Raw genomic sequence first — 57,671 nt, 5'->3', positions numbered from 1 at the left:
AATATCGGTCCGAATGCGGCGATAGCAGCTTTCAGCGATGGACTCATTGGAAGATTCGTAACGCATTTGTAGATATCTCAGATATTCGACACTTTATCATACATGTCTGGCGCTTCGGTTACAATGTGATATCCAGCCTTGTGGCATGGTTCCAAACTTTCTCGGATGATTTTTGGATCGTCCCTGGATGCGGAGGCTGACCGGCCTTCCCGGAATATCGCGGCAGCAACACGATACGAACAGATCATTTGATATATTGTGGTTCATGGGCGGCGGCAGTCGCTGGCATCCCTTCTTTATCTTAGGCGTTGATGCTACGACTTCTGCCGATCTTCATTTCGTTCCCGGTAGAAATAGCATGACCTCACAAACACCTATCCGTAAACCGCGTGGCCGCGATCTTGGCATCCCTTTCACCGGGTGTACTGGTCCGCACAATGCGATCACCGATGTTGATGGCGTCGGTGTCGGCTTTCAAACGATCATCGAGAACGAGCCGCGCCCGGGCCGCAAGCGTCCTGTTCGCAGCGGCGTGACCGCCATTCTGCCGCATATGCAGTCGGAAACGCCTGTTCCGGTCTATGCTGGTGTGCATCGTTTCAACGGCAATGGCGAAATGACCGGCACGCACTGGATCGCGGATGGCGGTTATTTTCTGGGACCCGTCGTCATCACCAATACGCATGGCATTGGCATGGCGCATCACGCCACCACCCGCTGGATGGTTGACCGCTATGCCTCGACCTACAAGACCGACGATTTTCTCTGGATCATGCCGGTTATTGCTGAGACCTATGACGGCGTGCTGAACGACATCAACTGCTTTCCGGTTACCGAAGCCGATGTGCGCAAGGCGCTCGACAGCGTTGCCTCCGGCCCGGTGCAGGAAGGCAATTGCGGCGGCGGCACAGGAATGATCACCTATGGATTCAAGGGCGGCACGGGCACGGCATCGCGCGTCGTGGAATTCGGTGGTCGCAGCTTCACCATTGGCGCGCTGGTGCAGGCCAATCACGGCCAGCGCGACTGGCTGACCATTGCCGGTGTTCCGGTTGGCCAGCATATGCGCGACGGCACGCCGCAAAGCCAGTTGCAGGAGCGCGGTTCCATCATCGTGGTGCTCGCGACCGACCTGCCTTTGATGCCGCACCAGTTGCAGCGGCTGGCACGTCGCGCAGCGATCGGCATCGGCCGCAATGGCACGCCGGGCGGCAACAATTCGGGCGATATTTTCCTGGCCTTCTCGACGGCCAATCAACGCCCGATGCAACATCGCTCCGCGCCGTTCCTCCAGATGGAAGTGGTGAATGACGAGCCGCTCGATCCGTTCTATCTCGCTGCGGTCGATAGCGTGGAGGAAGCAGTGGTCAATGCGATGCTGGCAGCTGAAGATATGGGCGGCACGCCTTACGACCGTCTGCGCGTTCAGGCTATCGATCACGACAGGCTGCGCGAAGTGCTGGCCCGTTACGGACGGCTGTCTGCATAAAGACGGCTGATTGCAAATATAGAAAGCAGCGACAGATGCGGGTTCTGTCGCTGCTCCCCCTTTTGTGATGCCCTTTTGACTGGAGGTCAGATCATCACAAACTGGTAGTGTTGGTGGGGCCCATTTTTGCCACTAGAACGACCGCTGGAAGCGCACCGTGCCGCCCCAGGCATCGTTGACCTTGTTGTCGCGAAAATCGGCTTCGTAACGCCTCCAGTTCCCACCGAATTTGGTGTAGTTGACTTCCGGCGTGATGGTGAAGCCGGGGACAATTTGGTAGGCAATATTGGCTGCAGCAGCCGTCTTGCCCCAATCGTCATGCGCGCCTTGCAGGTTGAATACGACCTTGTCGGTTACCAGGAATTTCAACCCGCCCCAAACAGCCCAGTCGCCACCCCATTGACCGTACATCTGGTCTGGGTCTTCTTCCGAAGCATAGCCGCCCTGTAACCAGAGCGAGAAACGGTCGGTCAGATTGACGTCGCCGCGAAGCTTGGCCGCCCATTCTTCGATAACGGAATCATACGCCACGACGCCCGCAATGGAGCCCCAGCCGCCCGCATATTTCAAGCCGCCAACGACATGCGGCATGTAGCCGTCGATAACATAGTCGTGTCGGAAGGGGTTGATATAGCCACCGTCGTTGTCGCCACCCTGTTCGAGAGCAATCACCGCCGAAAAGCCACTGCTGCCTGCGAAAGTGTAAGAGATCTTGCCCGTGCGGAATGCGCCAGCCGAGACCACGTCGTCGTTGATGATGTCACCAAGATAGCCGGTGAAGACATGGAATTCTGACTCGTCAATGCCCACTTTGAACCCGCCGAGTTGAATATAGGCGAACCGCAGGACGACATCGGATACTGTGTCGCCATATACGCGGTCGTCGCTTGAATTGAATGCGACATAATTGAAGCGCGTTTCGGTGAAGGTGCGCAACATGCCCATTTCCGTTTCGGAAGCGGTCGAGGTGCGAAGCGCCAAGCGAGCGCTCTTATCCCAGCCTTTGCGATCAATACCGGAAAAGACATCTTTGCCGCCCACTACATCATAACGCACATAGCCATGAATGCGCAGGCAGGTTTCGGTGCCGGGGATATAAAAATAGCCCGCGCCATAGGTGTCGCAAACACGCACATATTCAACGGCTTCCGGCTCCGGTGCGATGATTGCGTCGGCAGCGTAAGATGAAAAAGACATCATCGTCGCTGCCGAAGAGATCAGAACGGTCTTCATTTTCATAAGAGTTGCCTCGATTCAGCGTGAACTTTGAGAGAGTTCATGTATATCGCGGCAAAGCTTCGGCCTCAATGGAAGTTAAAGTAATTAAATCCAATAGTGTTGTTATGTTGCATAAGAGATACCAATTTATATAATAAATATCGATTTATATTTTTACTTTTACATGATTAGATATGGATTACCAATAAATCAAACTATGAAATAGTTATATAACTAATTATAAAATTCTCATTATTTTTCAAAAAGTTGCGATTTTGCGAATTTGATTGATAGTATAATCATGCATTTCAAAATGAGAGGATTTAATCGTTCCTTTGGAGCGGCTAATTGGAAAAGAAGTTTATCGATGACGATTGACGCAGAAAAAATGATTTTATTGCGCGACTTGATGGCGAATATACTTGTCTCCGCGAAAATATGGCGATCGCTGGCTAACGAGGCGCTGCTGGACCTTGGACTTGATTCCGGGGTTGCGGCCTGCCTGTTCTGGATCGCCTATGTGGGCGATGGCGCCAAGCAAATCGATATCGCGACGGAAATGGGGCTGACGGCTGCATCGCTGGTGCGGATGATCGATTCACTCGAAGCGCTGCAGCTGGCGCGCCGCGAGGTCGATGAGAACAACCGGCGGGCCAACCGGATCAGGCTGACCGACGAGGGGCGTCGTGTCGTTTCCATCATGCAGACGATCCTGGATAGTGTGCACCAAAATCTGTTCCGGGAATTTGAGAGTTCCGATATCAACACGGCCAATAGTCTTTTGCGGCGCGTCATCAACGAGAGGGCTTGATCCCTGTCTGACGGCATGTGGACCGGCGCGGTGTTGCAGAAACTGCGCCTGGTCCTGTTGTTGCCGGAGCGGATATTTCAGGCTCATTTGTTCGGAATGCTTCTGGCTTCAGCGCAGAAATATCCGGTTACAAAAAATGAAAACCGCCCGTCGTTGCAGCGCTATACCAACGAGCGGGTTTTCGCGTTGCGGTGGCGGGAACCGCTGTGAATGCGAAAGCGGCTCGTGAAGACCAACCCCAAGCTGATCGTTCTGGATGTCATGTTGCCGAGCCAAGGCAGATGCCGGAATTGAAAAGATTGCCAGCAATTATAGATTTCTACTGGATTTTTTGAATTCGACCCTTGATCATGCGGCCCTGTGAGGCCGATTTCCGGGGTCACGTTCAATCCACGAGCATATGCAAGGTTCCCTGAATGCGCTTTAAACGTCTCGTCGTCACGACCGCAGTCCTCATCGCTGTGGCCGTGTGCGGATATTTTTACTGGCGCAGCCAATCGTCGTCCCAGACACCATCGATGATGACCGCCACTGCGACCCGCAGCGACATCGAAGTCACGGTGCTTGCCACGGGAACCATCAAGCCGGTTCGTCTGGTTGCGGTCGGCGCGCAGGCATCGGGCCGCATCACATCGGTCAAGGTAAAGCTTGGGCAGGTCGTGAAGGCGAATGACCTCATTGCCGAGATCGACTCCACCACGCAGAAAAACGACCTGCGAACATCAGAGGCGTCACTTGCCAACATGCAGGCGCAGTTGAAGGAAAAGCAGGCGACGCTGGCGCTGAACCAGCAGACGCTGAACCGCCAGAAAGCCATGCTTGCCAAACATGCTGTTTCTCAGGCCGATTTCGACACGGCTGCTGCCGATCTGAATGTGACGCAGGCGCAGATTGAATCGCTCAGGGCCCAGATCAAGGCAGCCGAAGTTGCCGTCGAGACCGCCAGAGCCAATCTCGGCTATACGCAGATCACCGCGCCGATTGAGGGAACCGTTCTTTCCATCGTCAGCCAGGAAGGCCAGACGGTCAACGCAACGCAATCCGCACCGACGATTGTTATTCTCGGCCAGCTTGACCGGATGACGGTTTATACGGAAATTTCCGAAGCTGATATCGTCCGGGTGAAGCCCGGCCTGCCGCTTTATTTCACGGTGCTCGGCGATCAGGACCGCCGCTATGAAGCAAGCCTTGAATCGGTGGAACCGGCGCCGGAATCGATCAAGAGCGACAGCAGCTTCAGTTCCTCAAGCTCGTCCTCGTCGTCCTCTTCGAGCAGTACGTCGTCGGAGGCGATCTATTATAATGGCCTTTTCACCATCCCGAATGAAGACGGGCATCTGCGCACCTATATGACGGCGGAAGTGCACATCGTTCTCGGGCAGGAGAACAATGTCCTGACCATTCCGTCCTCTGCCTTGGGTGCGCCCGATGCGGATGGCCGCTATACGGTGCGCGTGGTCGATGACAAGGGGCAGATCTCAAGCAAGAAGATTGAAATCGGCCTGAACAACAAGGTGATGGTTCAGGTGAAATCGGGCCTCGATGAAGGCGAACGCGTCGTCACCGGCCAATTGGCGGCAGGTGCTGCGGCAAGCCCCAGCCCGGGTGGCCGTCGCGGCCCGCCGATGGGCTTCTGATCATGACGGAACCGTTGATCCGCCTCAGAAAAGTCCGGCGGGAGTACCCGTCGGGGGACAGTTCCATCGCGGTCCTCAAAGACATCGACCTCACCATCAATTCTGGCGAGATGGTGGCGATTGTCGGTGCGTCGGGGTCGGGTAAATCCACGCTGATGAATATTCTCGGTTGTCTGGACCGTCCAACGTCCGGCAGCTACGAAATCGGCGGTCGCGAAACCGCCTCCATGGATGTGGATGAACTGGCCGCGCTGCGGCGTGAGCATTTCGGCTTCATCTTCCAGCGTTATCATCTGCTGCCAGAGCTGACGGCCATCGGCAATGTCGAGATACCGGCGATCTATGCTGGTATCGACCCGTCGGCGCGTGCCAAGCGCGCCGGGTCCTTGCTGACGCGTCTTGGCATGGGTGACCGGCTGCATCACCGGCCCGGCCAGCTTTCCGGCGGGCAGCAGCAGCGAGTATCCATTGCGCGTGCGCTGATGAACGACGCCAGCCTCATTCTGGCCGACGAGCCGACCGGCGCGCTCGACAAGCATAGCGGCGAAGAGGTGCTGCGCATTCTGGGTGAGCTACATGCCGAAGGGCGCACGGTCATCATCGTCACCCACGATATGTCGATTGCCAGCAAGGCAGAACGCATCATCGAAATCAGCGATGGCGAGATCATCGCCGACCGTCCGGTGGAAAAGACCGAAATCGTGGAAAGCGCCGTCAGCCCGGAGGATGCGGCCTCGAAGCGCAAGCGCGCGCTGTCGCTCTATGGATTGATGGGTTCGATCCGCGAGGCCTTTCTGATGGCCTTGCTTTCGATGCGGGCGCATAAGCTGCGCACTTTCCTGACCATGCTGGGCATTATCATCGGCATCGCTTCGGTCGTCAGTGTTGTGGCGCTGGGGCGCGGTTCGCAGGAGCGGGTGCTGGCCAATATTTCCAGCCTCGGCACCAATACGCTGGAAATTTTCGCAGGCAAGGATTTCGGCGATGTGCGATCCGGGAAAATCACCACGCTGGTGGTTTCGGACGCTTTGGAACTGTCCAAACAGCCCTACGTCGCGGCTGCCACCCCAACGGTCTCCACGAACAGCACGGTGCGTTTCGGCTCGCAGGAGTCCAATGCGCTGGTGAATGGCGTCAGCGAGCAATATTTTGTCGCCAAGGGCAGCAAGATTGCCGATGGTCAGTTTTTCGACCGCGAAAGCGTGCGAACCACGGCGCAGGATGTGGTCATTGACCAGAACACCAAGAATGCACTGTTTGCCGATATCAATCCGGTGGGGCAGGTGCTTTTGATTGGCAATGTTCCAGCGCGCATTGTCGGCGTGATGGAGCCGCAGCAGGGCGGTTTCGGCTCCAATCAAAACCTGTCGCTTTATCTGCCATACACCACCGTTCAGGCACGGTTTCTGGGAAGCAATTCGCTGCGCAGCATTACCTTGCAGGTCAAGGACGGGATCGATACGGCGCTGGCCGAGCAGTCGGTCACCGAATTTCTGTTGCAGCGCCACGGCACCAAGGATTTCTACATCCTGAACACCGACGATATTCGCAAGACGATCACCAGCACGACCCAGACGCTGACGCTTCTGGTGGCGGCAATCGCCATTATTTCGTTGATCGTCGGCGGCATCGGGGTGATGAACATCATGCTCGTCACGGTGTCTGAACGTGTTTCGGAAATCGGGGTACGCATGGCGGTCGGCGGGCGACAGAGCGATATCTTGCAGCAATTTCTGATCGAGGCGGTGCTTGTCTGCCTGATCGGCGGTGTTCTGGGCATTCTGACGGCGCTCGGCTTCGGCTTGCTCTTCAGCTTGTTCAGCTCGAATTTCAGCCTTGTCTATTCAACCACGTCGATTATCGCAGCTTTCCTGTGTTCGACGCTGATCGGTGTCGTGTTCGGCTATCTGCCAGCGCGAAACGCTTCGCAACTGGACCCGGTCATCGCGCTTTCCAAGGGGTAAGTGCGACGACCCGCGCCAAACGCAGGTTTGCAGCGGCACTCTTAAAAAAATCAGCGGCAATAAAAGAAAACGCACGGGTCTGTAGGGATTTTTGCTAAATCCCTACAAAATAATAAAAAATTATAAGCTGAACTCCGCTCTCGATCCTTTAAAACAACGATATTGGTTGCAGCGCTCACTGTTCGTCATCTGATTGTAACAGAAATGGGCGAAGCATCCGGACATTCGCAGTTCGTTGGGGGACAACGGCTGCGGGGATGTATTGAAGAGGGGTGAAATATGGCGGGTTTGGCTACCATCGAAAATGTTGAGGCGATGTCTTGCACGCTGCCAAGGCGGTGCATGATGTCGCTCGCTTGCACAATAGCTGCCCGCGGCATGTAGCGTTTCCACCATCTGCACGGGTTCCACCGGGAAGCTGCAGAAATCCTCAAAACAGCGCTCCGGGCATCCGGGGGATCGAAAATCCAGCTCCCGCAAAAGTGGGAGAGCGGCGGGCCATGGCTAATTATGACTGTTGCAGAATTTCAACGGTCGCCCCGGAAGTAACGGTCTGTATCTTATTGGGAAAAAACGCCATTGACTAACGAAACCATCAATGAAAATCGTATTATGCAATCGTAAAAAACGACTCGTAAAAAAATCGAAACTTCTATCAACTTGATCCTGGAGGTCAGAAATGAACATCAAGAGCCTTCTTCTCGGCTCCGCTGCAGCGCTCGTTGCAGTTTCCGGCGCACAGGCTGCCGATGCAATCGTTGCACCGGAACCTGAAGCAGTTGAATATGTCCGCGTTTGCGATGCTTACGGCGCTGGCTACTTCTACATTCCGGGCACCGAAACCTGCCTGCGCATCAGCGGCTACGTCCGTTACGACGTAAAGGGCGGCGATGACGTCTACACCGGTAGCGACCGTAAGGGCTGGGACAAGGCTGCTCGCTTCACGCTGCGCACCCACACTGCTTCGGAAACCGAACTCGGCACCCTGAAGACCTACACGGAGACCCGCTTCAACTACGGCGCCAACAATTCCCGTCACGATGGATTCTACGGCGGCTACAGCCCTGACGAAGACACCGTTTGGGGTGGCACGAGCAGCGGCGTTGATTTCCGTATCGGCTACATCCAGCTCGGCGGCTTCAAGGTCGGTATCGACGAATCCGCATTCCACACCTTCACCGGTTACCTCGGCGGCGTCATCAACGATGACGTGGTCGGCGCAGGCAGCTACACCACCGGTCAGATTTCGTACACCTACAAGGGCGGCAACGGCTTCTCGGCTATCCTGGCTGTTGAAGAAGGCGGCTCGGGCTACGTCATCGACGGCTACACCCCGCACATCCTCGGCGGTCTGAAGTACGAAGGCGGCTGGGGCTCGATCGCAGCTGTTGCAGCTTACGACTCGGTCATCGAAGAATGGGCTGCCAAGGTTCGCGGTGACGTGAACATCACCGACCGCTTCTCGGTTTGGTTGCAGGGTGGTTACGCTTCGGAAGAATCTCCGGTGCAGAACTACGGCCAGTGGGGCGGCGATTGGGCTGTCTGGGGTGGCGCGAAGTTCAAGGCAACCGACAAGGCTACCTTCAACCTTCAGGGCGCACACGACGACTGGGGCAAGACTGCAGTTACGGCTAACGTAGCTTACCAGCTCGTTCCTGGCTTCACGATCACCCCGGAAATTTCGTACACCAAGTTCGGTGGCGAATGGCGTGATCTCGCTGTCGAGAAGGACGCTTGGGGCGGTATCGTTCGCTTCCAGCGCTCGTTCTAATAACACATATCAAGATCGGATATCGGGGCATCGTCCCGATATCCGGACAGGTTTCGTCTAGGTTTATGTTCGCAGTAATGTGTCGGGTTATCTGACGAAGCTTGAAAATATGAACTGATAATAATGTGACCTCCAGTCCATTGTTATAGACAGGCGACAGGTCTCCGATCTGTCGCCTGCTTTTTATCGGGGCGGCGGTATTGCCATTTGGGTTGCCCTTTGAAGCGCACCAGTTCGGGTCGAGCAAAGCGGCTCCCCGGCCGTAACTCCCGCTATTTTTCAGAAAACTGCTTTCCGTTTCGCCTCATCACGCGCCGATCACATTGGCGTGCCCTCAAGCGAATGGAACTCCCGCGCGTGCAGATTTTTGTTATAAATTTGTCACGGAGGATTTACCGCGCGTGAACATCATCGTAACAGCACCCCGGACGGACGGAACAGTGACGCAAACCGGTTTGAGCAATCTTCAGGTGGAAGTTGCGCATAAGATGCTGGCGCTTATCACCAAGGAGCGCTGGCAGATCGGTGATCGCATTTCCGATGCCGCGATTGCGCGCGAATTGCATGTTTCGCGCTCGCCGGTCCGGCAGGTTCTGCATCTTCTGGTGGAGCGGGGGATCGTCGCGCAGGCGCCCAATCGCGGTTATCTGTTGCAGCGCTTTCCGAAACAGGACGAGCTGTCGAACGAAATATTGCCGCCGTCCGATTTCGAAGACCTCTATCACAGGCTGATGAGCGCGCGTGCTTCCGGTTCGATCGGCCTGGAAGTTTCTGAAGCAGCCCTCGCGGAACAGTTCGAAGTGACACGTGGAACGGTGCGCCGCACATTGATGCGCTTTGCCGCCGAAGGACTGGCCGAGCGGCTTCCAGGCTACGGCTGGCGCTTTGCCGAAGCGCTCGACAATGAACATGCCGTCAATGAAAGCTATTCTTTCCGGGTGGTCATCGAATGCGGCGCGCTGACACAAGCTGATTACAGCCCGGTTCTCTCCGAGTTGCAGGAACTGCAACGCGAACAGCTTGAAATACTCGAACGCCCGATATCCGATTTTCCGGATGGGTTTTGGTTCGACGTCAATGCGAATTTCCATGAAACGCTGGTGTCATGGGCTAATAACCGGTTTCTTACTCAGGCTCTGCGCTGGCAGAACCATTTGAGGAGACTGACGGAATCCTGTGAGTTTGAGCGTATGGGCGAAGCGCGAATTCGTCAGGCCTGCGCGGACCATCTGGAGATTTTGCAGGCTATCGAGGCACGGGATTTCGAATTTGCAGCCGCATTGCTGAAGCGGCACATCGCGCGTCCAGCTCACGATAGCGTTTGATTCCGCGCGGCATTTTTCAACGAATGAAATGGAAAAGGCCGGGATTCGAAGCGATCCCGGCCTTGTTCTTGGTTAGATTTTGGCGGCCTGCACAAAGCGCGGATCGAAAGTCTGCGCAAATGAAATATCCGCGCTGGAAAGCTCCGGATCGAGCGCCTTCAACATTTCATAGAGGCTCTTGAAGCCTTCTTCGGCAATCAGGCCCTTTTCGGAATACATGGCGCGGGATTTCTCAAAGCCGGTTTTGTAGAGTTCACGGTCGCCAAGCAGATATTCCTCCGGCACGGCGTCGGCAACGTCGTCGGCGGATGCCTTGTGAATCCAGTCCAGCGACTTGACGAAGGCATTGACGACGCGCTGCGTAGTGATCGGGTTTGCGTCGATAAAGCTCTGCTGCACATAAACTGTCGCGGCCGGATTGGTGCCGCCGAACAGCTGTCGCGTGCCTTCTTCTGTGCGGGTGTCGATCAGCAGAGTGATATCGCCATCGACTTCGAGGCGGGTGATTACCGGATCGAGATGGACGAGAGCGGCGATTTCGCCTTTCTTGATGGCTGCAACCGCGCTTGCGCCGCCGCCAACGCCGATAATCGACGCGGCATCTTCCGACAGACCGTTCTTCATGAGTGCATATTGCAGGAACAGCGACGTGGAGGAGCCGGGCGCCGTAACGCCGACATTCTGGCCCTTCAGGTCGGCAATGGTCTTGATTTCGCCTGCGAGGTCCTTGCGCACGCCGATGCAGATGCCCGGGAAACGTCCAAGTTCGCAGACTGCCTTGATGTCCTGGCCCTTGTTCTGCATGCGGATCGTGTGTTCGTAAGCGCCCGTCACGACATCGACCGAACCACCGATCAGAGCCTGCAACGACTTCGCGCCGCCGCCAAAATCGTTGACCGTTGCCTTCAGGCCCTGTTCTTCAAAGAAGCCTTTGCGCTCGGCAATCGTTAGCGGCAGGTAGTAGAAAAGCGGCTTGCCGCCGACGCCGAACATCAGTTCGGGTTTTTCTGGCGTTGCCGATGCGTCCTGCGCATAGGCGGGCAGGCGGGAAGCAATGCCGGCCAGTCCAAGAGCTGCGGCGCCCAGCAGGGCGTCTCTGCGATTAATCTTCATGATTTTCCTCCTAGAGCACTTCCACCAAAAGTGCGTAGCGGTTTTGCGTGGGATGATGCGTGAAAACAAATAGATAGAGCGATTCCATGATTCCATTTTAACCGGAACCGCTCTCGTAAGCGCGACGCGCCGTTATGCGTTGTGGCTTGCGGCTTTGGGGCGCCAGACAAGCAGGCGCTCCTCGATGATGGTGACGCCCCAGTCGATGATCAGCACGAAGACGGTCAGCACGAGCATACCGGCGACAACGCCGGTCACGTCGAACACGCCTTCCGCCTGATGAATGAGGTAGCCAAGCCCCGCCGAAGAACCGAGATATTCGCCCACGACCGCACCCACGACGGCGAAGCCGACAGCGGTATGCAGGCTCGAAAACATCCATGACAAAGCCGAGGGCAGGTAGACGTTGCGCAACAATTGCCGCTCGTTCATGCCAAGCATGCGGGCATTGGACAGCACGGTCTGGTTCACTTCCTTCACGCCCTGATAGACGTTGAAGAACACGATGAAGAACACCAGTGAAACGCCAAGCGCTACCTTGGACCAGATGCCGAGGCCAAGCCACAGCGCAAAAATCGGTGCCAGAACAACACGCGGCAGGGAGTTGGCGGCTTTCACATAGGGGTCGAAAACAGCTGCCAATATGGGCTTGCGCGCAAACCAGAAGCCGATCAGGACACCCGCAATCGAGCCGATGGCAAAGGCGAGCATGGCTTCGAGCAGCGTGATGCCGAGGTGATACCAGATCGTGCCTTCGGCAAACCATTTATAGGTGCGCAAGGCGACATCGCCCGGTGTGGCGAAGAAGAATTTCGCCTTGGCGGGGTTGCCGAAAAGATGCGTGGCGGTAAAGACATGCCACACGAGAATAACGGCAACAGCAATACTGAGCTGCGCCAGAAACAGCAATGGTTTTTTCATGAACGTCCTCCGGCGCGGTCTCCACTCGTCTGCTGGTAGCCCTTGAGGACTTCTTCCTTGAGCGCGCTCCAGATTTCCCGGTGGATTTCGTGAAACTGGTTGTCGAGGCGGATTTCGGAAATCTCGCGAGGGCGTTCGAGCGGAATGCGATATTCCGCCATGATGCGCGCCCGCGGACCGGCAGACATGATGACAACGCGGTCAGCAAGCGCGATGGCTTCTTCGAGATCATGCGTGACGAACATGACCGCCTTCTTGTCTTGCGACCACAGATCGAGCAGCAAATCGCCCATGATGACGCGGGTTTGCGCGTCCAGCGGGCCGAATGGCTCATCCATCAGCAGATATTTCGGATTGCGGATCAGCACCTGCGCCAGACCCACACGTTTGCGCTGGCCCCCGGAAAGCATATGCGGATAGCGGTCGCCGAAGCTTGCAAGCCCGACACGGGCCAGCCATTCCTGCGCATGTCTGCGGGCTTCGGCCTTTGTCGAGCCTGCGATTTCAAGGCCGATGGCGACATTGTCGAGCACCGTCTTCCAGGGCATCAGCGCGTCCTGCTGGAAGAGATAACCCGCCTTGCGATTTAGCCCTTGCAGGCGCTGGCCGTTGATCTCGACAATACCCTGCGCGGGCGTCAGAAGACCGGCCACAGCATTCAGCAAGGTGGATTTACCGCATCCGGTTGGGCCGACAATGGCGACGAATTCGTTTTCCGCGACCTTGAGATTGCTTTCGGCAACCGCATCGAACCGACCGCCATCGGCCAGTTTGAACGAAATCTCTACATTCTTCAGCTCGATGGCCGTCTTGTCGGTTCCACCCGCCTGCGCGTGCTTTACTTCGGCGTTCATCGTCTTCTCTCCTTGGGAAGCCGACGAGGCGCCTTGCCGCAATATTGCATGTAATCACTCCTCCGAAGGCGCACTTCAACGATGGGGGTTGGGCAAGACGGCCAGAATTCAGGGTCCTGCACGTCGCGAATGAAGCGCGCGAACGTTTAATTTCAGCCTTCCTATACCGCTCTTGCAACAAGGCGCAATGGAAAGCTGACCGCGCTTTGCATTATATCTACATAAATAAGTCTATACGAAATAATATTGCCGTCTGGCAATGTGCCGCAAATTGGCAGCGCATATCGCCTCTTTCGTCCGTCGAAGCGGGGCTTTAAAGTCCCAATTTAAAAAGCCGTCCGGCGATGTTGGGAGGAGCTAGGCGTGACGCTTCGATATCAGATTCTGGCTCTGGCCATTGTGCCGTTGATCGTCGCGATCCTGACGGTCACGGCCTTCATCACGTGGCAATCGGCCAATCTCGTGCAGAGCAGCATCGCGACTTTTGAGAAGAACATGCTGAAGGCGAAGGAGACCGAGCTTCTGAACCTCACCAATCTGGCTCTGTCAGCAATCCAGAAAATCTATGACGAGGCCGGTCCCGACGATACAGCGGCCATGCAGAAGGTGACGAGCATTCTCACCTCGCTCGATTACGGGCGGGACGGTTATTTCTTCGTTTATGACTATGACGGCAACAATGTCGTGCATCCGCGCCAGACCTTTCGTCCCGGTCAGAACTGGCTCAATCTAGTCGATCCTGATGGTGATCATGTCATTGCCAATCTGATCGACAAGGCAAAGCAGGGGGGCGGGCTGCACCAATATAAATGGGAAAAGCCGTCGAGCGGCGAAATGGCCGACAAGCTGTCCTTTGCGGTTGGGCTGGATAAGTGGAAATGGATGCTGGGAACCGGCGTTTATCTGGATGATGTTTATGCGCAGACGGCGGCGGCCAATGCCGATTTTCGCGCCAATATCCGCAACACGTTTCTGGTGGTCAGTCTCATCGCCGTGCCTGCCGTCATGCTGGTTTTCGCGACATGCATGTTGTTGAACATTCGCGAGCGGCGCATGGCGGACAGCAAGCTCAAGGAGCTTGCCCAGCGCATCATCGATACGCAGGAGGAGGAACGCGCCCGTCTGGCCCGCGAACTTCACGACGGCATTTCGCAGAATCTGGTGGGCGTGCGCTATGCCATCGATCTGGCCAGCCGTCAGGTGCATACGGGCAGCGACGGTGCGCCGAGGGCCATCGAGAAGGCATCGGATGTGCTGAACGGCGCGATCAAGGAGGTGCGGCGGCTTTCGCATGATCTGCGACCGCGTATTCTGGACGATCTGGGTATGACGGTGGCGCTGAAAGCGCTCTTCGAGCATTTCGCGGAGCGGACGGGTATCGAGACCCGCTTTGAGGCCGATACGCTGCGGGTCAATCTGAAACCGGAGCCGAGCACGGCGCTCTACCGGGTGGCGCAGGAAGCGCTGACCAACATCGAGCGCCATTCGGGCGCGAGCGCGGTCTCTGTGCGCCTTTGGGATTCGAACGGGCGTGTGACGATGACGGTGAGCGACAATGGCGATGGATTTGCCGGTCATGATCTGAAAGGGGCGACATCGGGACTTGGCCTCAGAAATATGCAGGAACGCATGGCACATTTCGGCGGTGTGCTCTTGGTGGAAACCGGCAGCGATGGTACGCAGTTGACCGCGCGCCTGCCGCTTTCGGCAGTCGAAAGACCTATGACGAAGCCGTCCCTGATGAAACCGGAAGTCGCATGACGAAAGAATGCAAGATTCGCGTATTGCTGGTCGATAATCATCCGCTGGTTCTCGACGGCTTGCGCGCCGTGCTTGAAACCTATGACGACATTGAAATCGCGGGCGCTGCATCCAATGCGCGGCTGGCGCTGGATATGGCGCAGACCGCCAAGCCCGATGTCGTGCTGATGGATATCAATATGCCGCTTCTCAACGGTATCGATGCCATCGAGCTTTTCAAGCGGCAACTGCCGGGTACGCGCATTCTGATGCTCTCCATGCATGACAGTCGCGAATATATCTCGACCTCGATCATGCGCGGTGCTTCGGGCTATGTGCTGAAGGATGTTTCGACGAGTGAAATCGTCGCCGCCATCCATGCAGTCGCATCGGGCGGAACCTATTTTTCCTCCGGCGTTTCGGAAGCACTTCTCGACAATGCCGAGAAGAAGGCGGAAGGCCTGTCGTCGCGTGAAAACGATGTGCTGGTTCTGGTTGCCGAAGGTAGCAGCAATCGCGAGATTGCTTCCGCGCTCGGCATATCGGAAGCAACAGTCGAGACTCACCGCAAGAACATCAAGAAGAAACTCGGCATCGCCAGCACCGCCGGATTGACCCGTTATGCCATTGAAAACCGGCTTGGCTTTTCAGAAAGTTAGCCGCCGGAAGACGGGAAAGCTCTGCTTATTACCCACTAGTGGGTAATTGTGCTTTTGTTGCGACTATCGTCTGCTTGCGGGTGGATTCCCGCGCACTTATTCTCTTTTGCAAAACGGCTTGAGGAGGCCGAAACAAAAGGGGAGGAGCAATGTCAGTTTTGCTGGCGTTGTCGCGCGCTATTGACGCGGCCAATAATTTCATCGGAAAAGCAGTATCCTGGCTGATACTCGTGGCGGTGCTGATCAGCGCCATCAATGCGGTTTCGCGCAAGCTTTTCAATCTCAGTTCCAACGCATGGCTGGAAGCGCAGTGGTATCTGTTTTCGGCGGTTTTCCTGATCGCCGCCGGTTACACGCTGCTACACAGCGAGCATGTGAAGGTCGATCTGCTCTACAGCCGTTATTCGCGCCGCACCCAGCTGCTGGTCGAGATTTTCGGCACTATCGTCTTCCTGCTGCCCTTCTGCCTCATCACGATCTATCTTTCATGGCCCATTGTGGAAGCGAAGTTCGCCAGCGGTGAAACCTCCAACAATACAGGCGGGCTGGTTCTTTGGCCTGTCTGGACGCTGATCCCCATCGGTTTCGGACTCTTGGCGCTGCAAGGCCTGTCCGAACTCATCAAACGCATTGCCATTCTGCAAGGGCGTCTACCGGATACGGTGGCGGCTGAAGACGCAGAAGCCCAAGCGCTCTGAGGGGGACGGATATATGGTTGCTTTCTTCGCGGAAAATCTCGCGCCGCTGATGTTCCTCTCGCTGATCGTCGTGCTTTTACTCGGCTATCCGGTGGCTTTTGCGCTTGCCTTTGTCGGGTTTGCCTTCGGTTTCGTCGGCATCGAAATGGGGCTTTTGCCGGTCAATCTGTTCGGGGCCATACCCGACCGCATCTTTGGCCAGATGTCGAACGAAACCCTGCTCGCCATTCCTTTCTTCACCTTCATGGGGTTGATATTGGAGCGAAGTGGTATGGCCGAAGACCTGCTCGACACGATCGGGCAGTTGTTCGGCCCCGTGCGCGGTGGCCTGGCCTTTGCGGTGATTATCGTCGGCGCACTTCTGGCGGCCACCACTGGCGTCGTTGCCGCTTCGGTGATTTCGATGGGCTTGATCTCGCTGCCGATCATGCTGCGCTATGGTTATGACCGCAAAGTGGCAAGCGGCACTATTGCCGCTTCCGGCACATTGGCGCAGATCATTCCGCCGAGCCTCGTTCTGATCGTTCTCGCCGACCAGCTCGGTCGGTCGGTCGGGGATATGTATAAGGGCGCGCTCGTGCCGGGCCTGATGCTGGTCGGCTTTTATTGCGCCTACATCATCGGCATGTCGATCCTGCGGCCTCAGACTGTTCCAGCCTTGCCGTTGCAGGCCCGCACCTTGAAGGGGTGGAAACTGGCGCAGCGCGTGGTGGTCTCGCTCGTGCCGCCGCTGGTGCTGATCTTCCTCGTTCTGGGCACGATCTTCATCGGTGTCGCTACGCCGACGGAGGGCGGCGCAATGGGCGCGGTCGGTGCGCTTCTGCTTGCGATCATCAATCGCCGCCTGAACATGAAGATGCTGACCTCGGCGCTTTACGCCACGGCGAAGCTTTCGTCTTTCGTCATTTTCATTCTGCTTGGCGCACGTGTGTTTTCGCTCACCTTCTACGGTGTCAACGGTCACGTCTGGGTTGAGCATCTGATGACGTCGATTCCCGGCGGCGAAGTCGGCTTCCTGATCGTCGCCAATATTCTCGTCTTCTTTCTGGCCTTCTTCCTCGATTATTTCGAGCTGGCCTTCATCATCATCCCGCTTCTGGCGCCGGTTGCCGACGCGCTCGGCATCGATCTCGTCTGGTTCGGCGTCATGCTGGCGGTAAACATGCAGACATCGTTCATGCATCCACCGTTCGGCTTCTCCCTGTTCTATCTGCGTTCGGTGGCGCCGTCGCGCGCCTATAAGGACAAGGTAACGGGAGCCACGATCCAACCGGTCACGTCGGGCCAGATCTATATGGGGTCAATCCCGTTCCTGCTGATCCAGCTGGTGATGGTCGCGATCATCATCGCGTTTCCCGGTATCGTTACCCATTACAAATCCGGCCATCCGGTCGCCGATCCGTCGACGATCCAGATCAACGTGCCGATGCCGGGTGCGGATGGCGGCAATCCGTTCGGCACTGCGCCCGCCCCATTCGGTGCGCCTTCGCCGTCCACGGACCCGCTGCCCGCCCCATCGTTCGGATCGCCGCAGCCAAGCTTCGGACAACCGGAAAAGCCAGCGCAGTAACCGAGGGGAGACCAGTTTTCGCGCGGGTTACAAGTGAAACAGTTTTGGAGGAGGAAAACATGAAACAGGATTTGAACCGCCGTACATTTCTAACCAAGGGGGCGGCCATCGGAGCCGCCGCCGCCACAAGCGGTGCGGCGCTGGCCACACCGGCAATCGCAGATGAATTGCCGAACATACGCTGGCGTCTGACATCGGGCTTCCCAAACAATCTCGACACGATCTATGGCGGCGCGGTCTTTATGGCCAATGCCCTGTCGAAGATGACGGACGGCAAGTTCCAGATACAGGTGTTTCAGGCGGGCGAACTGGTGCCCGGTCCGCAGGCTATTGACGCGGTGCAGGCCAATACGGTCGAAATCGCCCACACCTGCGGCTATTATTTCACCGGCAAAAACCCGGCTTTCGCCATCGGCACCGCCATTCCCTTCGGCATGAACACACGCCTGCAAAATGCGTGGCTCTATCATGGCGGCGGCAATGAGCTTTATAACGAATTCCTTTCCGATTACGGCGTTGTCGGTATCGTCGGCGGCAACACCGCTGCACAGATGGGCGGCTGGTATCGCAAGGAAATCAAGAGCCTCGAAGACCTGAAAGGTTTGAAGATGCGCATCGCCGGTGTGGCTGGTGAAGTCATGTCGCGCCTTGGCGTCGTGCCGCAGCAGCTGCCCGGCGGCGACATCTATCCGTCGCTGGAACGCGGAACCATCGATGCCGCCGAATGGGTCGGCCCGTATGACGATGAGAAGCTCGGCTTCTACCAGATCGCGCCTTACTACTACTATCCGGCTTTCTGGGAAGGTGGCGCTTCGGTGCATTTCTTCGTCAACAAGCAGCAATATGAAAGCCTGCCCGAAGCCTACAAGGTGGCGCTGAACACCGCCGCTCAGGCTGCAACGCAGAACATGATTTCGCTCTATGACGTGAAGAACACCGGTGCAATCCGTTCGCTGGTGTCGAAGGGCGTAAACTTGCGGCCTCTCCCGCGTGACGTGCTGGATGCCGCTTACAAGGTCACCTTCGATCTCTACGCTGAATATACCGAAAAGAACCCGGCCTGGGCGAAGATCTATCCGAGCTGGAAGAAATTCCGCGACGAGGGTTTCGAGTGGTTCCGCGTCGCCGAATATACCTATGACAGCTATGTCTATGCCGCGCAGGCGGCGGGTAAATAGCGTAGCGTCAAGCCTGTTGAACTTAGAGAAGGGGTCGGTTTACCGGCCCCTTTTCCCATTTACGCATGTATGACAGTGCCCCGTGCTTGCCCCTCGCTGAACTATGCGCCTATATAACCCACCAGTTGGTACATTTTAAAAGGCGGCCAGACGATCACGATGGACAGCGCAGTCGAGCTTGCACAGGCCCGCGCGGGACGGAAAAACGATCCCGACAGCACCAGGGAAAACATCCTTGAGGTCGCGACCGAAGAATTCGTTCGGGCAGGTTTTTCCGGTGCGCGTGTTGATACGATTGCCGAGAAGACCAAGACGTCGAAGCGGATGCTCTATTATTATTTCGACAACAAGGAAGGGCTTTATCTGGCTGTGCTGGAGCGCGCCTATGCCAAGATAAGGGCGCTGGAAAACCGCCTTCAGCTTCAGGATTTCGAGCCGGAAGAAGCGATGCGGCGGTTGATCGAGGCCACATTCGATCATGACGACGCCAATCCCGATTTCGTGCAACTGGTCAGCATCGAGAACATCCACCGCGCCGAGCATCTGAAAAATTCCAGCGTTTTCCAGCGCACCAATTCCGGCGTGATCGGGATCATTGCCGAGATTCTGGCGCGCGGGGAAACAAGCGGTGTATTCACCCGCAAGGTCGATCCGGTCGATTTGCACCAGATGATCAGCGCCGCCTGTTTTTTCCGGGTCGCCAACCGGCACACATTTGGCGCGCTTTTCGACCGGGACCTCATGGCCGATGAGTACCGAACGCGACATCGTCAGCTTATCGCGGATATGATCCTAGCCTACCTGAAATCGTGAGACCGAAAGCGCCTTCAATTCAGTGCGCATTGCAAAAATAGTCGCCGTGTCCGATTGACGTTACTAACCAGTTCGTACATTTTCAAAAACAAGAAACCTGCCGTGCGAAAATGGCGGGACGATAGGGGTGGAGTTTAAATTCCGTGACGGAAACAGTAACGCGTTCGGTTCGCGTGGGCTTGATTGGCAGCGGCATCGGTGCCTCTCGCACTCCAGCCATGCATATGCATGAAGGGCGCATGAACGGCATCGACTACCGCTATGACCGGTTCGATCTTTCGATGCCGGGCGTGGGCGTTGAGGCTTTGCCGCAGCTGATGGATCAGGCGGAGAAAGACGGGTTTGCAGGGCTCAATATCACCTATCCCTGCAAACAGGCGGCGATCCAGTTTGTCGATGAATTGTCGTCCGATGCGGCGGCACTCGGCTCGATTAATACGGTGACGTTCAAAAACGGTCGCAGAACCGGCTATAACACCGACTGGTGGGGCTTTTCGCAGGGCTTTCGGCGCGCTTTGCCTGATGCCCCGGTCGACAATGCAGTATTGATCGGTGCCGGTGGTGCGGGTGTTGCGGTTGCGCATGCATTGGCGACAATGGGCGCGCGAAGTGTGCAGGTTTTCGATCTGGATGCCGCCCGAACCGAAGCGCTGATTGCACAACTGGCACCAAGGCATGAGGCTTGCCGGTTTGTATCGGGCGGGGATATCGCCGCCGCGCTGGAAGCTGCCGATGGGCTGGCCCATGCCACGCCGACCGGAATGGCCAAGCACCCCGGCGTGCCTTTGGATACGGATCTGCTGACGCCACGGCATTGGGTGGCGGATATTGTTTATTTCCCGCTTCAGACGCAGCTTCTGGTCGAAGCGGCAAAACGCGGATGCAGCATCGTCAATGGCGGCGGCATGGCCGTGTTTCAGGCGGTCGGCGCGTTTGAATTGTTCACGGGTCTGACACCCAATGTCGATCGCATGATCGAGCATTTCAGTTCGCTCGGAGAGGGCGGCGGTATCTAACGAAACGGCCCGCATGAAGCGGGCCGTTTTTGTTTGCGTAACGCTTACTCCGCTGGCTCCAGCTGCGGCATCGCATCGGTGATGGCGGGGGTGCCAGCCAATGCGGCGGCAAGCTTGTCCTGATCCAGCTCGTTTTCCCAGCGCGCAACAACGATGGTGGCGACTGCATTGCCAACGAGATTGGTCAGGGCGCGGCATTCCGACATGAAACGGTCGATGCCGAGGATGAGCGCCATACCGGCCACAGGCACAGCCGGGACGACCGACAAGGTCGCGGCCAGCGTGATGAAGCCCGCGCCGGTGATGCCAGCGGCACCCTTGGAGCTGAGCATGGCCACCAGCAGGAGCAGAATCTGGTCGCTCAACGACAGCGGAATATCTGTCGCCTGCGCGATGAAGAGGGCAGCAAGCGTCATATAGATATTGGTGCCATCCAGATTGAACGAATAGCCGGTGGGAATGACGAGGCCGACAACCGAGCGTTTGCAACCCGCCTTTTCCATCTTGTTCATCAGGGCTGGCAGAGCCGCTTCCGACGAGGAGGTGCCCAGCACGAGCAGCAACTCTTCCTTGATGTAACGGATCAGAGCGAGAATGGAGAAGCCGTTATAGCGCGCCACCGCACCCAGAACGACGAGCACAAAAAGCAGCGAGGTGAGGTAGAAAGTGCCGATCAGCATGGCGAGATTGGCGATGGAACCAATGCCATATTTGCCGATGGTGAAGGCCATCGCGCCGAAAGCGCCGATGGGTGCGGCTTTCATTAGAATCGATACCAGCTTGAAAACCGGGGCGGTCAGAACATGCAGAAAGTCGGTGACCGGCTTGCCGCGGTCGCCCACAAGCGCAAGCGAAATACCGAACAGGACCGAGAAGAACAGCACCTGCAGAATGTCACCTTCCGCAAAAGCGCCGACAATCGTTGTCGGGATGATGTTGCTGAGGAAGCCGGTAATGCTCTGCTCATGCGCCTTGGTGGCGTAGTCGGCCACGGCCTTGGGGTCGAGAGAGGCTGGGTCGATATGCATGCCAGCGCCCGGCTGCACGACATTGGCCACGACGAGACCGATAATCAGCGCCAGCGTGGAGAAGGTGAGGAAGTAGATCATCGCCTTGCCAGCAACGCGCCCCACCTTCTTCATGTCGGTCATGCCAGCAATGCCGGTCGCGACCGTCAGGAAGATGACGGGCGCGATGATCATCTTCACCAGCTTGATGAAGGCGTCGCCCAGCGGCTTCAGCTGCGTGCCAAGCTCGGGATAGAAATGGCCGAGCGTGATACCGGCGGCAATCGCCACCAGTACCTGAAAATAGAGATGCTTATAAAGCGGGATGCGGCCGCGCGGTTCATCCGCCGTGCCAGTCGGAACTGCAATCATTGTGTCCTCCATTTGGCTCAGTCTGGATCGCGTCCAGCCTCCCGAGCCTTTTCAGTCCTGGATTTCAGCGGCGCTCAACCGCTGTTGGAGGTTCTAATTGCAATGTCCGTGCCAGTTTGTGAGCGCGTACTTATCCGATTGAAAACTATGGATATTACACCATGGGCAGGGGTAGCATTACTCAGTATTGTGCGAATTTTTACACATTCTTCTTTTCAATTTGTGCGAAATATCGCACATTGATTTGATGAACAAGTTGGTGTCCCCAATCATTGATGAAGCGGATCTGCGAGCCGCCAATCGCCGGGCCTGGGCTCTGTTTGCGCTCATCTGCGCCGTGTTCTTCGCGCTGGCATTCTGGCTGGTTGGCAACACGGCGCATGAGCGCGCCGTCGAGGACTTGAGCGAGCAGACGCGCATTGATGCCAATCTGAATACAGCGCTGCTGCGCGCTGTTCTCGACAAGCAACGCGCCCTGTCGCTTGTGCTTTCAAAGGATCGGGAGCTGGCGTCGGCACTTCTGGACAAGACGGTGGCGACGATAGACCCCGCAAACCGAAAGCTGGAGACGCTCGCGGAGGGCACGCAGGCGGCGGTGATCTATCTGGTGGGGATGGACGGGATCGCGATTGCGGCCAGCAACTGGCGCGAGCGGGACAGCTTTGTCGGCAATGATTACAAGTTCCGGCCCTATTTTCGGGATGCCCTGACCAATGGCGGCGACGAATATTTTGCGCTTGGCAATGTGAGCTTTCGCCCCGGCCTTTATATCTCGCGGCGCGTCGATGGGTCTTCGGGCCCGCTCGGCGTCATCGTCGTCAAACTGGAATTCGACGATCTGGAGCAGGACTGGCGCAATGCGGGCCGTCCGACTTTCGTGACCGACGAACGCAATATCGCGCTGATAACCAGCCTTCCGTCGTGGCGCTTCATGACCATAGGTCGCATCGGTCAGGAACAATCCCAATCTATTCGTGATAGTCTGCAATTCGGCGATGTGCCGCTGCAACCCTTGCCGCTGTCCATGAAGGCGGTGGGTGAGGGCGATGTGCTTTTGATGAATGCACAGATGCCCGGTGAGGGGCGCAGCACGCAGTTTCTGGCTATTCATTCCACGGTGCCGTCCACGCCCTGGCAGATGTACAGCATGGCGCCGACAAAGCCGCAGATTCCAGGCGCGGTGCGCGAGGCGCGGCTGATTGCCTTCATCATTCTGGCGGCCACTGCGACCATCGCCGGGATGTTGTTGCGCAGGCGGCAGAAGGTGGTGGCGCGCATCGCAGCGGCAGCGCGCACGCAACAGGAACTGGAGCAACGCGTAGAAGAACGCACCCGCGATCTCAGTCTTGCGCGAGACCGACTGGAAGCTGAAATCAGCGACCACCATCGCACGGAGTCCATGTTGCAGGGCGTGCAGCAGGATCTCGTCCACGCTAACCGTCTCGCCATTATGGGGCAAGTGGCGGCGGGTGTTGCGCATGAGATCAATCAGCCGGTCGCGACGATAAGGGCCTATGCGGACAATGCGAAGACGTTCATCGAACGAAAGCGGCTGGAGGCCGCAACCGAGAATCTCGATGAAATCGCCGCGCTGACCGATCGTATCGGCACTATCACCGGCGACCTGAAGGCCCTTGCCCGCAAGGGGCGTTCACCTTCGGAGCCGACACCGCTCAGTCAGGTTATATCGGGCGCGCTTGTGCTGCTGCGCAGCCGTTTTTCCGGTCGGATGGATCAGCTTGATATCGAATTGCCACCGCCCGATCTGCACGTTGTCGGACATTCGCTTCGGCTGGAACAGGTGCTCATCAATCTGTTCCAGAACGCGCTGGAGGCGGTGGAAGTCAAAGGCAATGACGGACGCATCGAAGTGCGCGCAACAGAACAGCGCGAGACGGTGCTGGTCACCGTGTCCGATAACGGACCGGGCATGCCGCAGCATATTCGCGACAACCTGTTTTCGCCCTTCAATACATCGAAGGAAAAGGGCCTCGGCCTTGGTCTGGTGATCGTCAAGGAAATCGTCACCGATTATGGCGGAACCATATCTGCGGAAAGCAGTGCCGACGGCACAGTCTTCCGCGTCGAATTGAGAAAAGCATGATGAACCATCCTCACTCCGTTATCCTCGTTGATGACGACAAGGCATTGCGCCGCGCCACCCGGCAGACACTGGAGCTTGCCGGTTTTTCCGTCGCCGATTATGGCAGTGCCGTGGACGCGCTGGCCGATGTGACGGCGGATTTTGACGGCGTGATCGTATCCGACGTGCGGATGCCGCAGATTGATGGACTGGAATTCTTCACGCGCATCAAGGCCATCGATCCCGATCTGCCTGTGATCCTCATCACAGGCCATGGCGATATTCCGATGGCGGTTCAGGCCATTCAGGATGGCGCCTATGATTTTATAGCCAAGCCTTTTGCGGCGGACCGTCTGGTGCACAGCATTCGACGCGCCGGTGAAAAGCGCCAGCTTGTGCTTGAAAACCGCGCCTTGCGCGCCGCTGCAATCGACGCCGAAGGCGATCTGCCGCTGATCGGCCAGACGTCCGTGATGGAAAACCTGCGCCGCACACTGCGCGATATTGCGGATACAGACGTGGATGTGCTGGTGGCGGGCGAAACCGGCAGCGGCAAGGAGGTCGTGGCACAACTGCTGCACAATTGGAGCCGCCGTCGCAAAGGCAATTTCGTTGCGCTCAATTGCGGCGCGCTGCCGGAAACTGTGATTGAAAGCGAATTGTTCGGCCATGAGGCGGGTGCCTTCACCGGCGCGCAGAAAAAGCGGCTGGGACGCATCGAACATGCAAGCGGCGGCACGCTGTTTCTCGACGAGATTGAAAGCATGCCAGCCGCAACGCAGGTAAAACTGCTGCGCGTGCTGGAAATGCGGGAGATTACCCCGCTCGGTACCAATGAAATCCGCCCGGTCGATTTGCGCGTGGTGGCTGCCGCGAAGATCGATCTCGGCGATCCGGCGCAGCGCGGCGATTTTCGTGAAGACCTTTACTATCGGCTCAATGTTGTGACGCTATCGATACCGCCGCTGCGGGAGCGCCGCGAGGACATTCCGCTGCTTTTTGCGCATTTTTTGACGCGCGCGGCAAAGCGCTTCAATCGCGATGTACCGGTGGTTGACGCCGCCACGCATCGCCATCTGATGAGCCATGTCTGGCCGGGCAATGTGCGTGAACTGGCGCATTTTGCTGACCGGGTGGCGCTTGGCGTCTCATCTTCCAATGGCGTGGGCCGTTCCGTGGCGGATGATCAGGAACCTTTGCCGAAACGTCTGGAGCGTTATGAAGAAACGCTGATCCGCGAAACGCTTGCCGCTCATAGCGGCAATGTGCAGGAAACGATCAAGGCGCTCGGCATTCCGCGCAAGACCTTTTACGACAAGATGCAACGTCATGGCATCACCCGCGCTGATTATCGAGCCAATGACTGACGTTAGAACGCGTTTCGATCTGATTGTATCAGATCGGCACTCTAACTGTTTGTTTTAACACACATCTTATCCGAAAACCGTTTCATCCTTTCGGGATGTGCTCTAAAATGAAGGAGAGCGGGTTCCTCCCCAAGAACCCGCTCTCCAGATGCATCGCCCCCCGCTTCGGTGCGATGCTTGTTTTGTCGGCCTAACTATTAGCTGTCTATATTTTTCTTGCAAGCAAAACGTTACACAGTTTTGCGGGAATTGCCGCCGGTCAATTCTTGCCGGACAAGGCGCTTTCCAGAAGCTTCAGCGCGCCTTCCTTGGTAAGCTCAATCGGGTTGCCGCCAGCCGTCGGATCAACGATTGCCATCTCCGCAATCAGGTCCTTGCGGGCGCTGTCCATCTCCAGTCCCTTGATGAATTCCGGCAATGTGTCCGGCACGCCGAGGTCCTTGCGCAGTTTCATGATGGCAGCGACGAAGCCGTCGAAACCGCCCTTTATGCCGAGATAATCCGCAAGGCGTTCAATCCGCTTTTCGATAGCGGCGCGGTTGTGATGCAGCACATAGGGCATGAAAACGGCGTTGGTCATGCCGTGATGGGTGTCGTAGAGCGCGCCAATCGGGTGCGACAGCGAATGGATCGCGCCGAGCCCTTTCTGAAAAGCGGTTGCGCCCATCGCGGCTGCGGCCATCATATTGGCGCGGGCTTCGATGTCGTTGCCGTTGGCATAGGCCCGGGGCAGATTTTCGAACACAAGGCGGATACCTTCGAGAGCGATGCCATCCGCCATCGGGTGAAAGCCCGGCGCGCAATAAGCTTCAAGACAATGTGCCAGTGCATCCATGCCGGTGCCGGCAGTGATGAAAGGCGGCATGCCGGTGGAAAGTTCGGGATCAGCAATGACCGTGACCGGGAGCATTTTCGGGTGGAAAATGACCTTTTTCGTGTGCGTCGCTTCATTAGTCAACACGCCCGCGCGGCCCACTTCCGAGCCGGTTCCAGCGGTGGTTGGCACGGCAATCACCGGCGCGATGGCGTTGCTGTCGGCGCGGGTCCACCAGTCGCCAATATCCTCAAAATCCCAGACCGGGCGCGTCTGGCCCGCCTGAAAGGCGATCAGCTTGCCAAGGTCGAGCGCAGAACCGCCACCAAAGGCGATGACGCCATCATGTTTGCCGTCCTGAAAAACCTTGACGCCCGCATAGAGATTGCTTTCGACCGGGTTAGGCTTCACATCGGAAAAGACGCCATATTGCACACCTGCCGCATCGAGAACGGCCAGCGTGGAAGCAACCACGGGAAGTTTCGCGAGACCCGGATCTGTGACGAAAAGCGGGCGCGCGATACCTGCCGCCTTCAGAACAGCAGGCAGTTCCTTGATGCGCCCCGGCCCGAAAAGAACGGTGGTCGGGAAGTTCCATTTAGCGGTCAGTGTCGTCATATCGATAGCTTTCAAAGTAGGGCAGAACAGGGATCAGATCAGATTTTTTCACGCAGGTGGAAGGATTTAGGCCGGGTCAGATTGCCGTATCCGATGGGCGAAAGGGAAGCGCCTTTGCCGGTATCCTTAACGCCGGTCCAGACAAGGCCCGGATCGAGATAGTCGCAGCGATTCATGAAAACAGTGCCGGTCTCGATGCGGTCGCCGAGCGTTGCCGCGCGGTCCGTGTCCGTCGTCCATAGCGAAGCGGTGAGGCCATAAATGCTGTCATTCATCAAAGCGAGCGCTTCCTGATCGTTGCGTACCTTCATGATGCCGACGATGGGGCCGAAACTTTCCTCGCGCATGGCGCTCATCTGGTGATCGACATAGGTGAGTACTTCCGGCGCGATATAGGGTGAGCCGGCGACGTCATTTTCAACTTTCATGTTCACATGCGCCTTGGCACCCTTGCGCAGCGCTTCGGCCTTCTGCTCGCGGATAAGATCAGCAAAACGCGCCTGCGCCATGGGGCCGAGCGTTGTACCAGCGTCCAGCGGGTTGCCGACGACATATTGGCGGGTCAGATCGATGAAACCGTCCACGAAACGATCATAGACATCTTCATGCACATAGATGCGCTCGATGCCGCAGCAGCACTGGCCCGAATTGAAGAAGGCACCGTCCACCAGATTGGCGACCGCATGATCGAGATTGACGTCCGGCAGGACATAGGCCGGGTCTTTGCCGCCAAGCTCCAGCCCCATGGTCATGAAGGTGCCTGCGGCAGCCTTTTCAATCGCCCGTCCGCCGCCGACCGACCCCGTGAAATTCACATGATCGACCGTGCCGGAAGCCAGCAGTTTTTCGGTGGAGGCATGATCCAGAACCACATTCTGGAAAACACCCTTGGGAAGCCCCGCCTTCTCAAAGGCTTGGGCGAAGCGCTCGCCCGCCAGAAGCGTCTGCGTCGCATGTTTCAGGATGACGCTATTGCCCGCCATCAGGGCTGGGATGATGGTGTTGACGGCAGTAAGATACGGATAGTTCCACGGCGCGATCACCAGCACGACGCCAAGCGGCACATGTTTGACATAGCGGCGGAAACCGTCCTTTGGCGCGGGGAGATAAGGTTCCAGCGCTTCCGCGGCAATATCGATCATATACTGACCGCGCTCCTGCACGCCGCCATTTTCGCCGCCATAGCGAGTCGGGCGACCCATCTGCCAGGCAATCTCCGGCACGATTTCGTCCTGCATGGCGGCAAGCGCTGCAAGCGCGGCACGGCAATAGCGCGCCCGCTCCGCAATGCTCAGTTCAGCCCAGGCGGCTTGTGCCGTTCGCGCCGCCGCAACGGTGGACTGAATGGCGGCTTCGCTCAAAAAAGGGCGCTCGGCATAGACCGAACCGTCGATAGGCGAGATGGTTTTCGCAGTGCCGCTCATTGGGCAGGTCCTTCATAGCTCATTCTGGATATCCATGGACGGTCAGTAGCGCTCGAAACCGCGATGCAATTCCCAATCGGTGACGCGGCGGTCATATTCGATCTGCTCCCAATGGGCGGTGTGGACATAATGGCTGACCACCTCCTCACCGAGTGCTTCCTTCAGGAAAGACGAGTTCTTAAGCGCAAGCGCTGCTTCGCGCAGCGTGTAGGGAATTTCCTTCAGCTTCACCGCGCCATAGGCATCGCCGACAAAAGGTTCTTCCAGTTCAAGCTTCTCATCGATCCCTTGAAGACCAGCAGCGATCAATGCCGCAAAGGCGAGATAAGGATTGAGATCGGCCCCGCCGATGCGGCACTCGATGCGAATGCCCTTGGTGCCTGCACCACAAAGCCGGAAACCTGCGGTGCGGTTGTCCTCGCTCCACATGATCTTGGTGGGCGCGAATGTGCCCGCCTGAAAGCGCTTGTAGGAATTGATGTAGGGTGCGAGGAAATAGGTGTAGTCGGTTGCATATTTCAGCTGTCCGGCCACCCATGACCGCATCAGCGGAGTCATCGTATGTGGCGCCTTCGGGTCGAAGAACAGCGATTCCTTGCCGTCAGCGCTCCAGATCGAATTGTGCACATGGCTGGAACTGCCAGCCTTGCTGTAATCATACTTCGCCATGAAGGTGATGCATTTGCCATGCTGCTCGGCAATGTCCTTCATCGCCGTTTTCATGATCACATGCCGGTCAGCCATTTCCAGCGCTTCGGCATAGCGCACATTCAGCTCTTCCTGACCCGGACCCCATTCGCCTTTCGAATTCTCAACCGGAATTCCGGCTGCGGCTAGTTGATTGCGCATGGCGCGCAGGACCGGTTCTTCCTTGGTGGTGAGGTGGATCACATAGTCCTGCACATAGGGCGAGGCCGTTTCCATGGCCTGCCAGTGCTTGTTGCGGGCGGTCTTGTAGGTCTCGTCGAAGAGATAGAATTCCAGCTCGGAGGCAAAATAAGCGCGATAGCCGCGCTCTTGCAGGCGGGTGAGCTGCTTCTTCAAAATAGCGCGCGGCGAATGGGCGAGATCGTCATGGTGATGGTCCTGCACGTCGCAAAGAACGAGGGCGGTCTTTTCCAGCCATGGCGCAAGCCGGATGGTGGAAAGATCGGGTTTCATGACGAAGTCGCCATAACCCTTGTCCCAACCGGCGGCTTCATAGCCGGGCACCGGTTCCATGTCGATATCGTCGGCGAGGAGATAGTTGCAGCCATGCGTTTCGTCATAGGCGGATTCCACGAAGAACGGCGCATAGAAACGCTTGCCGATCAGGCGTCCCTGCATATCCACGATGCAGGCCAGAATGGTGTCGATCTCTCCGGCGGAAACGGCTGTTTTCAGCGCGTCGAAAGTCAATTGTCCGGCCATTTATATGCCTGCTCCTCAAAGCATGAAAGGATAGACCGGGATCGGAGACTTTCCCGTAAGCCTCCGATCCCTCGCTGGTTCGTTATGTTCACCGTTCAGGCGTAGCGATACGGCGCTCCGGCATTGCGCATGGTTTCCTGATATTTCTTCAGAATGGCCACGACCTTGGCGTTGCGCTCGCTCTGCTTGGAAATGTCGTCCCAGAACTCCTGCGCCGCATCTTCGATCTGCTTCCATTCCGATTCCGGAATGGTGGTCAGTTCCAGCTTGCCGCCGGTGGTGCGGTAATGCGCTTCGCCCCACCAGTACCAATGCTGACGGTAATAGTGCGAGGAATCCATCGCCAGCTTGAAGAGCGCTTTCAGGTGTTCCGGTACGGCATCCCACTTTTCGGTGTTGGCGAAATAGGAACCGGCCCATGCGCCGTTAATATTGTTGGTGAGGTAGTACTTGTTGATATCCGCCCAGCCAACGGTATAGGCCTCGGTCGCGCCGCACCAGGCCACGCCGTCGAGTTCGCCGGTCTGGATGGCGACTTCAATATCTTCCCATGGCAGCGTGACAGGCACCACGCCGAACTTGGTCAGGAAGCGACCGCCTGTCGGGAAGGTGAAGACGCGAAGGCCCTGCAAATCGGCAACGCTGCGGATCGGTTTTGTGGTGACGAAGTTGCAGGGGTCCCACGAACCGGCGCTCAGCCAGGTGACGCCGGGAATTTCCTTATAGGCTTCTTCCCAGATTTCGTTCAGCCCGTACCAGTTGAAGAGTGTCGGCACGTCGAGGCTATAGCGCGAAGCGAAGGGGAAATAAGCGCCGAACACCGCGACATCGACGGGCGATGCCATGGAATCGTCATCGCTTTGCGCGGCATCGATGGTGCCCGACTGCACGGCGCGGAAAAGTTCGCTCTGCGAAACCAGCTGGTCGGCGGTGTAAAGTTCAATTGTCATTTCGCCGTTCGCCGCCTTGTTGAAGGCGTCAATCGACGGCTTGATGACATGTTCGGCCAGTGCCGGGCCTGCATAAGTCTGCAATCGCCACTTGATCGGGCTTTGTGCTTTGACATAGGGCGTCGCAAGTGTGCTGGCACCCAATGCTCCAACCGTCGTCAGTCCGGCCTTCTTGAGAAAGTCACGTTTATTAAGCTTGTTATTCTCGCTCATGCCCATTCTCCCGTTTGTTTGAAGTTCACCCTTTCACATGAGCCGGGCCGGTCCATTCGGACTCTTGTCACCGGATTATTCGTATTTCCTCCATCGTTTCTCATCGCCCGGTATACCAGTTCGGCAGCCATAGCGCGATTTGCGGGAAAATCATCAAGATGATGATCGTCAGCACCATAAGGAAGAAGAACGGCACGATGGATTTGTAGATGTCGATCAGCGTGATTTCCTTGGGTGCCAGCGCTCGCATCATGAAGAGATTGTACCCGAAAGGCGGCGTGATATACGCAATCTGGCAGGTGATCGTGTACAGAATGCCGAACCAGATCGCATTGAAGCCGAGGCTCTTGACCAGCGGAATATAGAGCGGCGCCACGATAACCAGCATGGCCGTATCATCCAAAAACATGCCGAGCAGAATGAACGACAGCAGCATCAGGATGAGAATGGTCCACGGCGACAGATCGAATGTGCCAAGAAGGATCTTCTCGATTGCCTTGACGGCGCCCAAACCGTCATAAACCGACGAAAAGCACAGCGCGCCGAGAATGATCCAGAGGAACATGCAGGTGACGGTCAGGCTGTTGCGGGACGTCGTTTCCCACACCTGCTTGTTAAGACGCCCGGTGAACAGCGCCGCCAATGTGGCGAGCAAAGCGCCGACCGCCGCACTTTCCACCAGGCTGGTGACGCCCGTCAGAAACAGGCCCATCATCGCGCCGAAGACGACGAGCGGCAGCAGACCGGCGCGCAACACGGAAAAGCGTTCTCTCCAGCTGAATTTCTCCAGCTCTTCTTTTGGCAGGGCTGGTCCAAGTTCCGGGTTCAGGCGGCAGCGTATATAGATATAGATCGCGAAAAGTGCCGCCATCAACAGGCCGGGGCCGATGCCAGCCAGCCAGAGTTGCAGCACCGGCTGGCGAGCGATCATCGCATAAAGCACCAGCACGACGCTGGGCGGAATGAGAATGCCGAGCGAACTGCCTGCCTGTATGACGCCGGTGACCATGACCTTGTTGTAGCCACGCTTGAGAAGCTCCGGCAGCGCCACGGTCGCCCCAATGGCCATGCCTGCAACGCTGAGGCCGTTCATGCAGGAGATGATGACCATCAATCCGATGGTGCCGAGCGCCAGACCGCCGCGTATGCCGCCGAACCAGACATGGAACATGCGATAAAGATTGCTCGCAATGCCGGATTCCGACAGCATATAGCCCATGAACACGAAGAACGGCACGGTGATCAGCGGATACCAGTTCAGGACCGCGAAGGTCGCGTTGAACGGCATTTCAAACGAGCCTTTGCCCCAAAGGAGCAGGGCCGCTAGCGATCCGACAAAGCCGATGACGCCGAAAACCCGCTGACCGGTCATCAGCAGCGCCATCATTGTGGCGAACATGAAAAGTGTTATGAGTTCAGAGCTCATATATGATGGCCCTCCTCAATGGCCGGACCGGCAAGCGTGTCGATGGGCTGGCCGCGCAGCGATGCCCAGTCCTTGAAAAAGTTGGAAAGGCATTGCAGCAGCAGGAGCAAAATGCCGGTCGTCATGATGAGCTTGATCGGCCAGAGCGGAGGCGCCCAGGCGGTATAATTCTTCTGCCCATAGACGATGGCGTAATTCGTGGAAGAAATGCCGCCCATCACCATGACGCCGAGATAAAACACGATGAACAGAATGGTGATCAGGTCGGTCAGCGTCTTTTTGCGCGGGGGCAGACGGTCGAAAAAGAGGTCCATGCGGACATGCGCGCCCTGTTGCATCGCATAGGCGCCGCCGAGCAGATAATAGGCCGACAGCAGAAACTGCGACATTTCAAGGACCCAGTTGACGGGCACGCCGAAAGCAACCCGCGAGAAGGTGGAATAGAGAAGGCAAGCCGCCAGCACGAAAAGCAGATACATCGAAAAGCGCCCGACACGATAATTCAGCGCATCCACATATTTGACGAAAAGCCTGATCGGCTTGGGCATTTCCCTCTCCTTCAGTTCTTCGTTCCGTTCGGTTGCGCTGCGGGGCAAAGCGTCTCGCCAATCCGGCTGAATATCGGCGCCAGCCGCTCGGCCCATGCTCTTTGAGCCTTTGCATCGGCGATTTCGTTATTGCGGATTTCGATCATGGCGCAGGGCGCATTGCGCGGGCGCGCATGGCGCTCCAGCGTGTAATAGACGCGGTCGGACGGCGCATAAGGCTCGTTGACGCCGACATTGAGCGTTTGGTCCTGCTTGAGTGCGGCAATCAGCGGCGCTGCAACCCGGTCATCCGCATCGTGGATGATGCCGACATGCCATGGGCGCGATATGGCGCGATAGACCGGCGTGAACGAATGGATCGTGACCATCCATGACGGAAAGCCGCGTGCGGCGCGCGCCGCAATAAGCTGTTCGATCCGGGCATGAAACGGGCGATGCGACAGGTCGATGCGCGCGGTGCGCTCCAGCGAGTTCAGCTCGTGATTGCCGGGAATGACCGTCATTTCGCTGATTTCGGGGATCAGGTCCGGCGCATCAAGCGGGCGATTGCAATCGATCAGCAGGCGCGACAGACACGACTCTACGAGCGGCGCATCAAGCGCGGCGCTGAGATGTCGGGCAACCTCCACCGCTCCGGGATCCCAGGCGATGTGGGCACGAAGGGCATCCTCCCCCAGCCCCAGGCCGTCGAAACCGTCCGGCACATGGTTGGAGGCGTGTTCGCAAACGAAAAGCCAGGGACTTGACCCTGTTTCGTTGACGACAAAAACCGGCTCATGCGAAGCCGGGCGTTTCTCTCGCTCGTCCGCCATTTTGTTTGTTCCCCGCGCTGTAACTTATGTTACGTTTTTTAAAATTATGCGCTATTGCGGATTATTTGATACGTCGTATGATAATTTGTCAAACACAATTTTGCCCGAATTGAATTGGGCATCGGGATGGAAAATATCGTGCCGGAAAGCGCCCCGGAAAACACCAGCGTTGCCGAACGCATTAATGAACGGATCGATACGATGCCTGCCGGCGAACGGGCCGCAGCGCAGACTTTGATCGCCAATTATCCGATACTCGGATTGAAGACGGTGGCGGAATTTTCAGCGCAGGCGGGCGTCAGCTCGCCGACGATCCTGCGCTTTGTAAATCGGCTCGGTTTCCAGAATTATCCCGAGTTTCAGGCGCATCTGCAAAACGAACTTGCGGCGCAATTACAATCGCCGCACCACCGCAATGAAAATCCGGACAAAGCCCCCGATACGGCCTATCCGGCGGTAGAGCACACACAGGAAAATATCCGCGAGACATTCCGGCATCTTGGCGCCAGACAGTTGCAGCAGGCGGTGGCCGCACTGTCGAATGCCAAGGGCAATATTTATCTGATCGGGGGCCGGTTCACCGATCCCATCGCGCAATATATGACGGCGCATATGACGATCATCCGCCCGCAAGTGTTTCATCTCGGCGGTCAGGAAAGTGTCTGGCGCGACCGGTTGCTGGATATGGGAAAACGCGATGTGCTCGTCGTTTTCGACATTCGCCGGTATCAGGACAGCCTGTTGGGGCTGGCGGAAAAAGCACGGGCGCGGGGTGTCGAGGTTATTCTTGTCACCGACCAGTGGTTGTCGCCGATTGCCCGCGTTGCGCGCCATGTTCTGGCGGGTCGCACGGCGGTGCCCTCTGCCTGGGATTCGTCGGCGGCCCTGTTCGTGCTGGCCGAAACGCTTATCCGCGAAATGACGCGCATGCTGGAAAAGGATAGCGCCGCGCGCATCGCGGAACTTGAAGGGCTGCGATAATTACTCCAGCCCGCATGCGCGCAGAAACAGCGCCGAGACTTCCTTTTCGATGCGCTCGAAATCCAGCGGAACGTCCTCGCCCACTTCCATCATGCTACGCACCTGCGTTTCAAAATCGGCATAATGCTGCGTCACGGCCCAGATATGCATCTGGAACAACAGCGGATCGACTGGCTTGATGCGCCCGTCATCCACCCATGACTGGATCAGTTTGACCGCGCTGTGGGTGGCTGCGACATGCTTGTTCCAGTGGCGGCTGAGATAGGGCGCACCATTGGCGATTTCGGTGGTGAAAAGCCTCGATGCCTTGGGGTTCTTCTGGCTATAAGCGAGCTTGGCCCGGATATATTGGCGGATCACCTTGGCCGGGTCATCCTCGGCGCTGGCATCGAGGAAAATATCTTCCCACTGGTCGAGGATGAAGACGATGATGTCTTCGTAGAGCTCTTCCTTGCTGGAAATATAATAATGCAGCTGAGGCTTGGTCAGTCCGGCACGGTGCGCAATGCCTTGGGTCGATGCGCCGACCAGACCCTTTTCCGCGAATTCGTCAATCGCGGCAGTGCGGATCGCGCCGAGAATGCGCCGCCGGCGGTCGAGAACCTTGTCTCGCCCGGTCGGCTCGATATCGTCATTCTCGTCGTCGATAGCCATGTCTCTAACCGTGGTCGGGAGGGAAAGCCGCCGGGCATTCAAACAGGCGGGCGGCTTTCGGTTTTCGTCGGGGGCTTACTGGCCCAGTTGCTTCTTGATGTCGAGACCTGCGCCCTTGTTGACGAAGGCGTCGGTTGCAACCTTGCTCATGTCGAGTTCTTCGCCGCTGACGATGCCGGACTTGCGCGCCAGCTCGTAGAACGACTTGACGCGGCTCATGTCGATGGCGCCAATGCCCTTGGTCAGCGTGTCGCCGCTGTCGATGAGCTGCAGTTCCTTGAGATTGGCCAGTTCGGCGTCGAGCGTTTCCTTGCTCATATCCGCATTGTCCTTGAGGATCATCTCATAGGCCTTGCTGTGGTCGCCATACATGAAGTTGACCCAGCCTTCGATCGAAGCCGTCACAAAACGCTGCACGAGGTCGGGGTTTTTGTCGACCAGTTCCTGACGCGTCTCAATGGTGTTTGCGTAGGTATTGTAGCCCTGATCGGCGAGCAGGAACGTTTTGACCTTTGCGCCTTCCTTGGCCGCGTAAAGCGGTTCGGCGGTCGCATAGGCCTGTTGCACGGTCTTCTTGTCGCCGAGGAACTGGGCGAGGCTATAGCCATAGGGACGCAGCTGTTCGTCCTTGAAACCAAATTCCTTCACCAGCCAGGGCCAGAACGAGAACTGGCCGTCCTTGGAGATCAGGATCGTCGGTGCGTTCACCAGATCCTTGAAATCCTTGTATTCGCCGTCATGCGCCATCAGGGCCTGCGGGTCCTTCTGATAGAAGGCAGCCACAACCGTGGTCGGAACGCCATTTGCGACATTGTTGAAGGACAAAAGCAGGTTGCCGGTGAGCAGGAAGTCGAGGCGGCCTGCGGCCAGCATCGGACGGTTGTTGACCTGCGGTCCGCCCATCTCGATCTTCACGTCGAGGCCGTATTTTTCATAAGTGCCATCGGCGAGCGCCTGATAAAAGCCGCCATGACCGGCCTGCGCCAGCCAGTTGGTGCCAAGCGTCACCTTGTCTAGCGCAAAGGCCATCTGCGCCGAAAGGCCAAGCGAGAAAGCGGCGACTGCCGCAAAGAGTGCTTTTTTCATTGGTTTCGTTCCCCTGTTATCAGTTCGAAAGTGCCATATCGGCCGTCCAGCCGCGTGTTTTACCGGGATTGAGCAGACCATAAGGGTCGGCCAGTTTCTTGAACTCGATCTGCACGCTGTCGATCTCCTTCATGCCGCCATCCTCGATGGTATAGGCATGGGGATCGTAGATGTCGCAACCGTCAACCTGTTCCAGCTCGCCGATGAGCTTATACATCGCGTCGCGGTCCTCGAAGCGCACCAGTGGCAGGCCGAAAATCTGTACTTCGCCTTCAAGGCGCGCCATTTCATGGTGCATATATTGCGTGTCGCCATAACGCTCGATCTGGCGATTGACCAATGCCGGGTCGAAGGGGCGCGGATAGGCGACCTGAAGATAGGTCCAGCCCGGTTCCGCCTTCAGCGCCTGAAGCGTGGTGTGGTTCCAGCCGCATTCATAGGCAGGCTGAAGGCCAGCCTTGTGCAGCTCGTCCAGCGTCATGGAGAACGATACCTGACCGTTGAACTCTGTGGCGAGCTCTGCGAACCGCTCGCGTTCTTCCGGCGCGATCATGGCGAAAACGGCATCCTTGTCGGATGGGAAAAGGTCGCCGAACTTGGTGTAGAAGCGCGCGAAGCGACGATCCACGGTGGTCAGAAGATAGCAATCCAGATTTTCTTCCAGCGCCTTGAGGCAGAAGTTCAGCGTTGCTTCATAGCTGTCGAAGAGCGCTGCGGTATGGATCCAGTCGGTCGCCTTGGTCAGCCCGATTTCCAGCTCCAGAATGATGCCGTTGGTGCCATAGGCGTGCTGCACCTTGTGGATGTCGCGACCCATCAACTCGATGATTTTCGGCTCCGGCTCGACGGTCAGAACCTTGACCGAATAGACATTGCCGTCATCGCGCAACATGCCATGGCGCAGTGATCCGATGCCGCCCGAACCGCCCGAGAAGAAGCCGCCAATGGTGGCGATGCGGCGGGTGGACGGATACATGAGAAGTTCCTGTCCGGTTTCGCGCACGGCGTCGTCAAGACGCGAAATGCGTGCGCCGCCTTCGACGCGCACCTTGCCCGGCTCGATGGCGATGATACGGTCGATCTTGGTCATGTCGAGGATGATGCCGCCTTCAAGCGGAACGCACTGGCCGTAATTGCCGGTGCCGCCGCCGCGAACCGTGATCGGAATGCGCAGTTTCGCAGCTGCCGCCGCCACGCGGCGCACTTCGTCCTGATCCTTCGGAATGACGACGAGGTCGCCGACATAATGGCCGATATCTTCGGTCAGGATCGGGCTGTACCAGAAGTAATCGCGGGAGCGCAGCTCGACCTGCTTGGGGTCGTCATAGATGCGGATGCCGTCGATTTCGGCGCGGAATGCGGCCCAGTCATAGATGCGCTGCGGGGCGACAGAATTCATGGGTTTCTCCCGTAAACATGGTCCGAGGCAACGCCGTCGCGCCAGACACGGCGGAGGGCTTGCGGACGGCTGATGAGATCATTGAGGTCTTCGGCATCGTGCCAGATGAAATTGGCGGCACCGCCTGCGGACAGCGCCTGCACGCGCTCGCTCCTGATCAGGCGCGCGGGCAGGGTGGTGATGCTGTCGAGCCATTCTTCCGGCTCCAGATGGCAGACAGGTGCCGCAAGGCGCAGGATCGCGAGCGGATCATAGTCGCCATAGGGGTAAAAGGCATCGCGTACATTGTCGGAGCCAAGCATGGTTTCCACACCGGCCAGACGCGCTTCTTTCAGCGGGGCCACACCACGAAGACGCGGCGATTTTCCGCCGATCCGGTCTTGCAGATAGAGATTGGTGGTGGGTAGCGAGACAAGCGCGACACCTGCTTGCGCGGCGGCATCCAGAATACGCGTGAGTTCATCCACTGTTCGCAGCGAAAGCGAGCAGGCATGGCCGCACAAAACGCGGCCCGCCATATGATGCCGTGCGCTCGCATTGACAATCAGCGAAAATCCGTCCGCTTCAACATCCAGACCTTCATCAACATGAAAGTCGAGATCGAGATCGTTTTCGACAGCGAGACGGAACATTTCCTCTATCTTGGCTGCAAGATCGGCATTGCGATAGAAAAACGCGCCAAACACACCGCCATCGGCCTTCACGTGGGTCGCAATGTCACTGCCTGCTTCCAGAACCAGATCGCCGTGAACAAGGGCCGCAAGTTGAAGATCAATGCGGCCTTTCCATTCCTGTCGCAATTCGTTGAGAACAGGCCAGGCGGTCGGAACTTCCGGGCTGGTCCAATCCACATGGCTGCGAATAGCGCCGACGCCCTGCGCAAAAGCCGCCTCAAGGCCGCGCGTGGCGCGGGTGCGGATGTCTTCGGCGTTCCAGTTCTGGCGGTCGGTGTTCATCAGGTCGATGGCATCGAACAGGCACTCGACCTTCGTGTCGCCATTCTGCGCGATGCGCTGGATGGTGAACGTCTTGTCGAGATGCACATGCACATCGGCCAAAAGCGGCGTGACGCACCCGCCGCCTGTCGCCTGCGATGGCGTGATCGCGGCAATGCGTCCATGCTCGACGATGATGTCGTGGCGGCCCGGACGACCGGCTATAGTGGCGCCTCTTAGCATTAGCGGTCTCTGCGAATTTCGCTTTCGTGCCAGCGTCCGAGGACAAGGCGCGACAGCCAGCTGGTGATCAGGAAGATCACGATACCCAGCAGCGAAACGAGGAAAAGTGCCGCAAACATGCGCGGGATTTCATTACGGAAGCTCGATTCCAGAATACGCGAGGCAAGGCCGGTGCTCTGGCCTGCGGTGCCTGCGACGAATTCAGCCACCACGGCGCCGATCAGCGACAGGCCACCGGCGATTTTCAGGGCCGCCATGAAATAGGGCAGCGCGCTCGGGGCCAGCAGATAGCGCAGGCGCTGCCACGGCGAGGCGCGATAAAGCTTGAACAGATCGCGCAGATTGTGGTCGGCGCTGCGCAGTCCGATCACCGTATTGGACAGAATCGGGAAGAAAGCGACAATCCACGCGCAGATAAGCAGGGCCGAGAAAGTATCGCGCACATAGATCAGGATCAGCGGCGCGATGGCGATGACCGGCGTCACCTGAAGGATGACGGCGAAGGGGAAGAACGCCATTTCGATCGGACGCGACAGCGCAAACACCATGCCGAGCAAAACGCCGCCAATGATGGCGCAGGCCAGCGAGATAAGCGTCAGCTTGACGGTGAACCACATGGAGGCCATCAGCGACGGGCCGTCCTTGAAAAGCGTTTCAGCAATCAGTGACGGGGCCGGGATCAGGTAATGCGGCACTTCATAGAAGCGCACCAGACCTTCCCAGATGCCGAGCGCGATGATGATCGCCAGCGTCGGCATGAGAATGCGCAGCGTGCGTTCGCGTCGTGCGAGACGATCCTGTTCGGAATTGAGGACTGGCAGTTCGTTTTGCATCTGGTTCATTTGCATGTCCTCAGTGATCGATATCTTCAGAGGAAAGCGTCGCGGTCAGCGTATCGGAAACCTTGGCGCAATATTTCGCGTAAGAATCCGTGGTGCGGTAGTTTTCGGCCCGCGGATAAGTGCCGATGATGGGAATGTCCGCGACGACACGACCCGGACGCGCCGCCATCACGATCACGCGGTTGGAGAGATAGACCGACTCATAGACGCTGTGGGTGACGAAGATCACGGTCAGTCCGTGTTCCTGCCACAGCCGCAACACGTCATTATTGAGCTTGAAGCGCGTCATCTCGTCGAGCGCCGCAAAAGGCTCGTCCATCAAAAGCAGGCGCGGGCGCGTCACCAATGCGCGCGCAATGGAAACGCGCATTTTCATGCCGCCCGAAAGCTCACGCGGAAAGGCATTGGCAAAACGCGACAGGCCAACCTGCGTCAGCACTTCTTCAATGCGGGGCTTGGCTTCCTTGCGCGAAACGCCGGAAAGCCGCAGCGGCAGATAGACATTGTCGTAGACGCTAGCCCAGGGCATCAGCGTCGGTTCCTGAAACACAAAGCCGATATCCTGTGCGCCGGAAGGACCCTTGCCGGGTGCATGACCATTGACGCGAATTTCGCCAGCCGAGACCGATTCCAGTCCGGCGATCATGCGCAGCGCCGTGCTCTTGCCGCAGCCCGAAGGCCCAAGAAAGCTGACGAACTGGCCTTGCTCGATCTTGAGCGACATGTCGTTCACGGCCATGACGCCGGTGCCGTACTGCTTGTAGACGCCGTTGATGTCGATCAGTGGTGACTGGTTCTGCGAGTTGGGGGCCACGCTCATCGTCCTTACCAAGCGGGATTTTTGTCGAGCCAGGAGAGCGGCGCGCGCTCAATCTCGCCCAGCGCTTCAATCAGCCGGTCGGCAGCAAAATCGATGGTCTTGCGACCCTTTTCAGCGGTAGCAATAGATGCATTGCCTGCTGCGCCATAGGCATTGATATCCTGCATCTGCCATGCGGGCTTGGCGCCGCCGCCAAGGCTGATGTGTTTGTATTCGTCGGCGAAAACTTCGGTCAGCGTCCGGAAATCCTGCGCCTTTTCCATCACCACCAGATCGGGATGCATTTCCAGCATCACCGATGTTTCCATGTCGCCAGCATGAATGCCATGCTTCAGGTCATGCTCGCTGTAAACGCCATCGGGCATGCCAAGGCCGAACCAGTTGAGGCAGAAGACCATCATATTGTGCTGCACGCGCAATTCGCGGGCGACAATGTCCATCACCGGAATATTGCCGCCATGGCTGTTGAACAGCACCATCTTGCGCACGCCGCTTGCCGCCACGCAGGTGCCGATCTCGCACCACATGCGGATGACAGTTTCGACTGAAAAGGTCAGCGTGCCGGGATAGCGCTTGTGTTCATTGCTCTTGGCAATGGCCTGTGTCGGCAGGAACAGAACATTGCTTGTATCGGGCAAGCGTTTGATCAGTTCCGCCACCATGCCATCCGCGACGGCGGCATCCACGCACATCGGCAGATGCGGTCCGTGCTGCTCGATTGCGCCAACAGGCAACACCGCCACGAGCTTGTCGCGCTCAAGGCGCGAAAACGCCTCGCTCGTGTAATCGGACCAATATCGTTTCAAGGTGGCGCTCCAAATTTTGTCTTGAAGCAGCAACCTTACTAAACAATCTGACCGATTGGTCAAACTAAATGTTTAAAAATTGCGAGCCGCGTGCAATTAAGATGTGAATCCGTGGTAGATGCGCCACGCGACAGACCAGCACATGACTATGATGCGCGGAAATTTCCGGAGGTCCTATGGACGAGAGATGCATTATTATTGGCGCGGGCCATGCGGGCTCGCAGGCCGCAATCAGCCTTCGTCAGGAAGGCTATGCCGGAGACATCGTGCTCATCAACGATGAGACGGATATTCCCTATCATAAGCCGCCGCTTTCCAAATCCTATCTCAAGGCACCGGAGCATGGCGGCCTGGTGCTGCGTCCGGAAAGCGCCTATCGCGACAATAATATCGAGATGTTGTTCGGGCATCGGGTCGAAGGCGTATCGCTGACCGACCGCACGGTGACCCTTGATGACGGTCGCGTGCTGCACTGGTCTGATCTGGTCTTTGCAACCGGTGCCCGCGCGCGCGTTCCCGACATGCCGGGCGTCGATCTTGACGGTGTCGTCACGCTGCGCCGGATGGAAGATGCGCGCCGCATTGCTGGCCTCATGCCCACCATCAGCAATGTCGTGATCATCGGCGGCGGCTTCATCGGGCTTGAAATGGCACATAGCGCGATGGCGCTCGGCAAGAACACCGTGTTGATCGAGGCCGCGCCGCGTGTTCTTGGCCGCTCGGTCGCGACACAAATCTCTGCACATGTCGAAACGCGCAGCCGCGCCGCGGGAATTACGCTGCACACCGGGCTTGGTGTGATGGCAATCGAAGGCGAAAACGGTCGCGTGACCGGTGTAAAGGCAGCAGATGGGACCGTGTTCCCGGCGGATATGGTTGTTATCGGCACCGGCGCGCTGCCCAATGTCGAACTCGCTGCCGCAGCCGGACTCGTCACCGACAATGGCATTGTCGTGGATGAAAAGATGCGCACATCAGCGGATCATGTCTACGCCATCGGCGATTGCGTGAGCTACGACCATTTTCATGCCGGTCGGCGTGTGCGGCTGGAATCGGTGCAGAACGCGACCGATCAGGCCAAGCATGTGGCGCGCAGCATTGTCGGGCGCGCCACGCCGTTCCGCGAAGTAGCGTGGTTCTGGTCTGATCAGGGCGACATGAAGCTCCAGACGGCAGGCCTGTCATTTGAAGCAGACCGTCATATTCTGTCAGGCAATCCCGATGATAATGCCTTTTCGATCTTCCATTTTGCCGGTGACAGGCTGGTGGCGGTTGATTCCATCAATCGCCCGGCCGACCACATGATCGCCCGCCGCCTGCTGGCGGCCGGGATAACTCCCACGGAAGCCGACATTGCAGCGGGTGCGCCGCGCCTGAAGGAACTTCTGGCCAGCGCCCCCAAATCATAAGGATCGTTCGATGAGCACTTTGCAACATTTGCTGCCTGCCGACATGGCGGCACCCTTCGCCGCCTATAGTCATGGCGTGAAGGTGCAAGCCGGTGCCGAACTGGTGTTCTGCTCCGGCCAGCTCGGTATCGCGCCGGATGGAAGCGTGCCCGAAGATGCGGCCGCGCAAGCCGAGCTTTGCTTCGAGAATATCCGTCGCATTTTGCGCGATGGCGGCATGGATCTTTCCAATGTCGTGCGCATCAACGCCTATGTGACGGATCGCGCCTATATGCGCCCCTATATGGACGTGCGCGACAGGCTGTTTCCGCAGCCAGCGCCCGCCTCGACGCTGATGATCGTTTCCGGCTTTACCCGCGAGGAATTCAAGGTCGAAATCGAAGTCGTCGCCGCAAGTTGATCTCTCGCGCGCATCCCGAAAACCGCTTCGCGCTTTTTGGGATGCGCTTTCGAACTTTACGCGTGACAAGAAGGCGTATCGCCTTTGCATGAAATGGGTGGTAGGTGTGCGAGACTCCTACACTCCCTTCAGGCCTATTCATGTCACAATTTCAGTCTTCCGCTGCGATGCGGAAATCTTCGCCACGCTCGTCCGAACGCATGGCGGAAATCGCGCTTGCCATTGGTGGCTTCGGCATCGGCACCGGCGAGTTCGCCATCATGGCACTGCTCCCGGATATTGCACGCGACCTCAACGTCACGATCCCGCAGGGCGGACATCTCATCAGTTCTTATGCACTGGGCGTGCTGATCGGCGCGCCGGTGCTGGCCGTCATCGGCGCGAAGCTCGACCGCCGCAAGCTCCTGTTCCTGCTGATGGGCCTGTTTGCCTTTGGCAATCTCGCCAGCGCTTTCATGCAGGATTATTCCAGCCTTTATATAATGCGTTTTATCGCAGGCTTCCCACATGGCGCTTATTTCGGCGTCGCATCGCTGGTTGCCGCATCGCTGGCCGAGCCGGGCAAGCGCGCGCAGGCGGTTGGGCGTGTCATGATGGGCCTGACGATTGCCACGCTGTGCGGCACGCCGCTGGCAACATGGCTGGGGCAGGTGGCGGGTTGGCGCGCCATGTTCGGCGCGGTCGGCCTGATCGCCATTCTGACCATGGTGATGGTGACGCTTTATGTGCCAAAGCTGCCCGCCGCAGAAGGCGCGTCGCCGCTACGTGAGCTGGGTGCGCTGCGCCGCAAACAGGTGCTGCTGACGCTTGCCATTGGCGCCATCGGCACGGGCGGGCTGTTTTCCGTCTTTTCCTATGTCGCCGCCACCGTGACGGAAGTTTCTCATATCGATGTGAAATGGATGCCGCTGGTCTTTGTCATGTTCGGTCTCGGCATGGTACTGGGCAATATAGTGGGCTCCCGGCTGACCGACCGTTCCGTCATGGGAACCGTTGGGATCGTGCTGCTTTATGACATGGCGGTGATGCTGGCATTCCCGCTGCTGATGCAGCATCCGCTCACCGCTTTCCTCAATGTGCTTCTGGTCGGCGGCGGCTTTGCGCTGGTGCCCGCACTGCAAACCCGCCTGATGGATGTCGCAGCCGATGCCCAGACGCTCGCTGCGGCGCTCAACCATTCAGCGCTCAATCTCGCCAATGCACTCGGTGCATGGCTCGGCGGACTGGCAATTGCATGGGGCTATGGCTGGACATCGACCGGTACGGTCGGCGCGCTTTTGGCTCTGGCCGGTCTGGTTGTGTTCGGAATTTCGATGCTGCTGGATCGGGGAACTGCGACGACGCTTGCCTCACAGGAAAACTGAACAGGTCGCCACAAACAAAAACACCCGTCGCGGGAGGAGCGACGGGTGCTTATGGGGAAGACCGGACAATGGGGGAGGAGGATGTCCGGTCTTTGGATCGCCAGGGAAAAATGGGAGGAGGAAACCCCGGCGATAACTCGTTTGAGCAATTGAATGCCCTGGAAACCATGAGGACCGCGCGGTTTGGAGGTCGCGATCCTGAAAGAAGGCTGATGCCTTCGGATGGCGCTTTTCCCGCTGATTAGCGAGCAGCAGCCTTGCGTGCGACGAACGGAATTTCCGAAGGCAGGATGCCGAGGTCGTTCAGTTCACGTGGGCTCAGGCGGCTCAGTTCGTTTACGGTTGTACGGTAACGGCGCCAGTTGTTGTACGAGCGGATCAGGTTCATTTCTCTCACCTAGTAAAATCTATCTCTCTGTGTTGCAGACAGCATATAGGCTGGTGCGATCTGAAAAAGGAGAGCCAGATTTGCATAGCTGATGTGCAATTAAGCTTGGAGATTGCATGTTTTTTACGCAGATCGGTCATTATGTTATCACAATTGCCGTTCTCCATGGCCAAATCACCAAATTTGATGCCGTACAGAGCCTCCATCGCTATCATTTTCCGCATAGCTAGTGAAAATCTCCGATTTAAACATGTATGTCGGCTGATTCTTGGGCGGCGGGCGCAATGACTCAAGTTTTGTCGCAAAACTTCTGGAAATTGTCGGTTGAAGACTACAATTCTGCATGACTCCCAAAGCGGATTAAGCTAAGGGATTTGTGTCGGGTGCCGAAGCATGCGTTTTACAAATGCTTTTTCACTGTCTGTCTGCGGGAGAGCGCCAAATTGGCCGCCGAAGGGGAAATCGCCCGAAATCTCTCAGGTACAAGGAACCGCAGACGGGTAAGACAACTCTGGAAAGTCGGGGGAAACTCCGCGCCGAAGGTGTAAGTATAGCGCTTTGCTATGCGAGTCTCTCAGGCCTGAGACAGAGGGGCACGAAGCTACCGCATTTTGCGGAAGGCACACGTGCGACTCTGGAGTTGTTATGGGCGATACCGCACATTTGAATATCCTGCCTTTGCAGGACTTGCATGAACAGGCTGGCGCGCGCTTTGGCGGCTTTGCAGGCTGGAACATGCCGATCACCTATCCGCTGGGCGTCATGAAGGAACATCTTCATACGCGTGACCATGCGGGCCTTTTCGACATTTCTCATATGAAGCTGGTCGAAGTTTCCGGCAGCGATGCCGCAGCGCTTCTGGCGGAAACCTGCCCGCTCGACCCGACCGTGCTGAAGCCTGGCCAGTCGAAATACACTTTCTTCCTTAATGACAAGGGCGGCATTCTGGACGATCTCATCGTCACGCGTCTTGGCGAAGACCGCTTCATGGTCGTCGCCAATGCGGGTAATGCCGAGGCCGATATCGAGCATTTGAACGAAGCCGCTTCCGGCAAACAGGTTACGGTCAATCCGCTCGACCGCGTATTCCTCGCCATTCAAGGGCCGGAAGCCGAAAGCGTTATTAACGATGCCGGTCTTACCGGTGCTGCCGATCTCGCCTTCATGAGCGGCTTTGAGCCGAAGCCGGGCTGGTTCATGACCCGCTCGGGCTATACCGGCGAAGACGGTTTTGAAATCGGCCTGCCTGCCGATGAGGCGCGCGCGCTGGCGACCAAGCTTCTCGCCGACGAACGCGTTGCGTGGATCGGCCTTGCCGCTCGCGACAGCCTGCGCCTCGAAGCCGGGCTTTGCCTGCACGGACAGGACATCACGCCGGAAACCGATCCGGTCTCCGCCGGTCTCACCTGGGCGATCACCAAGGCCGTGCGCGAGAAAGCCGCCTTCAACGGTGCCAAGCCCGTGCTCGATACCATTGCCAAGGGCGCTGCCGCCAAGCGCGTCGGCCTCAAGCCGGAAGGCCGGCAGCCGGTACGCGGCGGCGCAGACCTGTTCGATGAAAGCGGCCGCCAGATCGGCACGGTCACATCGGGCGGCTTTGGTCCCTCCGCCGGTTTCCCGGTCGCCATGGGCTATGTCGAGGCCAGCCTCGCCACGCCCGGCACACGTATTTTCGCTGACGTTCGCGGCAACAAGGTTCCCGTTGACGTTTCGGCGCTTCCCTTCACACCGCATCGCTATCGCAAAGGATAATTTCCATGGCCAAAATCCTGTTCACCGAAGATCACGAGTGGATCAGCGTCGAAAACGGCGTCGCCACTGTCGGCATAACGATCCACGCACAGGAACAGCTGGGCGACCTCGTTTTCGTCGAGCTGCCGGAAGTCGGTCGCACCGCCGCCAAGGGCGAGGGCGTCGTGGTTGTGGAATCGGTCAAGGCCGCTTCCGACGTTTATGCGCCGGTTGACGGCGAAGTGGTGGAAGTCAACGAAGCCGTGTCGTCCGATCCGGCTCTGATCAATCAGGCTGCCGAAGGCGATGGCTGGCTGTTCAAGCTGAAGCTTTCGGATGAAGGCCAGCTTTCCGGTCTGCTCGACAAGGCCGGTTACGACGCTCTGGTAGGATAAAGCGATGACCCAGCAGGTTCTTCCCTTTGTTGCCCGTCATATCGGGCCGAGAATTGAAGACGAGCGCGCTATGCTGGCCGCGCTCGGCCTTCCTTCCATGGAAACTCTCATCACGCAGGCCGTTCCGGCGTCCATCCGTCTCAACCGCGCTCTGGATTTGCCAGCGCCGTTGAGCGAACATGCGGCGCTGGCCGAATTGAATGAAATCATGGGCCGCAACGTGGTGAAGAAGAGCTTCATCGGTGCGGGCTATCATGGCGTGCATACGCCGCCGGTGATCCAGCGCAATCTGTTTGAAAATCCAGCCTGGTACACGGCTTATACGCCGTACCAGTCGGAAATTAGCCAGGGCCGTCTGGAGCTGCTGTTCCACTTCCAGACGCTGGTTGCCGAGCTGACCGGCCTACCGGTTGCCTGCGCCTCGCTGCTCGATGAAGCAACCGCCGTTGCGGAAGCTGTCGGCGTTGCCTGCCGTCATCACCGCGACAAGCGCAGCCGCGTGCTTCTGGCGGGCGATCTGCATCCGCAGACCGTCGATGTCGTCAACACGCGCGCCGAGCCGCTCGGCTGGCTGGTTGAGGCTGGCAGCACCGTCGATGACAACACCGCTGCTGTCATCGTGCCGTGGCCGGATACCAAGGGCGTTTACGGCGACTTCACCGGCGTTATCGCCGATGCAAAGGCCAAGGGCGCGCTGGTTATCGCCGTTGCCGACCCGTTGGCGTTGACCATCATGGAAGCTCCCGCGAAGTGGGGTGCGGACATGGCGGTTGGCTCCATGCAGCGTTACGGCGTGCCGATGGGCTTTGGCGGCCCGCATGCCGCTTATCTCGCCGTGTCCGAGCCGCTCACTCGCATCATTCCGGGCCGCATTGTCGGCCAGTCGGTCGATGCGCATGGCCGCGCGGCTTATCGTCTGGCGCTCCAGACCCGCGAACAGCACATCCGTCGCGACAAGGCGACTTCGAACATCTGCACCGCGCAGGCGCTGCTCGCCAATATGGCTGCATCCTATGCCATCTGGCACGGTCCGGCTGGTTTGCAGGCGATTGCCACACGCATTGCCGGTCTTGCTGCCCGTTTCGCTGCCGGTCTCAAGGCCGCTGGCGTTGAAATCGCAGGCGAAAGCCTGTTCGATACGGTTTCGGTCAAGGTCGCCGGCAAGGCCGCGAAAATCGCTGACGAGGCCGACAAGGGCGGTCGTCTGCTGCGCATCATCGATGCCGACACGGTTGGCGTGACCTTCGATGAAACCTCGACGGAAGACGATCTTGCGGCACTCGCCGTTCTGTTCGGCGCGAAGGCGGTCGAAGACGACGCGGTTCTCGTTCCGGGCAAGGGACGCGGTGAGGGCTTCCTGACGCAGGATGTGTTCCATTCGCACCGTTCGGAAACCGAGATGATGCGCTTCCTGCGTCGTCTGGCCGACAAGGATCTGGCGCTTGACCGCGCGATGATCCCGCTTGGTTCCTGCACCATGAAGCTCAATGCGGCGGCAGAAATGATGCCGGTGAGCTGGAACACGGTTGCGAACCTGCATCCCTTCGCACCTGCGGCACAGACCGAAGGCTATGCGAAGATGACGGCTGACGTCGAAGCATGGCTTTGCGAAGTCACCGGCTTTGCAGGTGTTTCGCTGCAGCCGAATGCGGGCAGTCAGGGCGAATATGCCGGACTTCTGGCTATCCGTCACTATCACCAGTCGCGTGGTGAAGGTTATCGCAACATCTGCCTGATTCCATCCTCCGCGCATGGCACCAATCCGGCCAGCGCTTCGATGGCAGGCATGAGCGTTGTCGTGGTCAATTGCCGCCCGGATGGCGACATCGATATCGATGACCTCAAGGCCAAGGCCGAGAAGCATCGCGATAATCTCGCCGCCTTCATGATCACTTATCCGTCGACCTATGGCGTGTTCGAAGAAGGCATCAAGGCTTTCTGCGAAATCGTCCATGACAATGGCGGTCAAGTCTATTTCGACGGCGCAAACCTCAATGCACTCGTTGGCCTTGCGCGTCCATGCGATATCGGCGCCGATGTCTGCCATATGAACCTGCACAAGACCTTCTGCATTCCGCATGGCGGCGGCGGTCCGGGTGTCGGTCCGATCGGCGTTGCCAAACATCTGGTGCCTTATCTGCCAGGCCACGTTGATCTTGGTTCCAAGCACGCCGTTTCGGCAGCTCCCTTCGGCAGCGCGTCTATTCTGGTCATTACGTGGATGTATATCCGCATGATGGGCGGTGCAGGTCTTAAAAAGGCGACCGAAGCTGCGATCCTCAATGCCAACTACATCGCGCATCGCTTGAAGGACGCTTATCCGATCCTTTATACGGGCGCGCATGACCGCGTGGCGCATGAGTGCATCGTGGATACGCGTGTTCTCAAGGATAGCGCGGGCGTAACCGTGGAAGATGTGGCCAAGCGCCTCATCGACTATGGTTTCCATGCGCCGACCATGTCGTGGCCGGTCGCCGGAACGCTGATGATCGAGCCGACGGAATCCGAGCCGAAGTCGGAAATCGACCGTCTTTGCGACGCGATGATCGCCATCGCCGCCGAAGCGAAGAAGGTTGCTGATGGTGTCTGGCCGCAGGATGACAATCCGCTGGCCAATGCACCGCACACGGCAGGCGATACGCTGGCCAGTGAATGGACGCATCCTTACACGCGTGAGGAAGCGGTGTTCCCGGCCATTGCCTTGGGCGGCGAATTCGACGCCACGGCAAAATACTGGCCGCCGGTCAGCCGCGTGGACAATGTCGGCGGCGACAGAAACCTCATCTGCTCGTGCCCGCCGGTTGCAGCCTACGGTTGATTGCCAGTTGGATGACTGAAAACACGAAAGCGCCGCCGAAATGCGGCGCTTTTTTCTGTCCGGTTTGTTGGGGTTTTCAGAAAACGCCGCTTTTGCAATTATCTGCTGATCGCAAATAGAAGAAAACATATCGGACGGATTTATTATGAAGATAATAGTTTTAGTCTTGTCTCTCTTTCCGATCTTTATCGGCTTTTCTTCCAGAGCGGCGTTCGCGAAGGATAATGCTGCCAGATTAGAATCCACATTACAGTGCTGGCGCTACGGCGAGAAATTGTGTTGTTTTGATCATTACGGTGAGAATGTATGCTTCCCGAGAATGTGAAGCATTTATTATAATTCAAATATAGAAGCTCTGCTGCGGTGGAGCTTCTTTTATTTGGCGCTACAGGAATTCAGGCAAAAAAAGAGCCGGACTAGGAAGTCCGGCTTAGTTATGAAGGTGCCACTTGGGCAAACCTCCAGAGGGGAACACTTACCGCGCGCAATGGGAGGAGGCACAGCGGTAAGTAACCCCGATATGGATCAGTCAGCCGCATTGTTCAACCCCTTAGTCGACTTTTTTTGTCGATTTCGGAAGATTATGAACTTTTTCACGGGTTTATGATCGCGCTACCGCAATGCAAACGGGGGTTGTGTTTCATTTCGGTTCAGGTTGCGGCGCAGAAAAATTCAAAATCTTTTCCGTGGGATAGGGCGTGAGTCGCCCGGGCCTGTCTGCCACGGTTCGTCAGCCGTGCCTTAATTGCTCCCATAAACGCATGAAATCGTTAGAATAATTCTAAAACATTCCTAGCGTGGTCATGTTCATTTGTCTTGCAGTGGGTGTAAGCTAATTATAAAAGGTGACCAATTGACGAAGGCTTAGGCTGATCGAGAACTGGTCAAAAGGGGCGGGCCGGTTTCTCTGTCTGTTTGGATAGAACGAAATGCTCGTACCGTTTCTCATCATGTTCCGCGAAGGCGTGGAGGCAGCGCTGATCGTTGGTATCATCGCGAGCTATCTGCATCAGACGGGACGCAGCGCCTGGATGCCCGTTGTCTGGATCGGCATTCTTCTGGCGCTTGCCATGTCGCTGACCGTTGGCGCGATCCTGCAAATTCTGAGCGCAGAGTTTCCGCAAAAGGCGCAGGAACTGTTCGAAGCCATCATTGGATTGATCGCCGTTTTCGTGCTGACTTCCATGGTGTTCTGGATGCGCAAGGCCGCGCGCTCGATCAAGGCCGAGCTGCATCATTCCATCGATGCTGCTTTTGAAACGCCGACGCATAAGGGCGTCGGCCTTATCCTGATGGTGTTTTTCGCTGTTGCCCGCGAGGGGCTGGAGTCGGTCTTCTTCCTGCTGGCCGCATTCCAGCAAAGCGAAGGCGCTGCCGCCCCGCTTGGCGCGCTTCTGGGTGTGCTGCTTGCCGCTGTCGTCGGCTATGCCATCTTCAAGGGTGGTTTGAAGCTCAATCTGCGCCGTTTCTTCCGCTGGACTGGCGTTTTCATCCTGATTATCGCCGCCGGTATTCTGGCCAATTCGGTGATGGCGTTGCATGAAGCCGGTCTCTGGAACCATTTCCAGACGGTGGTTTTCGACGCAAGCGACATTCTACCGCTGGACAGCACGCTCGGTTCGGTTCTGGCCGGTATCTTCGGCTATATCGCAACGCCGACGGTTAGCGAAGTCGTGGCCTATGTCGCCTTCCTTGTTCCAGCACTCGTTCTTTTCCTGATGCCATCCTCCGCGCCTGTTCAGGGCGCTGAGGCCAAGCATAGCGCTTAGTCGAAGAGATTTTTCATGACGAACCCTAAAGCCACCGAACCTTTCTCCCGCAATCTGGTTCGCATCGGGCTGGTGCTGGCCGTGCTGCTGCTCGTGGCGGCGGGGGCGGCCTTCTATTATGCCTCGCGCGTTTCGGACAAGGCGCGTCATGCCGATGCCGAAGGCAAAATTCAGGTGGCGATCAATGCGAAAAGCTGCGAACCGAACGAGCTGTCCGTTCCGGCCGGGCGCTCGGTGTTTGAGATCGTCAACAAGTCCGACCGCACCGTCGAATGGGAAATTCTCGACGGCGTCATGGTGCTGGAAGAGCGCGAAAATATCGCGCCCGGTTTCAAGCAGACAATCACGGCAAAGCTCGCGCCCGGCGAATATCAGATCACCTGCGGCCTGCTGTCCAACCCGCGTGGCAAGCTGACGGTGACGCCGTCCGCTGCCAGCGATGCCGAGAAGGGCAAGAAGCTGCCACTGACCGCCTTCATCGGCGCGTTGGCGGAATACCAGATTTATCTTGCAGCAGAAGTGGCTGAATTCCAGAAGGAGACAGGCGATCTGTCGGCTGCTGTCACCAGCGGCAATCTGGAAGCAGCGCAGGCCGCCTATGGTCCGGCCCGTGCCGCCTATGCCCGCATTGCGCCGGTTTCCGAAGCCTTCTCCGATCTCGATACGGCCATCAATGCGCGCGCTGATTATTTCGAAAAGCGTGAACAGGATGCTGCTTTTGGCGGCCTGCATCGTATCGAATACGGGCTGTTCGAGCAGAAATCGGCAGACGGTCTGGCCCCGGTCTCGGACAAGTTGGCACAGGATGCCGGTGCCTTGAAGGAGCGTATTCGCGCCCTGCGCATTTCGCCGGATCGCATGCTCGCTGGTACTGCATCGGCGCTTAATCGCTTTGCTTCGACGGCGGGCGATACGGGTGAAGACCGCTATGCCCACACCGATTTGCACGCATTCGCCGGTCTCGTTGAAGGCGCGGCCAAGACGGTGGATGTGTTGCGTCCCATCGTGGACAAGGTCGATGCGAAGGCATTTGATGGCATCGACAAGGAACTGGCTGCGGTGAAGGCTCTTTTGAGCGCCAATGCCGAAGGCAATGGTTTCAAGACCTATGACAATCTTTCGTCTGATGAAAAGGCGAAGATCAAGGACGGCGCCGCTTCGCTCGCCGCCCAATTCTCTAAACTCCGCGATCAATTGGGAGTGGATTAATGACCAAGAAATTTTTGAAAACCGATAATCCTGTCTCACCTTCACGCCGCGCATTGCTGCTGGGCGCTGGGGCAACCGGCGTTGCCGGCGCAGTGGCGGGCGTGTTGAACCCGCAGCCGGCCCATGCACTGTCTTCCGACAGCGTGACCAACGCGCCGGAAAGCGACAAAATTCACGAAAGCCAGCCGTTCCATGGCGTTCACCAGCCGGGCATTGTCAATGCGCGTCCGGCAGCCGGTCTGGTTGCCGCTTTCGATGTTCTGGCGCGGGATCGCGGTGAACTTGAGCGCATGTTCAAGCTCCTGACCGAGCGCGCGGCCTTTCTGATGAAGGGCGGCGAGCCGCCGGTGCTCGACGCAAAATTTCCGCCGTCTGATTCAGGCATTCTCGGCCCGACGGTGACGCCGGACAATTTGACGATAACGGTCGCGCTCGGCAATTCGCTGTTCGATGACCGTTTCGGCCTGAAGCCGATGAAACCGAAGCGCCTTCAGCGCATGACCGGCTTCCCCAACGATGCCTTGCAGAAGGATATCTGCCATGGCGATCTGATGATCCAGTTCTGCTCCAACACGCCGGACACCAATATTCACGCGCTTCGCGATATTATGAAGAATATGCCGGACTTGCTGATGGTGCGCTGGAAGCAGGAAGGCACTGTGTCGGTGCAGCCGCCGCATTCGCCGAAAGCCAAGGAAAGCGCGCGTAACTTCCTCGGTTTCCGCGATGGTTCGGCCAATCCGGATGCATCCGACAAGAAGCTGATGCAGCAGGTTGTCTGGGTGCAGAAGGAAGGCGACGAGCCGGATTGGGCCGCCAATGGCAGCTATGTCGCGGTGCGCATCATCCGCAATATGGTGGAGCGCTGGGACCGCACGCCATTGCAGGAGCAGGAGACGATTTTCGGTCGTCGCAAGGATAGCGGTGCGCCGTTCGACGGTAAGACAGAAGCCGATGTGCCGGATTTTGCCAAGGATCACGATGGCAAGGTCACGCCGATGGATTCGCATATCCGTTTGGCCAATCCGCGTGATGCCAAGGCGCATGAGAACCTGATCCTGCGCCGTCCGTTCAACTATTCGAACGGTGTCACCAAGTCGGGCCAGCTCGATATGGGGCTGCTGTTCATTGCCTATCAGGCCAACCTCGAAAAAGGTTTCATCACGGTCCAGAACCGCCTCAATGGCGAGCCGCTGGAAGAATATATCAAGCCCATCGGCGGCGGATATTTCTTCGCGCTGCCGGGCGTGACGGACGATCAGGACTATTACGCGCGTGGATTGCTTGCGGCGAGCGGGCCGCAAAACGCCCGCGGGTGAGGTGGAGGCATTTCCCCCACAACTGCCCAAGCTGTTTGGAGAAATGCACAAACAAGATGACAGAGCGTTTTGACGGTTGAGGCCGGAGCGCTCTGTCCATCATCATGGAGAGGCTAAACATGAAGTATCGTCTGCCCCTGTATGTTTCTGGGCTTGCTTCGGCTTGCGCCGTCGCGCTCTCGCTCAGCTTCGGCGCTGCCAAGGCCGAGGTTTCGCCGCTGGACCTCGTCCAGCCGATTGCCGACTACAAGGTCTATGTGCAGGAGCACCTCGACATTCTGGTGAAGGACACCAAGGCTTTCACGGATGCGATCAAGGCTGGCGATTTGGCGAAGGCCAAAGAACTCTATCCGTCTTCGCGCGTCTCCTATGAAAAGATCGAGCCGATTGCTGAACTTTTCGCTGATCTCGATGCGTCTATCGACAGCCGCGCCGACGATCATGAAAATGGTGAGAAGTCGGAAGATTTCACCGGCTTCCACCGCCTCGAATATGGCCTGTTCGCACAGAACACGACCGATGGCCTGACGCCTTTTGCGGACAAGCTCTATGCCGATGTTCTGGAACTCCAGAAGCGTGTAAAAGACCTGACTGTTCCGCCTGAAAAGGTCGTGGGCGGTGCAGCCGCACTCATGGAGGAAGTGGCTGCTGGCAAGATTTCCGGCGAAGAAGACCGTTACAGCCACACCGACCTTTGGGATTTCAAGGCCAATGTCGATGGCGCGCAGAAGATCGTCGAGTTGTTCAAGCCGCTGATCGAGAAGGAAAATCCTGACCTGATCAAGAAGGTCGAAGCCAACTTCAAGACCGTTGACGATATTCTTGCCAAGTACAAGAAGGGCGACGGCTACGAAACCTATGACAAGCTGTCGGAAGACGACCGCAAGGCGCTTGCCGGTCCGGTGACGACGCTGGCCGAAGACCTGTCCACGCTGCGCGGCACGCTTGGCCTGAACTAATCCGTTTCAGCAATGGAAAATGAAAATGGCGGGCAATGCCCGCCATTTTCTTTTGGTCAGATCGCGCCCGGATAGACTCTGACGGGGCGATTGTCCTTGACGGATTCCATCACCACGAAGGTCGATGTGCTTGCCACATTGGGCAGGCTGGAAATCTTCTCGCCCAGCACTTCGCGATAGCGACGGATATTTGGTGTACGCACTTTCAAAAGATAATCGAACGAGCTCGCGATCATGTGGCACTCTTCCACCTCGCGTATCTTGCGCACCGCCGTGTTGAAGGCGTTGAGCGCCGCCTCGCGTGTGTCGGACAGTTTAACCGTCGTGAAGGCGATGTGATCGATGCCAAGTTTCTCCGGATCGATAGCCGCGCGAAAGCCCAGAATATAGCCTTCATCGACCAGCCTTTTCAGTCGCGCCTGACATGGCGTCTTGGAAAGACCGACCTTTTTAGACAGCTCGGTTACCGGAATTCTGCCGTCTTCGCTGAGAACTTCCAGAATGCGCCGGTCGAACTGATCCAGATCGTCTATAGACTCTATCTTTCGCATTCATTTTGCCTTTATAGATCGCGATAATAAGATCGTTTTTCCTTTATATGGTTCAAATCAAGGCAGAATGCAATTTGCGCCGATGATAGTGTGCACCCAAATAAAACAGAGGTAAACTGGGCGTTACGCCCGGGCCTGTTCTCTTTTGCGAGCCTTGCACCATGACCGATAAAATTCCAGCTCCCACAAATCCGGTTTTCCAGAATTTTGCGCCGCCGATCCGCGAGCAGAGCGCTCTGCGTCAGATCATCACGAGCGCCTATCGTCGTTCGGAAGCGGAATGCGTGACGGCTCTGGTTGAGCAGGCGACACTGCCGGATGAAACCCGCAAGGCGGTGCGCGCAACGGCGCGCAAGCTGATCGAGGCGCTGCGCGCCAAGCACAAGGGCACCGGCGTTGAAGGTCTGGTGCATGAATATTCGCTGTCGAGCCAGGAAGGCGTGGCGCTGATGTGCCTCGCCGAAGCGCTGCTGCGTATTCCAGACATGGCGACCCGCGATGCGCTCATTCGCGACAAGATCTCTAATGGGGACTGGAAATCCCATATCGGTGGCGGTCGTTCGCTGTTCGTCAATGCGGCAACCTGGGGTCTCGTCGTTACCGGCAAGCTCACCAACACCGTCAATGATCGCGGCCTTTCGGCTGCGCTGACGCGCCTGATCGCCCGTTGCGGCGAGCCGGTTATCCGCCGTGGCGTCGATATGGCCATGCGCATGATGGGCGAGCAATTCGTCACCGGCGAAACCATCGACGAAGCACTGAAGCGCGCCAAGCCGCTGGAGGAGCGCGGCTTCCGTTACTCCTACGATATGCTGGGCGAGGCCGCGACCACCGCTGCCGACGCCGAGCGCTACTACAAGGATTACGAAACCGCCATTCATGCCATTGGCCGCGCTTCCGCTGGTCGCGGCATCTATGACGGCCCCGGCATTTCCATCAAGCTTTCGGCGCTGCATCCGCGTTATGTCCGCTCGCAGAGCGAACGCGTCATGGGTGAATTGCTGCCAAAGGTGAAGGCACTCGCGGCCATCGCCAAGTCCTACAATATCGGTCTGAACATTGACGCCGAAGAAGCTGACCGTCTGGAACTGTCTCTCGATCTGTTGCAGAGCCTGATCGAAGATCCGGATCTGGCCGATTGGGAAGGCATCGGCTTCGTGGTGCAGGCCTATGGCAAGCGCTGCCCGTTCGTGCTCGATTTCATCATCGATCTGGCCCGCCAGAACAAGCGCCGTGTCATGGTGCGTCTGGTGAAGGGCGCTTATTGGGACGCCGAAATCAAGCGCGCGCAGGTGGACGGTCTGGAAGACTTCCCGGTCTATACCCGCAAGGTGCACACCGACGTTTCCTACATTGCCTGCGCTCGCAAGCTGCTGGCGGCAACCGATGCCGTCTTCCCGCAGTTCGCGACCCACAATGCGCAGACGCTGGCGACGATCTATCACATCGCCGGCCAGGATTTCAAAACCGGCAAGTTCGAATTCCAGTGCCTGCACGGCATGGGTGAGCCGCTTTATGACGAAGTTGTCGGCCCGTCCAAGCTTGGCCGTCCGGCCCGCATTTATGCGCCGGTTGGCACGCATGAAACGCTGCTGGCCTATCTGGTGCGCCGCCTGCTCGAAAACGGCGCGAACTCATCCTTCGTCAATCGCATTGGCGATGAAAATGTGTCCGTCGATGAGCTGGTCGCCGATCCGGTCGAGGTCGTGCGCTCCATGGCCGTCGTCGGTGCACGCCATGACCAGATTGCGCTGCCGGAAGGTCTCTATGGC

Annotated in this window: 49 protein-coding genes and 1 riboswitch (2 of these 50 only partly in view); of the genes, 27 read left to right on the top strand and 22 right to left on the bottom strand. The window is 57.6% G+C overall.

Annotated features, from left to right (window positions below; translation table 11 throughout):
* Positions 1-66 carry the start of a GntR family transcriptional regulator gene (locus FIC94_RS03535; protein WP_109367144.1) on the bottom strand. It extends 603 nt beyond the left edge of the window, so only the first 66 of its 669 coding nucleotides appear in the window; the start codon lies at positions 64-66; the stop codon falls past the left edge of the window.
* Positions 67-358: 292 nt separating this feature from the next.
* Between FIC94_RS03535 and FIC94_RS03530 the strand changes: the two genes are divergently transcribed.
* Positions 359-1,489 (top strand): DmpA family aminopeptidase, encoded by a 1,131-nt coding sequence (locus tag FIC94_RS03530; protein WP_140023934.1) that lies wholly within the window; start codon positions 359-361, stop codon positions 1,487-1,489.
* Positions 1,490-1,621: 132 nt separating this feature from the next.
* Here the strand turns inward: FIC94_RS03530 and FIC94_RS03525 are convergent, their stop codons facing one another.
* A complete protein-coding gene (locus FIC94_RS03525; protein WP_140023933.1) occupies positions 1,622-2,728 on the bottom strand; it encodes a porin in 1,107 nt (368 codons plus the stop codon).
* 280 nt (positions 2,729-3,008) lie between these two features.
* On the opposite strand from FIC94_RS03525, the gene FIC94_RS03520 reads away from it, so the two are divergent.
* The 5 genes from FIC94_RS03520 (at position 3,009) to FIC94_RS03500 (ending at position 10,215) form a co-directional block, all read left to right on the top strand.
* Complete coding sequence (locus FIC94_RS03520) at positions 3,009-3,518, top strand: MarR family winged helix-turn-helix transcriptional regulator (RefSeq protein WP_140023932.1); 510 nt, start codon at positions 3,009-3,011, stop codon at positions 3,516-3,518.
* Positions 3,519-3,934: 416 nt separating this feature from the next.
* Positions 3,935-5,155 (top strand): efflux RND transporter periplasmic adaptor subunit, encoded by a 1,221-nt coding sequence (locus FIC94_RS03515; protein ID WP_140023931.1) that lies wholly within the window; start codon positions 3,935-3,937, stop codon positions 5,153-5,155.
* Between the two features lie 2 nt (positions 5,156-5,157).
* The gene (locus FIC94_RS03510; protein ID WP_121538209.1) at positions 5,158-7,119 is read left to right on the top strand and encodes a MacB family efflux pump subunit; all 1,962 of its coding nucleotides are present in this window, start codon (positions 5,158-5,160) and stop codon (positions 7,117-7,119) included.
* Between the two features lie 679 nt (positions 7,120-7,798).
* Positions 7,799-8,890 (top strand): porin, encoded by a 1,092-nt coding sequence (locus tag FIC94_RS03505; RefSeq protein ID WP_140023930.1) that lies wholly within the window; start codon positions 7,799-7,801, stop codon positions 8,888-8,890.
* A 401-nt stretch (positions 8,891-9,291) separates the two neighbouring features.
* Complete coding sequence (locus FIC94_RS03500) at positions 9,292-10,215, top strand: GntR family transcriptional regulator (RefSeq protein ID WP_235891942.1); 924 nt, start codon at positions 9,292-9,294, stop codon at positions 10,213-10,215.
* A 72-nt stretch (positions 10,216-10,287) separates the two neighbouring features.
* On the opposite strand, the gene FIC94_RS03495 is transcribed toward FIC94_RS03500, so the two are convergent.
* The 3 genes from FIC94_RS03495 to FIC94_RS03485 all read right to left on the bottom strand — a co-directional run bounded on the left by FIC94_RS03495 (position 10,288) and on the right by FIC94_RS03485 (position 13,103).
* The gene (locus tag FIC94_RS03495; RefSeq protein ID WP_109367157.1) at positions 10,288-11,328 is read right to left on the bottom strand and encodes an ABC transporter substrate-binding protein; all 1,041 of its coding nucleotides are present in this window, start codon (positions 11,326-11,328) and stop codon (positions 10,288-10,290) included.
* Positions 11,329-11,460: 132 nt separating this feature from the next.
* The gene (locus FIC94_RS03490; protein ID WP_124915840.1) at positions 11,461-12,249 is read right to left on the bottom strand and encodes an ABC transporter permease; all 789 of its coding nucleotides are present in this window, start codon (positions 12,247-12,249) and stop codon (positions 11,461-11,463) included.
* Positions 12,246-13,103, bottom strand: coding sequence for an ABC transporter ATP-binding protein (locus FIC94_RS03485; RefSeq protein ID WP_140023928.1), 858 nt, complete (start codon positions 13,101-13,103; stop codon positions 12,246-12,248). Before FIC94_RS03485 ends, FIC94_RS03490 begins: the two co-directional genes overlap by 4 nt.
* 363 nt (positions 13,104-13,466) lie before the next feature.
* Between FIC94_RS03485 and mctS the strand changes: the two genes are divergently transcribed.
* The 7 genes from mctS to FIC94_RS03450 all read left to right on the top strand — a co-directional run bounded on the left by mctS (position 13,467) and on the right by FIC94_RS03450 (position 20,777).
* On the top strand, positions 13,467-14,864 hold the full coding sequence (gene mctS, locus FIC94_RS03480; RefSeq protein ID WP_140023927.1) for a two-component system sensor histidine kinase MctS: 1,398 nt from the start codon (positions 13,467-13,469) through the stop codon (positions 14,862-14,864).
* The gene (mctR, locus tag FIC94_RS03475; protein WP_109367161.1) at positions 14,861-15,502 is read left to right on the top strand and encodes a two-component system response regulator MctR; all 642 of its coding nucleotides are present in this window, start codon (positions 14,861-14,863) and stop codon (positions 15,500-15,502) included. The genes mctS and mctR overlap by 4 nt, the downstream gene beginning before the upstream one ends.
* Before the next feature lie 149 nt (positions 15,503-15,651).
* Positions 15,652-16,200, top strand: a complete 549-nt coding sequence (locus tag FIC94_RS03470; RefSeq protein ID WP_109367162.1) for a TRAP transporter small permease subunit — start codon at positions 15,652-15,654, stop codon at positions 16,198-16,200.
* Positions 16,201-16,213: 13 nt separating this feature from the next.
* Positions 16,214-17,770: a TRAP transporter large permease gene (locus FIC94_RS03465; protein WP_109367163.1), complete on the top strand. Its 1,557-nt coding sequence runs from the start codon at positions 16,214-16,216 to the stop codon at positions 17,768-17,770.
* A 59-nt stretch (positions 17,771-17,829) separates the two neighbouring features.
* Entirely contained in the window at positions 17,830-18,948 is a 1,119-nt protein-coding gene (locus FIC94_RS03460; RefSeq protein WP_109367164.1) for a TRAP transporter substrate-binding protein, read from the top strand.
* 159 nt (positions 18,949-19,107) lie between these two features.
* Positions 19,108-19,761 (top strand): TetR/AcrR family transcriptional regulator, encoded by a 654-nt coding sequence (locus FIC94_RS03455; RefSeq protein WP_109367165.1) that lies wholly within the window; start codon positions 19,108-19,110, stop codon positions 19,759-19,761.
* A 143-nt stretch (positions 19,762-19,904) separates the two neighbouring features.
* Positions 19,905-20,777, top strand: coding sequence for a shikimate dehydrogenase (locus FIC94_RS03450; RefSeq protein ID WP_140023926.1), 873 nt, complete (start codon positions 19,905-19,907; stop codon positions 20,775-20,777).
* A 44-nt stretch (positions 20,778-20,821) separates the two neighbouring features.
* Here FIC94_RS03450 and FIC94_RS03445 read toward each other — a convergent pair whose 3' ends face one another.
* Complete coding sequence (locus FIC94_RS03445; RefSeq protein WP_109367167.1) at positions 20,822-22,156, bottom strand: dicarboxylate/amino acid:cation symporter; 1,335 nt, start codon at positions 22,154-22,156, stop codon at positions 20,822-20,824.
* A 247-nt stretch (positions 22,157-22,403) separates the two neighbouring features.
* Between FIC94_RS03445 and FIC94_RS03440 the strand changes: the two genes are divergently transcribed.
* Both FIC94_RS03440 and FIC94_RS03435 read left to right on the top strand, forming a co-directional pair.
* Positions 22,404-24,260, top strand: a complete 1,857-nt coding sequence (locus FIC94_RS03440) for a sensor histidine kinase (protein ID WP_140023925.1) — start codon at positions 22,404-22,406, stop codon at positions 24,258-24,260.
* Entirely contained in the window at positions 24,260-25,606 is a 1,347-nt protein-coding gene (locus FIC94_RS03435; RefSeq protein ID WP_140024037.1) for a sigma-54-dependent transcriptional regulator, read from the top strand. Before FIC94_RS03440 ends, FIC94_RS03435 begins: the two co-directional genes overlap by 1 nt.
* Positions 25,607-25,865: 259 nt before the next feature.
* Here FIC94_RS03435 and FIC94_RS03430 read toward each other — a convergent pair whose 3' ends face one another.
* The 7 genes from FIC94_RS03430 to FIC94_RS03400 all read right to left on the bottom strand — a co-directional run bounded on the left by FIC94_RS03430 (position 25,866) and on the right by FIC94_RS03400 (position 33,821).
* Positions 25,866-27,038 carry an iron-containing alcohol dehydrogenase gene (locus FIC94_RS03430; RefSeq protein ID WP_109367968.1) on the bottom strand — a complete coding sequence of 391 codons (1,173 nt, stop codon included), beginning with the start codon at positions 27,036-27,038 and terminating at the stop codon, positions 25,866-25,868.
* Positions 27,039-27,076: 38 nt separating this feature from the next.
* Positions 27,077-28,462 (bottom strand): aldehyde dehydrogenase family protein, encoded by a 1,386-nt coding sequence (locus FIC94_RS03425; RefSeq protein ID WP_140023924.1) that lies wholly within the window; start codon positions 28,460-28,462, stop codon positions 27,077-27,079.
* Between the two features lie 42 nt (positions 28,463-28,504).
* Positions 28,505-29,872: a glutamine synthetase family protein gene (locus FIC94_RS03420; RefSeq protein WP_109367170.1), complete on the bottom strand. Its 1,368-nt coding sequence runs from the start codon at positions 29,870-29,872 to the stop codon at positions 28,505-28,507.
* A 95-nt stretch (positions 29,873-29,967) separates the two neighbouring features.
* Positions 29,968-31,035, bottom strand: a complete 1,068-nt coding sequence (locus FIC94_RS03415; RefSeq protein ID WP_140023923.1) for a TRAP transporter substrate-binding protein — start codon at positions 31,033-31,035, stop codon at positions 29,968-29,970.
* A gap of 100 nt (positions 31,036-31,135) precedes the next feature.
* Positions 31,136-32,461 carry a TRAP transporter large permease gene (locus tag FIC94_RS03410; protein WP_140023922.1) on the bottom strand — a complete coding sequence of 442 codons (1,326 nt, stop codon included), beginning with the start codon at positions 32,459-32,461 and terminating at the stop codon, positions 31,136-31,138.
* Entirely contained in the window at positions 32,458-33,009 is a 552-nt protein-coding gene (locus tag FIC94_RS03405; protein WP_109367173.1) for a TRAP transporter small permease subunit, read from the bottom strand. The genes FIC94_RS03410 and FIC94_RS03405 overlap by 4 nt, the downstream gene beginning before the upstream one ends.
* 11 nt (positions 33,010-33,020) lie before the next feature.
* Positions 33,021-33,821, bottom strand: a complete 801-nt coding sequence (locus tag FIC94_RS03400; protein WP_140023921.1) for an N-formylglutamate amidohydrolase — start codon at positions 33,819-33,821, stop codon at positions 33,021-33,023.
* Between the two features lie 201 nt (positions 33,822-34,022).
* Between FIC94_RS03400 and FIC94_RS03395 the strand changes: the two genes are divergently transcribed.
* A complete protein-coding gene (locus tag FIC94_RS03395) occupies positions 34,023-34,802 on the top strand; it encodes a MurR/RpiR family transcriptional regulator (RefSeq protein ID WP_371830816.1) in 780 nt (259 codons plus the stop codon).
* On the opposite strand, the gene FIC94_RS03390 is transcribed toward FIC94_RS03395, so the two are convergent.
* From FIC94_RS03390 to FIC94_RS03360, 7 genes are all read right to left on the bottom strand, one after another.
* A complete protein-coding gene (locus FIC94_RS03390; RefSeq protein ID WP_121538219.1) occupies positions 34,803-35,456 on the bottom strand; it encodes a TetR family transcriptional regulator C-terminal domain-containing protein in 654 nt (217 codons plus the stop codon). It lies immediately after the preceding gene.
* A 75-nt stretch (positions 35,457-35,531) separates the two neighbouring features.
* Positions 35,532-36,542, bottom strand: coding sequence for an ABC transporter substrate-binding protein (locus FIC94_RS03385; RefSeq protein WP_140023920.1), 1,011 nt, complete (start codon positions 36,540-36,542; stop codon positions 35,532-35,534).
* 19 nt (positions 36,543-36,561) lie between these two features.
* Positions 36,562-37,941: an FAD-binding oxidoreductase gene (locus tag FIC94_RS03380; RefSeq protein ID WP_140023919.1), complete on the bottom strand. Its 1,380-nt coding sequence runs from the start codon at positions 37,939-37,941 to the stop codon at positions 36,562-36,564.
* Positions 37,938-39,119, bottom strand: a complete 1,182-nt coding sequence (locus FIC94_RS03375; protein WP_140023918.1) for an amidohydrolase family protein — start codon at positions 39,117-39,119, stop codon at positions 37,938-37,940. Before FIC94_RS03375 ends, FIC94_RS03380 begins: the two co-directional genes overlap by 4 nt.
* A complete protein-coding gene (locus tag FIC94_RS03370; RefSeq protein ID WP_171058738.1) occupies positions 39,119-39,961 on the bottom strand; it encodes an ABC transporter permease in 843 nt (280 codons plus the stop codon). Before FIC94_RS03370 ends, FIC94_RS03375 begins: the two co-directional genes overlap by 1 nt.
* Before the next feature lie 10 nt (positions 39,962-39,971).
* On the bottom strand, positions 39,972-40,781 hold the full coding sequence (locus tag FIC94_RS03365; RefSeq protein ID WP_109367179.1) for an ABC transporter ATP-binding protein: 810 nt from the start codon (positions 40,779-40,781) through the stop codon (positions 39,972-39,974).
* Positions 40,782-40,786: 5 nt separating this feature from the next.
* A complete protein-coding gene (locus FIC94_RS03360; RefSeq protein ID WP_140023917.1) occupies positions 40,787-41,587 on the bottom strand; it encodes a creatininase family protein in 801 nt (266 codons plus the stop codon).
* Between the two features lie 176 nt (positions 41,588-41,763).
* Here FIC94_RS03360 and FIC94_RS03355 point away from each other — a divergent pair, with 176 nt between their 5' ends.
* The 3 genes from FIC94_RS03355 (at position 41,764) to FIC94_RS03345 (ending at position 44,760) form a co-directional block, all read left to right on the top strand.
* Entirely contained in the window at positions 41,764-42,996 is a 1,233-nt protein-coding gene (locus tag FIC94_RS03355; RefSeq protein WP_140023916.1) for an NAD(P)/FAD-dependent oxidoreductase, read from the top strand.
* 10 nt (positions 42,997-43,006) lie between these two features.
* On the top strand, positions 43,007-43,396 hold the full coding sequence (locus FIC94_RS03350; RefSeq protein ID WP_109367182.1) for a RidA family protein: 390 nt from the start codon (positions 43,007-43,009) through the stop codon (positions 43,394-43,396).
* 140 nt (positions 43,397-43,536) lie between these two features.
* Positions 43,537-44,760, top strand: coding sequence for an MFS transporter (locus FIC94_RS03345; RefSeq protein ID WP_140023915.1), 1,224 nt, complete (start codon positions 43,537-43,539; stop codon positions 44,758-44,760).
* Positions 44,761-45,001: 241 nt separating this feature from the next.
* Here FIC94_RS03345 and FIC94_RS03340 read toward each other — a convergent pair whose 3' ends face one another.
* A complete protein-coding gene (locus tag FIC94_RS03340) occupies positions 45,002-45,148 on the bottom strand; it encodes a DUF1127 domain-containing protein (RefSeq protein ID WP_078336788.1) in 147 nt (48 codons plus the stop codon).
* Positions 45,149-45,566: 418 nt separating this feature from the next.
* A riboswitch (glycine riboswitch) is annotated at positions 45,567-45,651 on the top strand.
* Between the two features lie 142 nt (positions 45,652-45,793).
* Between FIC94_RS03340 and gcvT the strand changes: the two genes are divergently transcribed.
* From gcvT to efeO (FIC94_RS03305), 7 genes are all read left to right on the top strand, one after another.
* A complete protein-coding gene (gene gcvT / locus FIC94_RS03335) occupies positions 45,794-46,900 on the top strand; it encodes a glycine cleavage system aminomethyltransferase GcvT (RefSeq protein ID WP_140023914.1) in 1,107 nt (368 codons plus the stop codon).
* Between the two features lie 5 nt (positions 46,901-46,905).
* On the top strand, positions 46,906-47,274 hold the full coding sequence (gcvH, locus tag FIC94_RS03330; protein ID WP_140023913.1) for a glycine cleavage system protein GcvH: 369 nt from the start codon (positions 46,906-46,908) through the stop codon (positions 47,272-47,274).
* 4 nt (positions 47,275-47,278) lie between these two features.
* Positions 47,279-50,092, top strand: coding sequence for an aminomethyl-transferring glycine dehydrogenase (gene gcvP / locus FIC94_RS03325; RefSeq protein WP_140023912.1), 2,814 nt, complete (start codon positions 47,279-47,281; stop codon positions 50,090-50,092).
* A gap of 929 nt (positions 50,093-51,021) precedes the next feature.
* Positions 51,022-51,861 carry an iron uptake transporter permease EfeU gene (gene efeU, locus FIC94_RS03320; RefSeq protein WP_109367188.1) on the top strand — a complete coding sequence of 280 codons (840 nt, stop codon included), beginning with the start codon at positions 51,022-51,024 and terminating at the stop codon, positions 51,859-51,861.
* A 15-nt stretch (positions 51,862-51,876) separates the two neighbouring features.
* Positions 51,877-53,070: an iron uptake system protein EfeO gene (gene efeO, locus FIC94_RS03315; RefSeq protein ID WP_140023911.1), complete on the top strand. Its 1,194-nt coding sequence runs from the start codon at positions 51,877-51,879 to the stop codon at positions 53,068-53,070.
* Positions 53,070-54,389: an iron uptake transporter deferrochelatase/peroxidase subunit gene (gene efeB / locus FIC94_RS03310; protein ID WP_140023910.1), complete on the top strand. Its 1,320-nt coding sequence runs from the start codon at positions 53,070-53,072 to the stop codon at positions 54,387-54,389. Before efeO (FIC94_RS03315) ends, efeB begins: the two co-directional genes overlap by 1 nt.
* 119 nt (positions 54,390-54,508) lie before the next feature.
* On the top strand, positions 54,509-55,348 hold the full coding sequence (gene efeO, locus FIC94_RS03305; RefSeq protein WP_109367191.1) for an iron uptake system protein EfeO: 840 nt from the start codon (positions 54,509-54,511) through the stop codon (positions 55,346-55,348).
* Positions 55,349-55,404: 56 nt separating this feature from the next.
* Here the strand turns inward: efeO (FIC94_RS03305) and FIC94_RS03300 are convergent, their stop codons facing one another.
* Positions 55,405-55,899: an Lrp/AsnC family transcriptional regulator gene (locus tag FIC94_RS03300; RefSeq protein WP_109367192.1), complete on the bottom strand. Its 495-nt coding sequence runs from the start codon at positions 55,897-55,899 to the stop codon at positions 55,405-55,407.
* 161 nt (positions 55,900-56,060) lie between these two features.
* Here FIC94_RS03300 and putA point away from each other — a divergent pair, with 161 nt between their 5' ends.
* Positions 56,061-57,671 carry the 5' portion of a trifunctional transcriptional regulator/proline dehydrogenase/L-glutamate gamma-semialdehyde dehydrogenase gene (gene putA, locus FIC94_RS03295; protein ID WP_140023909.1) on the top strand. It continues 2,073 nt past the right edge of the window, so only the first 1,611 of its 3,684 coding nucleotides appear in the window; it begins with the start codon at positions 56,061-56,063; its stop codon lies off the right edge, out of view.

The sequence above is a fragment of the Ochrobactrum teleogrylli genome (genome assembly GCF_006376685.1).
GTDB lineage: Bacteria > Pseudomonadota > Alphaproteobacteria > Rhizobiales > Rhizobiaceae > Brucella > Brucella teleogrylli.
The sequence above is the reverse complement of the archived record's forward strand: the minus strand, read 5'-3'. Positions and strand labels throughout refer to the sequence as shown.

Excerpts from the sequence above, each read along its gene's own strand:
- FIC94_RS03530 (WP_140023934.1), top strand. The coding sequence starts at position 359 with ATGACCTCACAAACACCTATCCGTAAACCGCGTGGCCGCGATCTTGGC.
- FIC94_RS03525 (WP_140023933.1), bottom strand. The coding sequence starts at position 2,728 with ATGAAAATGAAGACCGTTCTGATCTCTTCGGCAGCGACGATGATGTCT.
- FIC94_RS03520 (WP_140023932.1), top strand. The coding sequence starts at position 3,009 with ATGCATTTCAAAATGAGAGGATTTAATCGTTCCTTTGGAGCGGCTAAT.
- FIC94_RS03515 (WP_140023931.1), top strand. The coding sequence starts at position 3,935 with ATGCGCTTTAAACGTCTCGTCGTCACGACCGCAGTCCTCATCGCTGTG.
- FIC94_RS03510 (WP_121538209.1), top strand. The coding sequence starts at position 5,158 with ATGACGGAACCGTTGATCCGCCTCAGAAAAGTCCGGCGGGAGTACCCG.
- FIC94_RS03505 (WP_140023930.1), top strand. The coding sequence starts at position 7,799 with ATGAACATCAAGAGCCTTCTTCTCGGCTCCGCTGCAGCGCTCGTTGCA.
- FIC94_RS03495 (WP_109367157.1), bottom strand. The coding sequence starts at position 11,328 with ATGAAGATTAATCGCAGAGACGCCCTGCTGGGCGCCGCAGCTCTTGGA.
- FIC94_RS03490 (WP_124915840.1), bottom strand. The coding sequence starts at position 12,249 with ATGAAAAAACCATTGCTGTTTCTGGCGCAGCTCAGTATTGCTGTTGCC.
- FIC94_RS03485 (WP_140023928.1), bottom strand. The coding sequence starts at position 13,103 with ATGAACGCCGAAGTAAAGCACGCGCAGGCGGGTGGAACCGACAAGACG.
- mctR (WP_109367161.1), top strand. The coding sequence starts at position 14,861 with ATGACGAAAGAATGCAAGATTCGCGTATTGCTGGTCGATAATCATCCG.
- FIC94_RS03470 (WP_109367162.1), top strand. The coding sequence starts at position 15,652 with ATGTCAGTTTTGCTGGCGTTGTCGCGCGCTATTGACGCGGCCAATAAT.
- FIC94_RS03465 (WP_109367163.1), top strand. The coding sequence starts at position 16,214 with ATGGTTGCTTTCTTCGCGGAAAATCTCGCGCCGCTGATGTTCCTCTCG.
- FIC94_RS03460 (WP_109367164.1), top strand. The coding sequence starts at position 17,830 with ATGAAACAGGATTTGAACCGCCGTACATTTCTAACCAAGGGGGCGGCC.
- FIC94_RS03455 (WP_109367165.1), top strand. The coding sequence starts at position 19,108 with ATGGACAGCGCAGTCGAGCTTGCACAGGCCCGCGCGGGACGGAAAAAC.
- FIC94_RS03445 (WP_109367167.1), bottom strand. The coding sequence starts at position 22,156 with ATGATTGCAGTTCCGACTGGCACGGCGGATGAACCGCGCGGCCGCATC.
- FIC94_RS03440 (WP_140023925.1), top strand. The coding sequence starts at position 22,404 with ATGAACAAGTTGGTGTCCCCAATCATTGATGAAGCGGATCTGCGAGCC.
- FIC94_RS03435 (WP_140024037.1), top strand. The coding sequence starts at position 24,260 with ATGAACCATCCTCACTCCGTTATCCTCGTTGATGACGACAAGGCATTG.
- FIC94_RS03430 (WP_109367968.1), bottom strand. The coding sequence starts at position 27,038 with ATGACGACACTGACCGCTAAATGGAACTTCCCGACCACCGTTCTTTTC.
- FIC94_RS03425 (WP_140023924.1), bottom strand. The coding sequence starts at position 28,462 with ATGAGCGGCACTGCGAAAACCATCTCGCCTATCGACGGTTCGGTCTAT.
- FIC94_RS03420 (WP_109367170.1), bottom strand. The coding sequence starts at position 29,872 with ATGGCCGGACAATTGACTTTCGACGCGCTGAAAACAGCCGTTTCCGCC.
- FIC94_RS03415 (WP_140023923.1), bottom strand. The coding sequence starts at position 31,035 with ATGAGCGAGAATAACAAGCTTAATAAACGTGACTTTCTCAAGAAGGCC.
- FIC94_RS03410 (WP_140023922.1), bottom strand. The coding sequence starts at position 32,461 with ATGAGCTCTGAACTCATAACACTTTTCATGTTCGCCACAATGATGGCG.
- FIC94_RS03405 (WP_109367173.1), bottom strand. The coding sequence starts at position 33,009 with ATGCCCAAGCCGATCAGGCTTTTCGTCAAATATGTGGATGCGCTGAAT.
- FIC94_RS03400 (WP_140023921.1), bottom strand. The coding sequence starts at position 33,821 with ATGGCGGACGAGCGAGAGAAACGCCCGGCTTCGCATGAGCCGGTTTTT.
- FIC94_RS03395 (WP_371830816.1), top strand. The coding sequence starts at position 34,023 with ATGCCTGCCGGCGAACGGGCCGCAGCGCAGACTTTGATCGCCAATTAT.
- FIC94_RS03390 (WP_121538219.1), bottom strand. The coding sequence starts at position 35,456 with ATGGCTATCGACGACGAGAATGACGATATCGAGCCGACCGGGCGAGAC.
- FIC94_RS03385 (WP_140023920.1), bottom strand. The coding sequence starts at position 36,542 with ATGAAAAAAGCACTCTTTGCGGCAGTCGCCGCTTTCTCGCTTGGCCTT.
- FIC94_RS03380 (WP_140023919.1), bottom strand. The coding sequence starts at position 37,941 with ATGAATTCTGTCGCCCCGCAGCGCATCTATGACTGGGCCGCATTCCGC.
- FIC94_RS03375 (WP_140023918.1), bottom strand. The coding sequence starts at position 39,119 with ATGCTAAGAGGCGCCACTATAGCCGGTCGTCCGGGCCGCCACGACATC.
- FIC94_RS03370 (WP_171058738.1), bottom strand. The coding sequence starts at position 39,961 with ATGAACCAGATGCAAAACGAACTGCCAGTCCTCAATTCCGAACAGGAT.
- FIC94_RS03365 (WP_109367179.1), bottom strand. The coding sequence starts at position 40,781 with ATGAGCGTGGCCCCCAACTCGCAGAACCAGTCACCACTGATCGACATC.
- FIC94_RS03355 (WP_140023916.1), top strand. The coding sequence starts at position 41,764 with ATGGACGAGAGATGCATTATTATTGGCGCGGGCCATGCGGGCTCGCAG.
- FIC94_RS03350 (WP_109367182.1), top strand. The coding sequence starts at position 43,007 with ATGAGCACTTTGCAACATTTGCTGCCTGCCGACATGGCGGCACCCTTC.
- FIC94_RS03345 (WP_140023915.1), top strand. The coding sequence starts at position 43,537 with ATGTCACAATTTCAGTCTTCCGCTGCGATGCGGAAATCTTCGCCACGC.
- FIC94_RS03340 (WP_078336788.1), bottom strand. The coding sequence starts at position 45,148 with ATGAACCTGATCCGCTCGTACAACAACTGGCGCCGTTACCGTACAACC.
- gcvT (WP_140023914.1), top strand. The coding sequence starts at position 45,794 with ATGGGCGATACCGCACATTTGAATATCCTGCCTTTGCAGGACTTGCAT.
- gcvH (WP_140023913.1), top strand. The coding sequence starts at position 46,906 with ATGGCCAAAATCCTGTTCACCGAAGATCACGAGTGGATCAGCGTCGAA.
- gcvP (WP_140023912.1), top strand. The coding sequence starts at position 47,279 with ATGACCCAGCAGGTTCTTCCCTTTGTTGCCCGTCATATCGGGCCGAGA.
- efeU (WP_109367188.1), top strand. The coding sequence starts at position 51,022 with ATGCTCGTACCGTTTCTCATCATGTTCCGCGAAGGCGTGGAGGCAGCG.
- efeO (WP_140023911.1), top strand. The coding sequence starts at position 51,877 with ATGACGAACCCTAAAGCCACCGAACCTTTCTCCCGCAATCTGGTTCGC.
- efeB (WP_140023910.1), top strand. The coding sequence starts at position 53,070 with ATGACCAAGAAATTTTTGAAAACCGATAATCCTGTCTCACCTTCACGC.
- efeO (WP_109367191.1), top strand. The coding sequence starts at position 54,509 with ATGAAGTATCGTCTGCCCCTGTATGTTTCTGGGCTTGCTTCGGCTTGC.
- FIC94_RS03300 (WP_109367192.1), bottom strand. The coding sequence starts at position 55,899 with ATGCGAAAGATAGAGTCTATAGACGATCTGGATCAGTTCGACCGGCGC.